Source organism: Caballeronia sp. dw_19 (assembly GCF_018449515.1).
In the GTDB taxonomy this organism is placed as follows: domain Bacteria; phylum Pseudomonadota; class Gammaproteobacteria; order Burkholderiales; family Burkholderiaceae; genus Caballeronia.
In genome coordinates this window covers 1-56,868 of sequence record NZ_JAAVUQ010000009.1, presented here as the reverse complement: position 1 = coordinate 56,868, position 56,868 = coordinate 1, and the positions used below count along the sequence as shown (strand labels likewise).

Genomic DNA, 56,868 nt, shown 5'->3' with positions numbered 1-56,868 from the left:
CAACCAGCGTCTGGGGCAGGTCTGATGAACACCTCTGCCGCGGCATCGGTCGCACCCATGGAGATGGTCGATCGCAGACGTCGCGTAGCAACGTTGATGCTGGCGGGGCTGGCAGTAGTCCTCTTCCTGGCAACGCTGGTTGCGATCTGCGTGGGTGCTTACCGCATGACACCGTCACTGGTCTGGTCGGCACTGAGCGCAAGTGGTGACTTGATCGCATCAGATCCCGCCCTCCAGCAGGCTCATGCTGTACTCCTTAACATACGGCTGCCGCGTGTGTTGCTGGCGCTGCTCGTGGGCGCGGGGTTCGGCGCGGCGGGCAGCGCATTGCAGGCGCTATTTCGCAACCCACTCGCCGATCCGGGTCTGATCGGCATCTCGAGCGGTGCGGCACTCGGTGCATCGACGCTGATCGTGCTTGGGCCGTTGTTGGGCGGGTCCGTCGGAATGGTGAACCTCTACTTCCTGCCGATAGCCGCGTTCGCCGGTGCACTGGCGGTGTCCGCGCTGGTCTATCGGCTCGCGGCGGCACGCGGGCGGCTCGCGTTGCCGCTTCTGCTGCTGGCGGGCATCGCGATCAATGCGCTCGTGGGCGCGGCGATCGGTCTGCTGACCTACATAGCCGACGACGCGCAATTGCGCTCGCTCACGTTCTGGAGCCTCGGCAGTCTTGGCGGTGCGCAGTGGCCCGTGCTCGGCGCGGTGCTGCCGTTCGTGATGCTGGGTGTCGTGCTGATCGCGCGCCATTCGCACGCGTTGAATGCTCTGCAACTAGGCGAGACTGAAGCGCAGCATCTCGGCGTGCCCACGCAAGCGGTCAAACGCACCGTGCTGGTTGCGTCGGCGCTGAGCGTGGGCGCGTTGGTGTCTTGCACGGGCGTGATTGGCTTTATCGGGCTGGTCGCCCCGCATTGCGTGCGGCTTGCGTGCGGTCCGGATCAACGCGTGGTGATGCCCGGCGCGATGCTGCTGGGAGCCGTCCTTACCGTACTCGCTGATCTTGCCGCGCGGACCGTGGCCTCGCCCGCCGAAGTGCCGCTCGGCATCCTGACCGCGCTGCTCGGCGCGCCGTTTTTCCTGATGCTGTTGTGGCGAAGTCGCAGCCAGCTCGGCCTGTAAGCTTTGATATCGATGGAGAGCACCAACCGATGCTGATGACGAGCAACCTCTGCGTGGCACATGGCGCGACACCGATTTTGCGCGACCTCTCATTGACCATAAAACCGGGGACGCTGACCGCGCTGCTGGGGCGCAACGGTGCGGGTAAGAGCACCTTGCTCAAGGCGCTGGCCGGGGATTTCCAAACCAGCGGACCAGCGCGGGGCGCGCGTCATTGCGGCACGACTACGCTCAACGGCGAGCCGCTGGACACGATCTCGCCACGGCGGCTTGCGCTGCTGCGCGCGGTGCTTCCGCAAGCGTCGCAAGCGGCGTTTCCATTCAGCGTGGAGGAAATCGTGCTGCTCGGGCGATATCCGCATCTGCGTGGAGGTGTGCCGTCGCGCCATGACCGGGGCATTGTCGCCGAGGCCTTGACGCTGGCCGACGCCAGTGACCTTGCGGGCCGCGAGATCACGACGCTTTCGGGTGGTGAGCTTGCGCGCGTGCAGTTCGCACGGGTGCTGGCGCAGCTATGGCCCGACGCGGCCGACGCGAATGGTTCGACCCATGCAACGCCGCGTTACCTTCTGCTCGACGAACCAACCGCCGCACTCGATCTTGCGCATCAGCACCGGCTGCTGATGACGGTGCGCGACTTGACGCGGGACTGGCATATCGGCGCGCTGGCTATCGTGCATGATCCGAATCTCGCCGGGCGGCACGCCGATACCATTGCCCTGCTGGCTGACGGCGCGATCATCGCGCAAGGTGCATCACGGGAGGTGATGCGGCCCGATTTGATCGAACGGTGTTATGGGTTTGCTGTTCGTATGCTCGATGGGGGACGGGGTTACGCGCCCGTCGTGGTGCCGGTTTGAGATGCTTTTTTTGGGGGGTGGGGGTAGCGGGCGGGGTCGATGCCGGGGTGGTCGGTTCTGGGGTTAGCGGTCGGAGTTGATGCCGGGTTGCTGCTTTCAGTGTTAGTGGTCTGCAAGAGTCGGATTTTCTCTTTATCACTATTAGCCACTGTGCGTGGCGGCACGTCATTTCTTTGTCCAAAGCGACAAAGAAACGAAGCAAAGAAAACGCTTTTAAACACGCTACCCTAAGTGTCCACAGCGTGCAGTTTCTATTCATAGGTGCCCCAAAAGCACGGTGCTCGCCAGAGCGGAGGATGTGTGAACCCCTCCTTCTCGCGAATCCTGACATGAACACGCTTCGCCCCGTACGCTCTCGGGCAAGCACCATTCGCCCGGCAACCCGCTCGACCCCACCCGCATTTAAGGCTTCGTCTCTTGGTAGGTTGGGTGAATGGCTTGCGCTGGAGGGCCCCCGTGACCAGCTTCGCCAATCACAGCCTGATGTGTATTTACCGCTTCAACCTTTGGCGAGTCGGCTGGTCGGTTGCATGGAATTCGTCGGTTACGGCCTCACACATCCCGCGGCCTCGTTTCAACGTAGGTTGGCAAGGTAGTTGGTCGTGCATACAAATTGGTGGTCGGTCGTCCGCGGATAGCGCGGGGTGCCCCTTGGGCAGGTTCAATCACTGGTGGCGAAGCGTGTGGGTATCCGTGTTCGGAGAAGGAGGGTTTCAAACATCCTCCGCTCTGGCGAGCACCGTGCTTTTGGGGCACCTATGAATGGGAACTGCACGCGGTGGACACTTAGGGTAGCGTGGTTTAAAAGCGTTTTCTTTGCTTCGTTTCTTTGTCGCTTTGGACAAAGAAATGACGTGCCGCCACGCACAGTGGCTAATAGTGATAAAGAGAAAATCCGACTCTCGCAGACCACTAACACTGAAAGCACCAACCCGGCACTGACCCCGACCACTAACGCTAGAACCCACCAACCCTGCACTAACCCTGACCGCTAACCCCAGAACCGACCAACCCAGCACTGCCCCCCGACCACTCCACCCCAAACCCCGTCCACCGGCGCGAGCGAAAATCAACCGCTCAAAACGGCCCAACCAACGGTCCAACCCCGTGCATCAGCAACGCCACCGCGTGCCGCGCAATCTGATCCCGCCTGGGCGCACGGCCCCCGCTCTCCTCAGCCCACGTATAAGTCACCGCCAACGGCAACAACGTCAATCCGAACAACGACACAAACAAGAGCGATGGCTCCAGGTGCGGGTTGAGCTTGCCCTCCTTCTGCCATTGCGCGATGCGTGCAATCGATGCCTTCTTATTCGCATCGCCGAAACGCTCGGCAATACGCTGGCGCAGCAACCCCCCTTCACTGATGACCTCGCGAACCCACAGCGTCGCAAACCACGGATGCCGCTCCGCCACCGCGACGAGACCCTCCGCGAACGCGCGCAACGCATCCGCCGGTTCCGCATCCGAGTCCGCGAACGCGCGACCAAGCTCGGCACGCAACGGCACAAATCGCTCATCGATTAACACGTCCAGCAGTTGATCGCGCGTCTTGAAATAGTAATGGACCATGGCCGGCGTCACGCCCGCCTCGCGCGCGATCGCGCCGAGCGTGGTCTCCATGATTCCCTGGCGCGCAAATAAAACCAGCGCAACATCCAACAGCAGCGCCCGCGGCTCGCCGTGCTGCGCGCCGGTCGGCCGCCCGGGCCGGCGGCCAGCCTTCGGCGGCTCGGCGGGAACGGAAGGAACAGAATGGTCGGATGGAGCGGTTACATTTTTAGTCATAGTCGCAATTGACCCCGGGGACGGTGTCGCCTAATATTAACTCCAACATTAATTTATCTCATCGGGCGGCTGAATGGAATCCCTGCAACCCTCTGTCGCACTTCCCACCATTGAAGAGCGACCTCCAATCCGGCTGCTTTTCACGGCGCTGCTGCTCGTGATGCTGCTCGGCGCGCTCGACCAGACCATCGTTTCGACGGCGCTGCCCACTATCGTGGGCGAGCTGGGCGGGCTCGAAAGCCTGTCGTGGGTCGTGACGTCATACCTGCTGACGTCGACTATCGTGGTGCCGCTGTACGGCAAATTCGGCGATCTGTTCGGCCGCAAAGTCGTCATTCAGGCGTCAATCCTCATTTTTCTTGCCGGCTCGATCCTGTGCGGCGTCGCGCAGGACATGACCCAGTTGATCGTGTTACGCGCGTTGCAGGGGCTCGGCGGCGGCGGCTTGATGGTCGTGACCATGGCCGCCATCGCCGACGTCATTCCGCCCGCCGAACGCGGCCGCTACCAGGGCTTGTTCGGCGGCGTATTCGGACTCGCGACGGTCGTCGGACCGCTGCTGGGCGGGTTTATCGTCGAGCATCTTTCGTGGCGCTGGATCTTCTATATCAACGTGCCGCTGGGCGTGCTGGCGTTGATCGTGATCGGACTCGTGTTCAAACCGCATGTGGCGCATGTAAAACATAAAATCGATTACATGGGCGCCGCGTTTTTAGCCGCTTCGCTCACTTGTATCATCCTTTTTACCAGCCAGGGCGGCACGCTGCTGCCGTGGAGTTCCCCGCAGCTTTGGTTCACGCTGGCGCTCGGACTTATTACGCTGGGCGGTTTTATCTACGAAGAACGGCTCGCGGATGAACCGATTATGCCGCTCGAGCTTTTCAGGGAGCGCACGTTCGTGCTGAGCGGGCTGATCGGTTTCATCATCGGATTTTCGCTGTTCGGCGCGATCACGTTCCTGCCGCTGTACCTGCAAGTGGCGAAGGGTTCAACACCCTCGCAAGCCGGCCTGCAAATCTTGCCGATGATGGCCGGCATACTGTCCACTTCCATCATCAGCGGCCGCTTGATCAGCAGAATCGGCAAATATCGCTGGTTCCCGATCTGCGGTACCGCGCTCGTGGCCTGCGGCATGTTCCTGCTGTCCACGCTGCAACTGGATACCCCGCTTCACACCATGTACCTGTTCATGCTGCTGCTGGGACTTGGACTCGGCATGGTCATGCAGGTGCTGGTGCTCGCCGTGCAAAATGCGGTGCCGTTCAAGAACGTGGGCGTGGCGACGTCCGGCGCAACACTATTCAGGTCGATTGGCGGTTCGGTGGGGGTAGCCACGTTCGGCGCAATCTTTACGAACAGTCTGCATTCGCGTCTGGCAGATGCCATGCCGGCGGGTGCGGAGTTACCGCGATCGATGGGACCCACGATGGTCCAGCATCTTCCCGCCGCTTTGCGCGATACCTATCTCAACGCGTTCTCGGGATCGATGCATCTCGTGTTTCTTGTGGCAGGTTCGGTCGTCCTGCTTGCGTTCGCGTTGTCCTGGTTGATGCAGGACCAGCCGCTTCGCAAGTAAGGGCAAGGCCGGGGGAATGAAGTGCGGCAGCGGCGCTTTGGTTTAAGCTGACGCACTTTAACTTTGGAACGTCCACGCAATGAAGCTTACGCACATAGTGATCGCCTCGACCCTCAGCGCTTTTGCGTTTATCTCGACCGCCGCATTGGCGGAGACTTATCACTTCGGCGAGGGACAGTCGTCGGTGTCGGGATCCGGCGGTGCTTCGCGGCACGCGCCGCCGCCCAAACATAAGAAGCACAAGCAGACGCGACATACTGCCGACAAGGGTGCGTATTCGCATCCGTAAGCGAAGAGCCTCCGTAGCGCCCGTCCCGCCCGTCGCCGCCGTCTTCTTCGTCAAGCGCGTTTCATCGAGTCAGTAGCTGGCGAACGCCCAGCGCCACGATCAACCCGCCGCAGACCCGGTCGATCCATGCCCGATACCCACGGTAGCCTGACGCAATCCCCGCGTGTGAGAGCACGAGTGCGACGAAGCCGTACCACGTCGTTGCAACCAGAGCGACCATCGCAAGCATGGCCGCGAAGGTGACCGGCGACATATGCGCGGGCGTGGCGGAAGCAAAGATGGCGGCGAAAAACGCTACCGACTTCGGGTTCGTGATGTTGGTCGCGAAACCTTGCACGAATGCCTTGCGCAATCCGCCAGACACGCTCGCCGCAGCCATGCCCGACTCGCCGGCTCGCGCCTTGAAGATCAGCCGGCAGCCGAACCACATGAGATACGCCGCGCCGCCAATCTTGACGACCAGCGCCATCCACGGGAACGCAGCGAACACAATTCCCACGCCGAGAATGGCGCACGTCGCCCAGAACAGGCTGACCAGGACGATGCCCGCGACGACCGCCAGGGCCTCGGAACGCGTCGACGAAGCCGCCTTGTGCGCAACCGCGACAAAGTTCGGCCCGGGAATAACCACGCCAGCAATATAGACAGACAAAACAGCCAGGACTGCGGATGAATCGACCACGCCGTCACTCCTTCATAGGTCGACGCGCGGGAAGGCGGCGTCGCTTCACGCATTATCGCTGACGTCTGTTCTTGCGATTGTTCACCCCTACGCGCTGAATGGTCGCCTCGTGCGAAGCGGCTTGAATCGTCGCTGGTCGCTCTTCTCTCAAACCCAGCTCCACCAATCAAAGCACATCGCGCACCCAATGTGAGCACGCCTGCCCGTGGCTGCACCATTTCCCGTCTTGAGCCTAAAGCCGGTCATATCTGAATTTTGTCCGTTATCGACCGCTTATACCAATACGGCCATAAGAGCGGGGCAATCGAGACAGAGCGCGTTTCACTCAAGCCGTCTGGCAAAACCGGGCCTGGTACTCGCTCTTTACAAGGCCAAATCCCTCACGCCTTTGTCGAGATCAGCCATGCACCAACCTCAATCCAGTCCGCGACGCAAGATTCCCGTCACCGTGATTTCAGGCTTTCTAGGCGCCGGCAAGACCACGCTGGTCAATCACCTGATGCAGCACAGCACGGCCGGGCGCATCGGCGTTGTCGTGAACGAGTTCGGCGAGGTCGGTATCGACGGCCAGTTGATCGTCGCCGAAGCAGAGGCATTGATCGAAATCAACAACGGTTGTGTGTGCTGCACGGTGCGCGCCGACCTGGTGGCGAGCGTCAAGGAATTGCTGATGCGCACGCAAGGCGGCACGCACGAAAGGCTTGATCGCCTGATCGTCGAGACATCCGGACTCGCCGATCCTGCGCCGGTGTTGCAGACCTTCCTTGCGGACCCGGATTTGCGCGAAGCGGTCGAACTCGAAGCCGTGGTGACCGTTGTCGATGCACATCATTTCGCTCAACAACTCCAGGACGAGATCGTGCGCGAGCAGGTAGCGTTCGCTGATATCGTCGTCATCAACAAGGTCGATCTCATCGACGCTCACGCACTGGATCAGCTCGAAACGCAGGTGCGTGCACTGAACCGGACTGCGGCCATCACCACTGCGAGCCATTCGCGAGTCCCAGCCGATTCGCTGCTTGGCGTACGGCGTTTTTCCTTGCCCGCGCTACTTGAAATCGAGCCCGATCTGCTTGATGAAAATGCCCACGACCACGAACATGATTCATCGATTCAATCGTGTGCGCTGGTCGAAAGCGGCGCCCTCGATCCGAATCGCTTCAATCGCTGGATCAACCAGCTGGTGCAGCAGTCCGGCCCGCAACTCATGCGGATGAAGGGCGTGCTGCATTTCCAGTCCGAGCCGCGGCAGTTCCATTTTCATAGCGTCCACATGCTGCTCGAAGCACGTCCCGGACGCGCGTGGCGCACCGATGAAACACGTGACAGCAAGTTCGTATTCATCGGCCGCGACCTCGACATGCCGCGCCTGCGCGAAGCTTTCCTCGATTGCCTGCATCAGCCCTGAATCCCCACCCTCAAGGAGCCTGCAATGAAAAAGTCTGAAGCCTTTACCCTCAGCATCGGTGTGTTGGCCGTAGTCGATACCTACATCACCGCCACGGTATTTCCCGTCCCCGTCTGGGTGACATTTATCGCATGGGCATCGTTCTTCGTGGTCGGTGGCGGCTCGGCCGGATTCGTGCAAAGCGTTGCCTCGAACCTCACGGGTCTGGTGATTGCGTCGCTGTCGTTGCTTGCCATTGCAAGTTCGGCGCAGACGCCCGCCATCGCGGCAATTTGCGTGGGCGTTGGCAGTGCGGCAATGGTGCAGGCGTCGAAGGTCAAGTTGCTGAACGTGCTGCCGGCGGTCGTGTGGGGTTTTGCGTCGACCGTGGGTACGACGGTGGCCACCGGCCGAGCCATCACCACGGCCGGCATTCATAACCCCGCACTCGTTGCAGCGGCGGCGCTGATCACGGGCGCGTTGTTTGGGATCGTGTCCGAAGTCCTCGGCGACGCCCTGACCCGCAAACCCGAGCCGCAGCTCAACTGAACTTCAACTGAACTTCAACTGAACCTCAACTCACTTTCGTCCGGGAACATCGAATGAAACTACAGCACAACTTGGGTGGACTGGAAAATCTCGGTCCGGTAAACGTAGACACGCAAGTGTTCGTCGAGCCGTGGGAGAAACGCATCTTCGGCATCCATACGGTGATGATGGCCGAGAGCACACATCTGGCCGATGCATTGCCGCGTTATCCCATGGCCGACCTGCCCACTACATTCAGGAATACATGGACCTGGGCGTCGTTGCGCACGGGTGCCGAAGGCATGCAGCCGTTCGAGTATTTCAAGTACCGCTATTACGAAAAATGGTTGATGGGCATCTCGCAGTTCTTTATCGACGAGGGATATCTGTCGGCTGATGAGCTCGACGAAAAGACCCGCCATTACCGCGCTGATCCGCAAGCGGCGCTTCCAGCCATGCCTAATCCCGCGGTTGCCGCGCAGATCAACGCGTACTTGGTCAACGGCGATTCCGGCTTTCACGCATTCGAACAGGCGCCGCGTTTTTCGAAGGGCGCGCCAGTGTGCGTGGCGGACCCCGATGCTGTCGAGCACACGCGCTTGCCCGGATATCTCCGTAACAAACGCGGCACGGTGGACCTTGTTTATCCCGGTGCATTTTCATATTTCGTTTCGACGGGACCTGATGGCATCGGTCAGGCCATGCCCGTGTATCGCGTGGCGTTCAATGCCGCCGACATCTGGGGCGAGGAGAAGAGCGAGCCCAATACGACCGTCTACGCCGATCTCTTCGACACCTATCTGCTTGCAGCCAACTGATCCATGCCAGGAACCACGACCATGAGCGACCTATTTAAATACGACGATGAGCGCGAAGCGGCCAGCGCCGCAAAAGTACGCGCTCTGGAAGCGCTGTTGATCGAGAAAGGCGTGCTGGGCAGCGACTCGGTGGATACCGTGCTCGGCCATTTCGAAACTGTGGCGGGCCCGTTCAACGGCGCACGCATTGTCGCGCGTGCGTGGGTCGATCCCGCGTTCAAGCAGCTTTTGATCGAAGACACGCCCAGAGCCATCGCGACAATGGACTTGCCGCAAGGCATGGACGGCGCGGAAGGGGAACACATGGCTGCAGTCGCGAACGGCGACGGTGTGCATAACCTGATCATCTGTACGCTGTGCTCGTGTTATCCATGGCCGGTACTCGGTCTGCCGCCGTATTGGTACAAAGACCCCGTATTTCGCGCGCGCGGCGTGCGTGAACCGCGTGCGGTGCTGCGCGAATTCGGCGTGCCTGTAACGGCTGACACCGAGGTCAAGGTGTGGGACAGCAGTGCGCAGATTCGCTGGTTCGTCGTACCGGAACGTCCAGCGGGAACGGACGGCATGAGCGAAGAGGCACTGGCCGTACTCATCACGCCAGAGGCGATGATGGGCGTTGCGCTGGTGCCCCCGCCATCATCGATGTCACCGGCATCACCCACATCACTCGCCGCGGGCTGATCATGTTCACGCGCTTCGAGGAATACGCTGCATCAAGCATGCTGGGTCAACCCGATTCACCGCCGCGCAGCCAAGGCAAATTTCTCTTCGGCAAACCTTGGGAACGCGATGTCTTCGGCCTCGCGCTGTCGTTGTCGAAGGCTGGATACTTCGAGTGGGAAGCCTTCCGGCAGAACCTGATCGAATCGATTGCCGAATGGGAGGACGGCTATTGCGCGGGCCAACCGCGCTGGGACTATTACGAACGTTTCTTTCTCGCGCTCAAGAAGACCCTGGTCGAAGCCGGCGTGCTGTCGGCGGCGGAAATAACCGCTATCGACGCTGTAGCCGTCACCGCTCACGCTTGAACCGGGTCGTATTTTTCTCAATGTCCACCTGTCCGGGCTAACGCCCTTTGGAGATCCTTATGATCGACGCTGTTCTGGATTCAACCGTCATGCCGTTACCGCTTCCCGTTCGCGAGCTTATGCCGTGGATGATTTTCGGTGGCTTGCTGATGCTGCTAGCGATCTATTTCGTGGGTGCGGAAGAAGGCGCGACATCGCTGATTCCCGGCATGTACGTGCATGAATTTGTACACGATGGCCGGCACCTGCTCGGCTTCCCTTGTCATTGATCCGGAGACTTCCATGGTCGGCAAATTATTGGTGCGCGGCATGCTCGCGGGCATTGCAGCCGGACTGCTCACGTTCAGTTTTGCGAAAATAGTCGGCGAGCCTCAAGTCGATCAGGCGATTTCGTTCGAGGAAAAGGCAGATGCTGCAAAAGGCGAAGCGCCCGAACCGGAACTCGTCAGCCGTCACACGCAGGCAGGGCTCGGCTTGCTTACGGGCGTAATGGCTTACAGCGCGGCTATCGGCGGCCTGTTCGCACTGACCTTTTCGGCAATGGTTGGCCGGGCCGGCAAGCTCAGCGCCAATGCTTTGTCGGCATGGCTGGCCATTGCGGGATTCATTGCTTTAGTGATCGTGCCGAACCTCAAGTACCCCGCCAATCCACCCTCGGTTGGAGACCCGGCGACCATAGGCTATCGCACCGGCCTGTATTTTCTGATGATCGTGCTCTCGCTAGCCACCATGGTGTTTTCGCTAAAGATTCGCCGGGCGGCAATTGCCTACGTCGGATCATGGAATGCGTCCATTGCCGGCGCAGCGGTGTTTGTCGTGATCATTGCCGCCGTGCAGATTGGCATGCCGGCGATCAACGAGGTGCCAGCCGCTTTTCCTGCCGTGCTGCTCTGGAAATTCCGGGTTGCTGCCATCGGCATGCAAGTGATCATGTGGACCACGTTGGGTTTGCTGTTCGGCAACCTGGCACAGCGTAGCCTGCATGCCCGTTCCCGAACGGCGAATGGGCGTTCACTTCACCAAGCTGTCTAAGCACTTTGTTAAAACAGCATGGCACGGCGCAATCCAAGTGCGCCGGGTCCGTGCTGATCAATTGGCGTCACGTCCCGCTGGTCATCGAAATTTTGCCAACTTAGAATAATTGTTCCTGGCGTCGCCCGGGGTCAGCCTGATTTCCGGCGTGGTTTCATCGCGTGAGCGGGTGCCGCGCCGGCGCCAAGCTCCGCCTGCCCGGACCCCGAATTCATCGGACCCGCATATGCGCAAGATCACCGTCGCCATGGTGTTGTTTCCCGGCTTCCAGTTGCTCGATATCGCCGGGCCGAAAGATGCGTTCGCCGAGGTCCGTATCCTGAGCCAGGGGCAGTGTGAGTACGAAATGCTGACCGTTGGCACGACGCGCGGATCCGTGCTCTCGTCCAGCGGTTTGACGGTCGTGCCGGACAGGACGATCTTCGACCCCTGCCCTGAATTCGATACAGTGATCATCCCGGGCGGTCTCGGCATTTTTGAGGTCCTGGAAGACTCCACGCTCAGCGAATGGCTGCTGAAGCAACGTCGCATCAGCCGTCGTATTGCCGCCATTTGCAACGGAGTATTCGCCTTCGGTTCGGCCGGCATGATTGATCACAAGACCGTGACGACCCACTGGATGGATGCGGCAAGACTCGCCGCCATGTTTCCGAAAGCGAAAGTCGAACCGGATCAGATCTATGTGAAAGACGGCGGTCTTTATACGACCGCCGGCGTGACGGCGGGCATCGACCTCGCGCTTGTCATGATCGAGGAAGATTTCGGCAGGAAGATGGCGCTGGACGTAGCGAAGTACCTGATTGTGTATGTGCGGCGCGCGGGTGGGCAATCGCAATTCAGTCCGCTCCTGGAAACGCAGGCTGCCGCCGATTCACAGATCCAGCCGGTTCAGCAGTACCTGCTCGATAATCTCCATCGGCCGCACACCGTGGCGTCTCTTGCGCAGCGGCTGAACATGAGCGCGCGCAACCTGTCCCGTGTCTTTAGCAAGGAGTGCGGCGTCAGCCTGATGACCTTTCTCAATGACGCACGCATCGATGCCGCCCGGCGATATCTGGAAAGCACCGACCATCCGGTTTCAAGCATCGCGCGCCGATGTGGATTCGAAAGCGCCGACACGCTCAGGCGAACCTTTAGCAAGCGTCTTCATATCAGCCCGATGGAATACCGGCAGCGTTTTCGTTCGAGCGATATGTCGAGTCCAGGAACCTTGCTTAGGCAGACCAAGGTTCCCGAAAAGGTTTGACTGTCGGCAGGCATGTGACTCGTCGACTACGCTGCGTGTCCGATCGCCCACTCCGCCACCATTACACTCATTTCGCGATAGCATGAGCTCCAGCCGATTAATGACAGGAGAGCATGTGCATGAGCTTCGACGAACGGATGCTGAACGGCATGGGCGTGTTGAGCGCGATCGTCGACAGCGGCAGTTTTGCCGCCGCCGGCGAAGCGCTGGATATGTCGCAATCCGGCGTGAGCCGCTCGGTGGCGCGACTCGAAGCCCGGCTGGGTATCCGGCTATTCGACCGTACTACCCGCTCAGTCAAGCTCACGGACGAAGGGCGGCGTTTCTACGAGCAGATCGTGCCGCTGCTAAGCGGACTTGAAGAAGCGGCGGCGTCCGCTTCGCAAGGAGCGACCGCGGTGCGCGGTCGCTTGCGCGTGAATATCGATCCGTTCTTTTCGCGTCTGTTTCTTGGACCGCGGCTCGGTGCGTTCGTCGAAAAATACCCCGAACTGCAACTCGACCTGATCACGCGCGATCAGCTTGGCGACATGGTCGCAGACGGTTTCGACCTCGCCGTTCGCTTTGGCCAGCCGCGTGAATCCACGCTGATCGCGCGCAAGTTGCTGGATACACGCGTCATTACCGTGGCGTCGCCGGGGTACATCAAGAAACATGGCCGCCCGCTCGTCCCGGCCGATCTCGAACGCGAGCCGCATACGTGCATCCATTTCCGCGATCCCGAAACCGGGCGCCCCTTCCAGTGGGAATTTCATCGCGGCAAGAAGAAAGTCCTTATTGCCGCCCGGGGACGCCTGAGCGCGAACGACGTCGGGACAATGCACGGCGTTTGTCTCGCAGGACACGGGGTCGCGCAAGTCCTCGCGCTTGGCGCCGAGCAATTGCTGGCCAGCGGCCGGTTGGTGGACCTGTTTCCCGATTGGCCCGACGAGACCTTTCCTCTCTATGCTGCCTATCCGTCGCGCCATCATCTGCCGGCCAAAGTGAGGGCGTTTTTCGACTTCATCGTTTCATTGACGGGCACGCCGATAGAAGACCTGACCTCGTAACAGCCTGGCCTGCGAGGTGTCGCTCAAGCAAAGGGCTTGCAACGCCTTGCCCACCGCACTCGCACTAGATGCGCTACGCACGTTTCATGACGAGACTCATCATCTGATTCACCAATCGGACTTACAATCGCGTTGCACGAAAATTGATTCAATTGCCTGCACAGGCTCAAATGCCTGACCGCACAAGGGTTGCAAGATTAGCTATCGGGATTTTCACCAACTCCCTTATTTTTTTGGCTTGGTAACCTGCTGCGGTTCTATTGCGGACACAATCCGCGGAATGCTCGCTGTCCGGTGCCGAGGGGCCTCACGCCGGACGAACCCGGGTACTGACCTATCCGGGATGTACTGACCACCTATGGAGTAAAAACAGTGAAAAAACTGCTCGCGGCTTTGACGATTTCCTTGCTCGCCGTCACATCGATCACTTCCGTCACCGCCAATGCGAAGGATTACTCGACCATCCGTTTCGGCGTCGATGCCTCTTACGCCCCGTTCGAATCGAAAGGTCCGGATGGCAAGCTGGTCGGCTTCGATATCGACCTCGGCAATGAAATCTGCGCGCGCCTGCATGCGAAGTGCGTATGGGTGGAAAACGATTTCGACGGCATGATCCCGGCCTTGAAGGCGAAGAAGTTCGACGGCGTGCTGTCGTCAATGTCCATGACGCCGCAACGCGCCGAACAGATTGCGTTCTCGAGCAAGCTGTTCAACACGCCGACCCGCCTGATCGCCAAGAAGGGCAGCGGCATCCTGCCGACAGCCGATGGCTTGAAGGGCAAGACGGTCGGTGTGGAACAAGGCACGATCCAGGAAACCTACGCCAAGACCTACTGGGCGCCGAAGGGTGTAACGGTTACGCCGTACCAGAACCAGGATGGCGTCTACGCCGACTTGCAAGCTGGACGCCTCGATGCAGCGCTGCAAGACGCCGTGCAAGCTGAAGTTGGCTTCCTGAAGACGCCGCGCGGTACGGGTTACGAGTTCGTGGGCAAGGATCTGGTCGATCCGACCATCCTTGGCAACGGCGCGGGTATCGGCCTGCGCAAGGAAGACACCGACCTGAAGGCACAGATCGACAAGGCAATTGCCTCGATCATCAAGGACGGCACGTACAAGAAGCTTGAGAAGAAGTACTTCGACTTCGACGTGTACGGCAGCTAAGCAGTCCCTGAACCTGTGTCCGGAACGCGTTCCGGACACAGCTTGAGCGCTTGAGAAAACGGGCTCCGCGACAAACGCGGAGCCCGTTTTGTTTTCAGCGTCTTTTTCTCCTGGCGCGGCAATGCTGTCGTTTTCAGCTAAGATCGTGCGTCTGGGGCAGGCGGCGCCGCAGCTACTCGCAGGTAATAACCGGCGCCACGGGCGCGCAGCAAAACCCGGTGGCCGTCGCGAACGTTCCGCCCCGCTCTCCTGAACACGCCGACACTTTTCCCAAGCGCGACGCGTATCCGAGCGCCGTGCACCGACAATCATGCAAACCAAAACGCACACCCTGATTTCGCCGTCTATCGGCACCACCCGCAATATCCTGAGCTTTCACTACGGCCCGGGCGGCGGCGAAAAGATCTATATCCAGTCCTCGCTGCATGCCGACGAACTTCCCGGCATGCTGGTCGCCTGGCGTCTGCGGCGCCTTCTGGCCGAGTTCGAAGCGGCAGGCAAGCTGCACGGCGAAGTGGTGATCGTGCCGGTATCGAACCCGATCGGGTTGAACCAGAACATGCATGGCACGTTGCTCGGGCGTTTCGAGCTGAACAGCGGCCACAACTTCAACCGCAATTTCCACGACCTGGCCGCGCTGATCGCGCCGCGTATAGAAGGCCTGCTGTCTGGGGACAGCAATGCCAACAAGCTTGCTGTGCGCCGCGCGATGCGTGATGCATTGGACGAGCAAAAACCGCAAACCGAGCTCGAGTCGCAGCGCCTTGCGTTGCAAAAGCTCTCTTACGATGCCGATGTCGTGCTCGACCTGCATTGTGACCTCGACGCGGCGCTGCACCTCTACACCAACCCGGATATCTGGGACGAAGTCGAGCCGCTGGCGCGATATCTGGATTCGAAGGCGTCGCTGCTGGCGTTGAATTCGGTGGGCAACCCGTTCGACGAGATTCACAGTTTCTGCTGGTCGGACCTGCGAGCCAGGTTTGGCGATCGTTTCCCAGTGCCCAATGGCGGTATTTCGGTGACGGTGGAACTGCGCAGCCAGCACGACGTGTCGTATGAATTCGCCGATGCTGACGCGCAGGGCATCATCAATTACCTGATGCATCGTGGCGTGATCGATGCGACTGCGCCCGCCATGCCGGCGCTTTCCTATCCAGCGACGCCGCTTGCGGGCGCCGAACCTATTGTTGCGCCTGTGAGCGGCGTGCTGGTGTTTCGCGCGAAGGTCGGGGCGTTGGTCAAGGCCGGCGATGCAATTGCCGATGTGGTCGATCCGCTGACCGATACCGTTACGCCTTTGAATTGCACGACCTCCGGCATGTTGTATGCGCGGCAGATTGCACGGTTTGCTACCGCGGGGATGGAGGTGGCTCGCGTCGCCAGTGCGACTGCATACAGGACAGGGTCGTTGTTGTCGGCATAGGGGTTGGAGCGCACCGCGTCCCCTGGAAAAGCAAAAGGGCTACCAACCTCGGTAGCCCCAAAAAATCCAACACCCCTTTAAAACCTTAAAAAACAGCAGCGGGTCCTGCGGCCACCCCATCGAATGATGGTCCTCGGGGCCACCGGTCCACTACCGCCTAAGCAGCCTGTGCAATCAGGCTTTCTGTGCGCGGCTGTAACATCGCCACGTGTTCGAGCACCGTCGGTTCCGGCACTTCGTTAGTCGATACCCTACTCAACTCCACCAGCGCGGTCTCAAGGCTCGCCTGACGGGCGGCCGCCGCTTTCTTGGTCTTCCCCGCGCGTGACGGCGGCTGGCAGGCCCCGCACACCACGTTTTCTTGCAAATCATGTTTGTGCGCGATGAACTTTCCAGTGCAGCGGCAGCATTTCGTGAGCTGCAGCATGCCCGCATCGAAAAAGCGCACAAGGGTCCAGGCCCGCGTTAAATCAAGTACCGCCTCGACATCGCTATTCCTGCAATGTTCGAGATACAACCGATACCCCTTCGTCAGGGCATCGAGGTGCGAGCAACCTGCTTCTTTCTTCAGGAACGCATACGTGTTGTAGAAGAGTGAAGCGTGGATGTTCGCGAGCCACGTCATATACCAGTCAGCCGAGAAAGGCAGCATGCCCTTCGGCGGCGATACGCCCTTCACCTCGCGATACAACCGGATCATCCGGTCACGCGACAGTGTCAGTTCACTTTCGAGCACCTGCATCCGCGCCCCGAGTTCGATCAATGCGATCGCGCGGAAAACTTCCAGTGCATCTTCGGTGAGGCTCTTCTTAAGCATGGCGCGCTCTCGTGCTTAGAGGAACTGTTCTGCTGGCTGGCCGGCCAGCAAGATGGCTGCGTGCGTCGGCGCGATATCCGCATGCTTCGCGGGCGACGTGAGTGCAGCCAGCATGGTGTGATCGTTGAAACGGAAAAAACACAGCAACTGGTCTGAAGCCGCCAGTTTGACAACCTGCGCGAGCGTCAGCCCGGACAGAAGGTCGGCGAGTTCCTTAGACAAACCCAGTCGAAACATCCCGATGGCACGGTCCTCTCGCAGCATGCGCTGCGCGAGCATGATGTACGACAAGTTGATTTCTCGAATCGAGTCCAGCGTTTCGCGACCGTTCATGATTTTCCTGCGTTCGATATAAACCCCGAGCACCCTGCCGGCATTCTTGCCGGCTATCTTTTTTGCCTAGCCAAACGTTTGTTCTGTCGGGCTACGTTTAAACTTTGTTTCACTGAGTTACATCTTGTAACAACACTGTGAAACGGATTGTAAGTACCACGCTGCGGGAAATCAAGAACATCTCAATAATAAATTTCCATAAAACAACAAAGAGAAACGGTAATTTTTTCCCGAGGATGTAACAGGAAAATGTGACCGGTTCATGGCAACTATTTTGAAGCGAAATGGGCCGGATCAATTGACAGAGGGTTTTCTTGACGATTGATTTCGTGGGGAAAAAACGGATGTGCCGGATAGTCGGTTGATATGCCCGACGAATTAACCGGATTGCGAGGAATGGCGAAGTTGTAACAGCCGGTCAACGAACCCCCGGAATTGCGGCGCAGGAAAACCCTTGGATAAAAACTGTCACCCTGCTTACATTTTTGACGCGGAAATTTGACTAACGGAACGTCCGAATGACCGCCGGAAGGAATATGTTGCACCGAGTTGTAACAGCGTCTGCGGAAGCTATGAAGGCAAGTGTATCGATAGAAAATCCTTCTTCCGTGCCGCCGCTCGTCCCGTAGAGCGCTGATGCGGAGGACGGGCGGTGGGCTGCGGGTTTCGCGCCGCTAGTGTTGCGGTACGCCGTCGCGCCATTCGGCCCAGTGCGTTGCAATCTCCTGTACCAGCGGATTCCCCGCCCGATACAAGTTGTCGATAGCCGGCGCGAAACCGCCCTGGGCGGCGTAATTGAGGAGATTATCGGAGGCGGATTGCCCGTCATGGGGCCGATCAAAATCCGAGCCGGAACGCAGGGCCGCCACCCGCTTCAAATCCACGCGATGCACGCTCGCCGCACGCGACAACGCCTCGTAAGTCGCGTTGTCCTCCTGCTGCGTCGTGCAATACACGCCCTGGCCGCCAGTCACGAGCTTCGTCCAGTCGCGCGCCCGCTCGCCGATGACCTTGCCCGACCACCACGTATCACTCGCCAGCGTGTCGCACTGGATCACCTTGGGCGGCTGGTTCGCCGGCGCATAGCTGAACCTGGCGCGCGCGGCCTGCGCTTCGGGGTTGTCGGACATCACCACGTTCTTCGACAACGCATAAGCTGCGTCGGCGAGATCCGGATTCAGCCGGAACACCTCGGTCTTGTAATCAAGCGGGGGTTTATCGGCAGGGCTTTTCGTATTGATGCCGAGATAACCGCTCGGCCAGCTATCGGGCTTTTCGCGCGCATCGAGCTCCCATTGGATACCGAAGTCGACCAGATACTTTGCCCACGCGGCAGACCCGAGCGTGCCTTGCATCGGGTCGATGCCCGCGATCCCCGCGATCATGAAATAGGTACGGCGCAGATCGAATCTGTCGGAGAACGTGAGCGCCATCAGCGAAGCAGCCGCGTTCGCATGCCCCATGCCGGTGGTCATCACGCAGACCTCCTGACGGTTGCAGTTCACAACGGGATAGTCCGGAGACAGGCCGGCCACACGAATGGCCTTCCAGGGCCCGAGCTTGTTAAGCCAGACCTGCGCCTCAGGGCCGAACATGGAAATGATCATGACCTTGACGGGCTGGCCGCGGCCATTGCCGTTGGCGCTACGTTGGGAGCTATCCGGGCCCTGCGCAAACGTTGGCTCACACGCGCTGAACAAGAGCGTAGCCATCGCGGCCATAAAGCTCAACGCCGGGATTCGTGAGGGAATGTGAGTGACGATGCAAGTACGGCTGCGGGTAGAACGAAGGAGCAGGCCGAGCGGGGAACGGACGATCGATTTCATCTGGGCGGCACCGTAAGTGGAAGGAGGACGCGAGGTGAAACACACGGGCAAGATGCCGGACGGGACAACACGCCCGTCTCGTCCGTGCCACCGCCGGACGACCGTGCGTGCGTGTGTTGAGCGCATTATAGAAGGACGAAGGACGCCGTTGTAAGCAGCATAAAATGTTCCGGTAGCGGCCATCAAGCACTCGTCTTGCTGTTTCGCTTGCTCGTTGTTGAGTCCACTTCCCTGCAAGGCGCCCATGTCCGACACCGCCGCTTCACGAATGATCGATGCATTTCACGCCAGCCATGTCGAGGACCGCCAGCACGTCGAGATGTGGCTCGAGGCTACCGGCGACTGCGCCGTCGCGCTAGAGGCCCTGTGGTCCGAAGGAGAACACCATCGGGGACATGCACGCGTGGCCATGGACCGGCTGGTCGCGCTGGCGGACAGGCACGGGGTCATGCTTTCACTCGTGCCACGGCCACTCACGCAGAAAGGAGAAGGCCCCGCCGCGCCTTCCATCGATCACGCCGCACCCGACAGCGCCGCGCTCGAAGCATTTTATGGCCGGTTGGGCTTCGAACGCTCGGGCGGCAAGTTCGAAGGCTCGCCGGTGATGGTGCGCTCGCCGCGTTGATCGCCATTGGCGTTCGCATTCACGTTCACAGCCGTATCGGTTGTATCGGTTGAGCAATCGCCACGCTGATCTCCCTTGAAGGCTGCAGCCAGTTCACCCGCATCGCCGCCCTTCACGATCACGAAATTGCGCTGCGGATTCGCTATCTCAATGCCCCGTTCCGTGAAGCGGTCCACAATGCGCCGGTTGAATTCACGCTGCACGCCCCAGCGTGCGCTGTCGCGGCATTGGATCTGACCGGCGAGCGTGACGCTCGACCCATCTACCGCATCTACACCCCACAGGCTGAAGTCGGAGAGAATGCCGTCCTTGAACGCATCATCTTCACGCAGCGACGCCCCGATCTCGTTAAGCGTATCCGCCGCCAGGTTCACGTCCTGCCCAAGGGCGATGCTCACGCGTACCGCGGCATTGCCAATGCCGCGATTCGTGTTGTTCACCGTCGATACCGAACTGAACGGCACCGTGAACAGCGAGCCGTCACTGCCTCGCAAACGCACCGTGCGGATCGACAGGTACTCGACTGTCCCCGAGACCCCCGCGAGCGTGACCGAGTCGCCGACCTGCATCGCGTTCTCCATCAACAGGAAGATGCCAGTGATCAGATCCTGCACGAGCTTTTGCGAACCAAAACCAAGCGCCACGCCGAAGATGCTCGCGCTCGCGAGCAGCGGCGCGGTGTTGACACCGATCTCGCTTAATCCCGTCATCACGACGACCATCGCGATCACGATAAAGAGCGCGCTGCGCATCATTGGCAGCAGAGTTCGAAGACGCGCGGCCCGCAAGCTGTCGCCACTCGTGGTCCACGTTTCCAGACGTTGCTCGACCATCACGTTCGCGCCTTCCCACACGATGACGGCGAACGCGGCGGCGACCCCGATGGTAATCAGCGCGGATGCAAGCCGATGGCCCACCCCGCCCGACGAGAACAGCGTCAGGACGTGAAGCCCCCAGACCTGCAGCAGCGTCAGCAAGGTAACCACGACGATAGCCGTCCGCACGACACGCCGCAGCAGCGGGTAATAGCGGTAAGCGTGCCGATGCACGATCGACTTGTTCGACAGGTCCTCCTCGCCGCCGGCCGTATGGAAAATACGGCCGAGCGCACCGAACGCAACAATTGCGACCACGCGCGCCGCGACCAGCACGAGCACCGAGATGCCGAACAGATGAAACAATGTGCGATACCCGTTGCGTACATCGAGCGCCCAGACGAACCACAGCGCCAGCACGAAAAATACCGCGAGCCCGGCCCAGGCATCAGCAATCCAATTGCCCAGCAGTACGAATGATCGACGTCCCCTGACGCTCTCGCGAATCCAGACCGCAACCGGCACGCGGCATTTGAGGATCACGATAGCGATCAGCACGTGCACGACCAGCGCGACCACCTTCAGGATCGAGTCATGAGCGGTGTCGGTCATGCCCAGCGGCGCCGCTGCCTCAGCGAACGCCGAGCCCGCTCCCGCCACCCACACAAGCCGCACCAGCCAGCGTTGTGCGAAGCGGGCGGCATCGTCGCTGATCTGGATCAGGCGCAGGCCCGGCGCGCGAGGCGCGATGAAGAACCCGCACGCGATCACAATGCCGCGGCACACCAGGTACGCGTCGATCAGCGCGCCGACGGAACGGCCTTGCGGCGTGCTGTCGTCGATGAAAACAGACATCAGCACAGTCGTGGCGATCACGAATACGAGCAGCGGCAGCAACGTGAGCAAGCTATGAAGAATGGCGCTTGGCAGCCGTTGCAACAAAGTCCAGTGCCGCGCTGCATGACGTACGCCGCGGGCGGTATCGGTCTTGTGCTCGGCGACCTCGATAGCCGCCTCGTTGCCCGAACGCTCGGCCACGGCTTCGGCGTGCACTGCGGCCTGCTCTTCCTTCGCCAGTTCCGGCTGGGCTGCATCGACATCCACGATCCCGCGGGCAGCGATTCGCTCGCGCGGCCGGCGCAGCCATCGCGAGCTCAGGTATTCCAGCAAGAGTGCAGGCAACAACGAGATCGAGATCGACCAGATCACCTGGCCGATCAGATCGCGGCCGCTGGCAGTGGCAGCGCGCTCGTGCCACCACTGCATGACCGAGCCGTAGTCGAGCAGCGCGGTGACGGAACGGCGCAGGCCGCTGCTGAGTTCCACGAGCCAGTAACCCGCCTCATGCGAGATCTGCGATGCCAGCCCGTTGCTCGTCAGCGACTTGGCCAGCACGCTCGCCGCGCCCGATGCACCGCTCGCAGCCGAAGCGGCCGCCGCCGGGGCCGGGCTGCCTGAGGCGGCCTGCACAGGCGTAGAAAGCGCTCCGGCAGCCGCGACGGCCCGCAGCGTGTCCTCGACCTGGCTGCGGCGTGCGGGGTCGTTGAGGACCGCCAGCGCGGCACGCGCCTGTTCGGGCGTCAGGGTGACACTTGATGAGCCAAGGGCTGGGCTGGCCGCGCCGGCGGCCGCATTCGCGGCAGATGCAAGCGTGCCGCTCAGAACGCTCAGGACAAAAAGACAGACGACGAGAACAATTTTGCGCATAGGCGAGGATGACGAACTCGGTTAGGGAAAACCGCCACGGATGCGCCCGGCCTGCAGCGCGATTGAACCTGCGGTGTTCACTCTCAAGCTGGAATGGTTCGTGCAACAAACATCAGATCAAAACTACGGGATATGGGCATGCACGTCCAAATTACGCGATCCTTGCGATCCATGCGAGTTGCCCTGTCCGGCGCCGCCATGTTGCTGTCGGCGACCGGACTGCTGCCAGCACTTCTTGCGCCCGGGCGGGTATGCGCCGCTGAACACGCCAACCTTGAGCGGGCCGCGAAGCCCATCCCGCCCTCGGCTGCGAAGGTTACCAAGCACGTAGACAGCGTCGCGCCGCCGGACGAAGGCACCACGCAACTTCCCGCCAGCGGCGACACCCAGCTTCCCGCGACACCCGATACCCCGCGACCGCACTATGATCGGCCACCGGCTCATTTGCCGTGATGCATGATTCTGTGCGACGTCGTGCAGTTTAGTGGAACCATGGTTGGACGGCTTATCGCGACGCTCGCCGGCGCTCGCCGGCGCTCAAGCACGCGCCTCGGCCACGCGGGGAATATCCGGCTCGAAGAAGACCCAGCGTGCCTGGGGAAACGCGCGCTGCAGGTCCGCTTCAATCACATTGATGGCATCGACCATCGCGCGGCCGCTGTCGTAGTCCCCCATTTCCGCTTGCACGGCCACCACGATCTGCTTGCCCCACTGCAGCGTAATCAGGTTGATCACGCGAACAATTTCCGGGCGCGCGCGCAAGTGCGCATCGATAGCCCGGCGCACTTCCGGACTCGCCGATTCCCCGACGATCATCGACTTCACTTCGCGGGCGACCAGGTATGCGATCACCATGAGCAGCAGGCCGACGCCGATCGACCCCGCTGCGTCGTAGACGGGATTGCCGGTGATCATGGTCATGAGCACGGCGCAAAACGCAATGGCAAGACCCGCCAGGGCTGCGACATCTTCGCCTGTGACCACGATCAGTTCGGACTCGCGCGTCTCGCGAAACCATCGCCAGAGAGACTTTTTCCCCGACGTCTTGCGGATCTCGCGCAATGCGCCGGCCAGGGAAAACGACTCGAGCACGACCGATATCCCCAGCACGACAAGCGCCACAATGGGGTTACTCACCACTTCATGCCGGGCAATCCGATGCACGCCTTCGTACACCGAAAACGCGCCGCCGACAAAGAACAGCAGCAGCGCGACGAGCATGGAATAGAAGTAGATCTCGCGGCCCGAACCGAGCGGATGCAACACGTCGGCGGGGGCCTGTGAACGCTTGAGTCCCACCAGCAACAATAGTTGATTGCCGCAATCGGCGGTGGAGTGGATGGCTTCGGCAAACATGGAGCCGGAACCGGTGAACGCAGCCGCCCCGAACTTGCAGACAGCAATGCCAAAGTTGGCGGCGAGCGCGTAGAAAATGGCTTTCGGCGATTCTTCTTTCATCGTGCTCCTGGCGGAAGTGAGAAGCGGGTCAGGGACGCTCTACGGACATCAACAATGAACCAACCACAAGCGCGCTAAACGACTTCCACGCGGCTTTCGCCATCGATCATTTCTCCGATCACCGCCGCCTGATCGAAGCCGTCCGCACGGAAGATGGCGAGCACTTCGTCAACCGCCTCCGGCGCGCATGACACCAGCAAGCCGCCTGAAGTCTGCGGGTCGGTGAGCAGGCTTCGTGCCACATCGTGCAATGACGACGCCAGCGTGACGTGCTGCCCGTAGGCGGTCCAGTTGCGGCCCGATGCCCCCGTGACCACGCCCGCTTTCGCGAATGCCTCCACGCCGGGCAGCCATGGCAAGTCGGCGTATCGCAGGCGGGCCGTCAGCCCGGCGCCACGGCTCAGTTCCAGCGTGTGGCCCAGCAGGCCGAAGCCGGTTACGTCGGTGAGGGCGTGCACGGCGTCGAGTGCGGCCAGATCCGCGCCCGGGCGGTTCAGCTTGGTCGTGGCGGCGATCATCGCGGCGTAGCCGGCGGCATCGAGTTGATCCTTCTTCAGCGCCGCAGACAACACGCCCACGCCAAGCGGCTTGCCGAGGATCAGCACGTCGCCGGGGCGAGCCGACGCGTTACGTTTCACGCGCTTCGGATGCACGATGCCGATCGCCGCCAAGCCATAAATAGGCTCCACGGAATCAATGGAATGACCACCCGCGACAGGGATGCCCGCTTCGGCGCAGATCGACTCGCCGCCCTTCAGCACGGCCGCGATCACCTCGTGCGGCAGCACGTTGATCGGCATGCCGACGAGCGCGAGCGCGAGGATCGGTTTGCCGCCCATGGCGTAGACATCGGAGAGTGCGTTGGCCGCCGCGATACGGCCGAAGTCGAACGGGTCATCGACGATCGGCATGAAGAAGTCGGTGGTTGCAACAATCGCCTGCTCGTCGTTCAAACGATAAACCGCCGCGTCGTCGGCGGTGTCGTTACCGACCAGCAAGTCGGGAAAGAACGGCAATGGCACGCTGCGTTTCAACAGGTCGGCAAGGACGCCCGGCGCGATCTTGCAGCCACAGCCGCCGCCGTGGGACAGGCTGGTCAATCGGGGTGACGGGGTTGCATTCAGCTTGATGTCAGTCATTCGCGGTTATCCGGCAAAGTTGCGTGTGACCGATATTATGGTGGTTGTCGCGTCCGGAAGTGGCAATCGCGATCAACCCGCCATTCTGGTGACCACGGCGCGTAGTCCGCGTCAATATTGAAACGCATCGTGCGACCGCTCACGCGGTACACTTCGAGCCACGGTCCGATGCCGTCTTTCAACGTTACCCGTCAACCGCCCCGTGCCTGTGCCTGTACCTTTCCCTTTACCTTTCCCCGCATGAAATCTTTACCTCTTGTTTTCGGCTTGATCCTCTGCGCGTCGCTGTTTCCATTCGGTCCATTCAGCCAACTCAGTCACGCTCAGGAATCGCCTGCCTCCCCGCAGGAAGACTACGCTTACCTGACCCGCATGCACGTCCCTGAACCAGTGATCCGCTGCGTGGCGGCGTTCGATCGATGGGTGGCGTTGACGCCCAGGTACGACACGTTCATGGTCCCCGACCGGCGTGTACTGCGTGCGAAGATCGATAACGACACCCCTATCTTCAGCGCGGACAATCCCATTCCCGTAGACGAAGTAATCGCCATGCGCGCGTTCGCCAAAATTCGCGGAAAGTCGCAATGGACGCGCGTTGACAGCAGCTGCGGCGTGCGCGACGGCCGTGTGGTCGGTGTTTCGCTCACCCCAAATGTAAGGCCCAGGATCGTTCGGTAACAGCGCCAGGGGATCAGGCCTTCGCTGCCTCTCCCGAATATTTCCGGCCACACTTTTCCTTACAAACGCAAACGGCTTGTCATTTAGCTAATCGCTACATTGATTTCACGGATTTCATTTGGAGAAACCCATGAAACGATTAGCGATTCTAGTCACGCTCGCAGTACTCCTCGGCAGCACCCTGGGTGGTTGTATCGTCGTGCCGGATGGCGGATACCACCATCACGACTACTACGGCCGGTACTAAACCGCGGAACACGCCGAACAACAAGCGCGAAGGAAACCATCATGTTGACAGTCAGAAAAGGCCTGGCAGCCGCATCGCTCGCGGTGGCGGCAGCAACGAGTCTCGGCTTCACGAACACCGCGTCCGCCGACGACCACTTCCACCCCGGCTACGTTCATGTCGACAGCCGCGGCTGGCACGGCGACCGGTATTACGACGGGCATCGCTACTGGGAAAGGCGCGAGTGGGAACGCCATCACGCACCGCGTTACTACGGCCCTCCGAATCGTTACTATTGACCGGTCGCGCAGGCGTTAAAGACGAAAAAGCCAGGGACGTCCCTGGCTTTTTCCGTTTTCAGCCTCGTGAATGCGGCGCGCCGAACCTTGATCAAGCGCCCGCAGTTTCGCGCCATTTGCGGGTATCGCGCAACGGCGGTGCACCAAACAGGCGGCTGTACTCGCGGCTGAATTGCGATGCGCTCTCGTATCCCACGCGATGCGCCGCTGTCGCTGCATCGGTCATGTCGATCAGCATCAGGCGCCGCGCTTCCTGAAGCCTCAACTGCTTCTGGTATTGCAGCGGGCTCATCGCCGTGACGGCCTTGAAATGATGGTGCAATGACGAGACGCTCATATGCACGTCGCGGGCGATCGACTCCACGCGCAGCGGCTGATCGAAGTGCTGGCGCAGCAGCATGATCGCCTTCGCAATGCGCTGTGTCTGGCTGTCCTGCAGTGCGATCTGGCGCAAGCGGGCGCCAGGACCGTTCATTAACAACCGATACAAGATCTCGCGCTTGACCAGCGGTGCGAGAATCGGAATGTCCTCGGGTGTATCGAGCAGGCGCAGCAAGCGCAATACGGCGTCGAGCATCGACGTGCCGAGCCGGTTGACATAGAGGCCGCGCGAGGCGTCCGCGGGCGTCGACGGCGGCAGGCTTTCATCGCCGATCAATTTGGTGATTTCCTCGACATCGAGGTCAAGCCGCATGCCCAGATACGGTTTGTCCTCGGTCGCGCCGGTCACTTGCCCCATCACCGGCAAATCCACCGATGAAACCAGATAGTGCATGGGGTCGTACACATACAGTTCGTCCCCTACCATGATCCGCTTCGACCCTTGCGCGATCACGCCAAGCGCCGGCGTCTGGATGCCATGGCTTGGGCCGCCGCAATGCACGACGCGATGCAGGAACAAACCGTGCACCGCTGTCTGGCACGTGCCAGTAGTGTCAGCGGTGAAGCGGTCCAGCAACGCGACGAGATCGAGCCGGGCGTGATCGAGGCCCGGATCAAGCGGCGCAGACGCACCGCCGTTGATAGCGTGATCAGCGTGGTTCAAAGGGTCGATGGCGGAATCCGCCGTCTCATTCAGGGCCATGATTCGCAGTGGGTGAGTTTGTTTGCGCGGCTGCTGCCCAGGAACGGTCACAGTCTTGCAAGGATGGAGAAGGGTTGCCGTCAGCCAGATGCCAATCGCGATCAACTACACGCAATTACACGTAACCGCACGCTGCCGGCGTATGGCACTCAGCTTACTCGCGCCTGCATATTTTCGCCCAGAGCCATGCGCGGCCTTTGCAGGATCGGGCAATGATCCGACAGGATCAGGCTAGCCGGGCGCAGCGGCATAGGCAGATACTGCTTGAATCGCGGCGTTGCTGAAACACCGAACGGTCGTTCCGCCGTGAAGCGGCCGACGGTGAAGTCTAGAGGCCGCCAGTCCAAGGACGAATTCTAAGGAACCCAGCATGCGTAACAAAAAATTCGGCAATACCGGCTTGTTCGTTTCGGAATTGTGCCTCGGTACCATGACCTTCGGCGAAGGCGGCATGTGGACCAATATTGGCGGCCTGCAACAGGCGGACGCGGACAAACTCGTCGGCCGGGCGCTGGATGCGGGCATCAACTTCATCGATACCGCCGACGTCTACGCCGACGGCACATCGGAGGTCATCACCGGCCAGGCGCTCAAGAACCTGAAGGTGCCTCGCGAAAACGTGGTGGTCGCCACCAAGATCCACGGCGAAACCGGCACGAAAGGCATCAATTCACGCGGCGCGTCGCGGTATCACATCATTGACGGCGTGAAGGCGAGCTTGAAACGCCTGCAACTCGATCACATCGATTTGTATCAGCTGCATGGGTTCGATACCGCCACGCCAATCGAAGAAGCGCTGCGCGCACTCGACAACCTCGTGCAGCACGGCCATGTCCGCTATATCGGCGTATCGAACTGGGCGGCGTGGCAGATCGCCAAGGCGCTGGGCATTTCGGAGCGGCTCGGCCTCGCGCGTTTCGAGTCGCTACAGGCGTATTATACGATTGCCGGGCGCGACCTCGAACGTGAAATCGTCCCGATGCTCAAAAGCGAAAACCTGGGCCTGATGGTGTGGAGTCCACTCGCGGGCGGTTTGCTGAGCGGCAAGTACAAGCGCGACGGCAGTTCGACGGAGCCGGGCCGGCGCACGAACTTCTCGTTTCCGCCGGTGAACATGGATCGCGCGTTCGATTGCATCGACGCCATGACCCAGATGGCCGAAGCCAAGGGCGTCACCGTGGCGCAAATCGCGCTGGCGTGGCTGTTGCACCAGAAGGCGGTGACGAGCGTGATTATCGGCGCGAAACGGGTCGAGCAACTCGACGACAACATTGCGGCGACGCAAGTCAAACTGAACGACGACGAACTCGCCGCACTCGATGAAGTCAGCCAACTCGCTAGCGAATATCCGGGCTGGATGTTTGCTCGCCAGGGCGAATATCGCTTGAATCAGCTGCGGGAATCGAGCGGCGGCTAGTTGTTAGTTGGTTGTTAGCTGGCTGATTAGCTAACGATGGTTTGAAACGGCAAGGTCATGAGTACCGACTCCTGATACTTGCCGTTTATCTTCAGCGACCGCGGTTCACGCGCGTATTCAACGAATCCGACCGAGCGATACAGCCGTTGCGCCGCTTCGTTATGCGGCGCAACCGTCAGCTGAACCTCTTCCACCACCGTGCGGGCGTGGCTCAGGACGGCTTGCAGGAGGGCAAGCCCCAATCCCGTTCCGCGAGCGGCCGGGCGGACGTACATGCCCACCAGCGCGCCCTTGTGCCGCTGTTTCGCGGCTTGCGGCACCATCAGGCCGGCCACGCCCGCCAACTCGCTTTCGTTGTTTAAGACCCCGCCGAACACGGCAGCATTCACGATCCGTTGTTCGAACCACGCGAGCGGCTGTTCAGCTTCATCTTCCCACGCCGAGCCGAAACCATCGGGGTGTCGGGCGAGCCCTTCGAGCCTGATATCGCGATACGCACTGGCGTCGGCGGCAGTCAGACGGCGGATGGTGAATGGCATGGGCATGAGCGTGGGTACCTTGAGCGGCGCGTCGTGATTGCTGGCGTTAAAGCGCCAGTTTCGCACGCACGGCGCGTCCGCTCCAAGCCCCGTTTGCCCCAAGCCTCGCGTCTAGATGATCGGCTTGCCGCCCGTCACCGCGATGGTCGCGCCGGAGATATAACTCGCTTCATCGGACGCCAGCATCACATACGCCGCAGCCAGTTCGGCTGGTTGCCCGGGACGTTTCATCGGCACTTGCGAGCCGAAATTCCTGACCTGCTCCGGCTTCATCGTCGATGGAATCAGCGGCGTCCAGATCGGCCCCGGCGCCACACCGTTTGCGCGAATGCCCTTCTCCGCCAGCAACTGCGCGAGGCCGCCCGTGAAGTTCTGGATGGCGCCTTTCGTGGCCGCATACGCGATCAATCCGGGATTCGGACTGTCCGCGTTCACCGACGTCGTGTTGACGATCGCACTGCCCGGTTTCATGTGCGGCAAGGCGGCCTTCGTGATCCGGAACATCGCGCCGATGTTCGTCGAAAAGGTCTTGTCCCATTCTTCGTCGCTGATGTCCTCGAGGCTGTCGTAGACCATCTGGTAAGCGGCATTGTTGACGAGCACGTCGACGCGCCCGAACGACTCCACCGTCTTCGCGACCAGCTCGCGGCAAAACGAGGGGTCGGTGATATCGCCGGGCAGCAGCAGCGATTTCCGGCCCGCTTCCTCGACCCAGCGGGCAGTTTCTTTCGCGTCCTCGTGCTCGTTCAGGTAGACGATTGCGACGTCCGCGCCTTCACGGGCAAACGCGATTGCCACCGCGCGGCCGATGCCGCTGTCCGCACCCGTGATCAGTGCGATTTTGCCGGCAAGCCTGCCCGAGCCCTTGTAGGTTTTCTCGCCGTAATCGGGCGGGGGATTCATCGGCGCGCTGTGGCCGGGTTGCCAGTCCTGGTGCTGTTCCGGGAAGGGTGGTTTGGGATATGAAATCTGGGCCATGTGCGGTCTCCCTAAAAACGATGATGGAAGACCGGGTTTCAGCAAGCAACGGACCCAGGAGAGCGGCGGATGGTCGTTGGCTCCGGCTAGCGGCGCATGTGGGTAGGCGGCCGCTTTGGGGCAATTCCGCCGGCAGCACCATCCGGCATGAACCCGTTCACCGGGCGAACGATATCGCCTGGAAATGGAAAAGGCGGCCCAGGACCTTTATCCCCATTCCAGATATAGCCTTTGCGCGATACCTCGCCAGTGCGCTAAGCGGCTAAGCGATGGTCAAGCGTTCGCGGTGCGGTTAAAGCACCGCGACCACCCGGATATCGCCTTCGATAGACGGCACGACTTGCCCTCCAACTCGCCGAAAGGTTATAGACACGGTTTTGTTCCCGACCCTCAGTTCGCCAATCTCCAGCCAATCGATGCCATCAGGCAACTGCGGCCGGTCGATACGCACCTCCTCGTGCTCGGCGTCGATCGTGACCCCGAGACAGGCCTCCAGGATCATGAACGGCGATCCGGCCGCCCAGGCTTGCGGCAAGCACGCGACCGGATAGCCGATCGGCCGTTCGCCACGTTGCCGGGTGAAGCCGCAGAACAGCTCGGGCAGGCGCATATCGAACGTGACGGCCGCTTCGAACAGTGCCTGCAACAGGCGCACTGCACCGCCGCGGTCACCGTAGCGTGCGAGCCCGCGAGCGCACATGGCGCTGTCATGCGGCCACACGGAGCCGTTGTGGTACGACATGGGATTGAAGCGTGGCTGGCCTGCTGCCAGCGTGCGGACGCCCCAGCCGGTGTTGAACAGGGTCGACTCAAGCTGGCGCGCGACGGCTTCACCGCGGCTGCGTTCGACCAGGTCAAAGGCCAGCAAGTGTCCCGCATTCGACGCCAACACCTTGCACAGCTCGCCCTTGCCGTCGAGCGCGATACCGTAGAACTCCGACTCGGGCATCCAGAACATTGTCTCCACACGTTCGCGGATGTTTTGCGCGCGTTGCTCGAAGTCCAGCGCCTGCTCCGGCGCGTTGCGCCGCCTTGCGAAGCGGGCCATGGTGGCAAACGCGGTGGACGCATAGGCCTGGACTTCGACCAGCGAGATCGGTCCGATCGGGAAACTGCCATCGGCGTGAAACACCGAGTCGCCGCTGTCTTTCCATCCCTGGTTGGCAAGCCCCGCTTCCGTTGCGCGCTGGTAGCTCAGCAAGCCGAATTCGTTCTTGTCGCAATGGCGTGCGATCCATTGCGCGGCCAGTTGCAGGGCTGGCCACAATTCGTCGATCAACGCGGTGTCGCCGGTTCGCTCGGCGTATGCGCCGGCCAGCGCGACGAACAGCGGCGTGCTGTCGACCCCGCCGTAGTACATCGCAAACGGCACTTCGCCCGTAGCAGCCATTTCGCTATTGCGGGTCTCGTGCATGATCTTGCCCACTTCCGCATCGCGAAATGCGGAGTCTTCGCGGGCCTGATGTGCCGCGAGAAACCGCAGCACGCCACGGGCAAGCGACGGATCGATCCATAACATCTGCAGCGAAGTAATGATGGCGTCGCGGCCGAAAGCCGTGGAAAACCATGGAATGCCTGCGTACGGATACGGTCCGGTTTCGAGATCAGTCGTCAGCAAACCGAGATCGGCGAGCGAACGATCGATCCATTCGCTGAACAACGGATTGCTCGAACGCACGCGCGCCACCGAACGCCGCCGCTCGCGCATGCGCCGATGCGCATCGACAAGTGCCTCGCGAATGGCCGGGCGCCCCGATTCCGGCGCGCATTCAGCGCCTTCCTCTGCGATCTTCTTGCTCTCCGCGCTCGCGTCGCTCAACGCGTGCGTAACGGCCGTGATCGACAAGTAGATCGACATGGCCGTTTCCGACTGTATCCGCAGCACGTAATCCGCACGATTGACCGAGAGCGAATGCGGTGCAGGCGAAAACTGGATGCGCGCGGTCCGCTCGACCTCATCCAGACCCGTATAGCGCAACACGACTTCGCCATCTTCGATGCACGGCTCGCGCATTGCCCCTCGTTTCGGGCGCGTGGATCCGCGCACCTCGAACATGTCGTGGAAGTCGGCGGCGAAATTGATCGAAAGCGGCACGGTGGCCGGTTCGGTTCCGTAGTTGGTCAACACAATGGCTTCGTGCAGCACGTGCCGCGACAACACCCGGCGGCGCTCGACGTGGATCACGCCCTCGGGCGTGGTCGCCCCGCCGATAGGCGGCAGCGGCCGGTTGGTCAGATGCGCGGTAAAGACGGCGTTGTCGCTGGACACACTGCCGGACAGGAGCGACGGCGAGCGTCCGCCGAAGGTCAGGCGCAACTGCGACAACACGCGGGTGTCGTTCACGAAAAGACCGTCGTCATTGCCGCGGATGTCGCCGTTTGCGTCGTTGACCACGAAGGTGTTGCCGGCCTTGAGCACGAACTGGCGCTCGTTCGCGTAGTTCGTATGTTCGGTCGCGATAAATGCGCCGTCCGTGTTGTCGACGGGCGTCGACGGAGGAACCTCGCGAACGCCGGCCGTACTGCGGATCGGGTCGGGCATGTCGTCATGAGCGGCGTCATGGGCAGGGTCGCGAGCGATATCACTGGCGTGCCGGTCGCTGAGCGCCTGCTTTGCTTGCTGTTGTTCCTTCGTTTCCATTACACCTTCCTGAAAGAGTTGCCTGGACACCCGGCCGATTGTACGGCCGGAGCCTGCGAATCAATTTTCGCGGACCGGAGGCAAGCGCACCGTGGACCCGCTATCATCGACCGTTTTTCGACCGACGCTCATTCAACCGGTTCTCCCCGCCGCATGTCTTTTCCGCACATCGACTTACTGTATTCAGCATCCGGCCTGGCTGTCGGCTTCCTCGTGGGCCTGACCGGCGTGGGCGGCGGCTCGCTGATGACGCCGCTGCTGGTGCTCCTGTTCGGCATCCACCCGGCCACCGCGGTCGGCACGGACCTGCTCTACGCGGCCGCGACCAAGACAGCCGGCACCCTGGTCCACGGCATCAGGGGGTCCGTGGACTGGCGTATCACCGGCCGGCTTGCGGCGGGAAGCATCCCTGCAGCGGCGATCACCCTGGTCCTGCTCAACCGATACGGTTTGAACACCCCCGCCGCCGCCCGGGTGATCCAGCTCGTGCTGGGCTCCGCGCTACTTGTTACCGCTGTCTCGCTCGTGTTCCGCCCACAACTCGCGCGCCTGGCCTACAAGACCGGGATGGCCCGCGAGGCAAGCGGAAAACCAGGAGCGGCGAGCCGTGAAACCCGCACCGTGGCCTGGACCGTGCTGACCGGCGCAATCCTGGGCGTGCTGGTGTCGATCACCTCGGTCGGCGCGGGCGCCATTGGCGTGACCGTCCTGTTGCTCCTCTACCCGCGTTTGCCGACTGCGCGAATAGTCGGGTCGGATATTGCGCACGCGGTTCCGCTTACGCTAATTGCGGGGACCGGCCACTGGCTGCTCGGTTCCGTCAACTGGGACCTGCTGCTGTCCCTGCTCGTGGGTTCGCTGCCAGGGATCGTGCTGGGCAGCATGCTTTCCTCCCGGGCGCCGGAGGTGCTGCTGCGCAACGTGCTGGCCGCCACGCTGGTGATTGTCGGCGTGAAACTGGTACTCAGTTGATTCCCGGACAGTTCGAACGATAGTAGTCGCCCAGCGTGACGCTTTCCAGTCGGCCGAACGGCCTATGACGTCTGGGCCGACCTATTCTTTGGGCGCATAGGCCGTTCGGTCAGCTATCGGCAACCGTGCATTTCCGGGCAAGATTCAGATAGACGAAGGGCGATGAAACAACGCGCAGGCGCTCTTCGCCATATGTGGCCGGGTAGCCGTCCTGTGCTCGGGCATTGCCTTGAATCGCGGGTTTGATTCAATGCTTTGATTCAGAATAGTCAGCCTCAAGATTGGATCACTTTGACGAGCCACATTATTTAGCTACATCATTGAGTCACATTATTTAGCTACATCAATAAGCACATTGATGAGCCGCCAGACATCCAGGAGCAACGATGAGCCACACAGACGACCCCCGCGACGAACAACCCGCGTCCGACCTGCCCCACGATCCCGTGCGCCGCCGCCTGCTTGCGGCTGGGGTCGGCCTGGCCAGCCTTACCGGATTGTCGCTGAGCGGCTGTAATCTCTTTGACTCGCGCCCGGCTACGCCCAAGACGGCCGCTGATATCGCGTTCGACAAAACGCTGCAGGCGCAGGTCCGCCATATTGTCGTGATCTACGCGGAAAATCGCAGCTTCAGCAACCTCTGGGGTAACTATCCCGGCGTGCAATATCCGCTGGAAGCCGTGCCGGCGTCGCGCTACGTGCAGCTAGACCGCGACGGGCGCACGCCCATGCCTGTGCTGCCGAAAATCTGGGGCGGCCTCGTGCCGCAAGCGCAGGAAGTGGATGGCAAGCGCTACATGATTTCGGAAAAGCAGATCGACGGCGTGCCGAACGGACCGTTCCATCTTGTCGACGCGCAGGGGCAACCGCTGCCGAACGGCGTCATCACACGCGACCTCGTGCACCGTTTCTATCAGAACCAGATGCAGATCAACGCGGGCCGCAATAACCAGTTCGCGGCATGGGGCGATTCCGGCGGCCTGGTCATGGGGCATTACCGCAATTCGGCTGATTCGCTGAAGCTCTGGAACATCGCCCGGCAAAACGTGCTGTGCGACAACTTCTTCATGGCCGCGTTTGGGGGTTCCTGGCTCAATCATATTTATCTGATTTCGGCACAGGCTCCGTTTTATCCGGATGCGCATAACGGTCCGGCTAAAAAGCTCTTGTCCGTCCTGGATGGAAACGATCCGCTGGGCACACGCCTGAAACTCGCGGCCGATTCACCGGCATCTGCACTCGATGGCCCCCCGTCCTACGTCAACGACGGCGCGCTCACAGCCGACGGCTACGCGGTCAACACAATGGCGCCGCCCTATCAGCCGAGTAACGTCCGCCCGGCGGAAGGCGGCGATCCGGCGCTGGCGGACCCGTCGAATTATCGCGTGCTGCCGCCGCAGAGTTACGCCACCATCGGCGACCGGTTATCGGACAAAGGCGTGGACTGGGCGTGGTATAGCGGCGGTTGGGACTATGCGCTCACGCATCGCGACACGGGCATGGTTCCCGATTTCCAGTATCACCACCAACCGTTCAATTATTTCCGCAGCTTTGCGCCCGGTACCGAGGCTCGCACGCAACACTTGCGCGACGCCGGTCTGGGCGACGATCCGTCGACCAACAAACTCATTGCGGACATTGACGCGGGCCAGCTGCCGGCTGTGACGTTCTACAAACCGCAAGGCAATCTGAACATGCATGCGGGTTATGCCGATGTCGAATCGGGTGACCGGCATCTCGCCAACATAGTCGAGCGAATCCAGCGCGGCCCCCAATGGGAAAGCACGGTCGTCATCATCACGCACGACGAGAACGGTGGTTGGTGGGATCACGTGCCGCCGCCGAAAGGAGATCGATGGGGACCCGGGTCGCGCATTCCAGCCCTGGTGATTGCGCCGTTCGCGAAGAAGGGGCTCGTCGACCATACGGTCTACGACACGAACTCCATCCTGCGTTTCATCACGCGCGTCCACGACCTGGTGCCGCTTGACGGCGTGGTCGCGCGCGACCGGGCATTCGCGGCAAACGGCGAAGCGCCGCTAGGGGACATGACGGCCACGCTCGATCTCGCATGAGTTGCACACGCTTGAGTTGCAAGTGCCCGAGCTGCAACTCCCTGAACTGCGGACGCTTGGGTTGCCAACGCCTGAGCTGCCAACAACAACGGGCGAAACAACTGGCGAATGGACGACCGCGGCGCACCGATGAGTCGCACCGCGCTACCTCACGCCACCTATGAAACGCTCGAGCCGTCCATCCGGCCTGCGCGGGCGTCGGCGGCATCGGACGCTTCCTGTCGCCATTCGCGCCGCGAGCGCAGCATCTTGCGCACCGCGAGCCGCGCCATCTTGAGATAACCAAACGGCCTGGGGTCGGCCAGCATGCTGAGCGCCCGCGCGTAGTCGAGCGTCAGGCCCGGAGTCCAGGCCATGGTGGCCGCGCGTTTGCGGATCTGCGCGGCCACCCATAGCTCCGGCGTGACGATCAGGCGCAGGAACGCGCGCCAACCCGTATCGTGGCCATGAAAGGTGCCCACTGACCCTTCGAGCGCTGCTTCCAGCGCCTTGGAAACAGTGCTGGAACAATTCCGGTAGGTCAGGTTATACGTCTGATCCTGCCGATATTTCTCCCAGAATGCCTGCAACCGATCCGGCCGGTAATTACGAATACGCACGCGGGTCGTGGATTCGCACCACGCCTTCGATTCCGTCACGTAATCCGGCTGGAAGGTGCCCGGCACGTTGTTCTCGCGGGTCGCACGCAAGATGCGCCCGAACTCGTCCGGCGAACGGTCGATTTCCACACCCGGATACAGACTGATGTAAATGCCCTCGGGTGACTCGAGCGCTGCGTGGCCCGTCGAGATGACGCCGTTCGCGTCGATGGCGGCAATGTAGCGGTCCACGATCAGGCGCCGATTGGCCTGCGCCCGCGCGGACCCGACGGGCGTCCACACATGCACGGTGAGCGCTTTTTCATCGGCGGCGGGGGGACCGTCCCATTCGAACGGGCCGTCGGCCTCGGTCGCCGCCGCGCCCGCAGCGGCCTTTGCCGTAGCGGACTTTTCAGCGAGGGTGGAGTCGGCGATGACGTCATCGGAAAGCGCCAGCGCCTTCTCGTTTTCAGGCGGCAGGCTTTCCATACGGCGTACGCGAAACGCGATCCACAGGATGTTCCAACCGCCGAATGCGAGTCCGAGCCCGATCGCGTAAGGCGCTGTGCCAACATAGTGGGTCGGATAGGGTTCGAAGAAAAAGATGGCGAGCAGGATTTCGACAATAGCCAGCGCCAGCACGATCCTCCATCGGCTATAACGCACCACGACAGCCGACACGCTCTGCAGCAAACCATCGGCGAGAAAAAGCGTGCCGAAGATCATCGACAGAACGAAGTTGCCGTGATGATTGCCCGCCATGATCAGCAGCGCGGCGAGGGTGAACGCGCCACCTTTCACGTAACGCAGCGTGCGCTGGCCACCCACGCCAATGCCCGCAACAGCAAGGGTCGCAAGACCTTCGACGAGAAGCAGCCAAGCGAAGACGTGGATAGGAAAATACAGGACGCCGTCGAGAGCGTCGATAAACACCGACACCCCGATCACCAGCCAGATGCCGCCCGCCAGGGCCAGCGTAAGCCAACGGCGGCGCAGGTAGTCCACGCCCAGCAAAAGCAGCACAAGTTGGATCATGAGGTCACCTGTGAGGACGCGACCTCGCCATGATAAAAGCGCTGCCGCTTTACGCCAACGGGATTCGAACGCCTGTGCGCTCGCCCCGATCCATACTTACCACTCACTCAAACAACAACTCAAGCCGGTTCCAACCAAGCCCGCGCCGCGATTTCCAGCAGATAACCATAATGTAGCGCGCCCACGGGAACGACTGCCCGCGCGGGTTTCCAGTCACCGAAATGGCGCGCGTAGATCTCGTTGAAAGTTTTCCAGTGATCCACGCCGACCAAGTAAACCGTCACTTCGATCACGTCCGTCAACCCCGCGCCGGCCGCCGCCAGCACGGTGCTGACATTGTCCAGCGCCTGCTGGGCCTGTTGTTCGAACGGCAAGTCGCCGGTATGCGTGCCGTCGGGACGCATCGGCAACTGGCCCGACACGCAAACGAGATTACCCGCGCGGGTGGCGTGGCTGTAGTGGCCTGCGGGAATCGGGAGACCTGGCGCGTTGATGGGTTCAATGGGCATATGAATGTTGACGAATGGTTCACGAATCGGAAAAGGGAAACCGGCAGCATACGTCGGGCGCTTTAAAGCACCAACCGTCCGGCGAGGAAATCGAGGAAGGCTCTCGCCCGTCCCGCCATCGATGCGCTCTGGTAAAACACCGCGCTGATCGGTTGCCGGACATCGAGCAAAACGGGGTCCATCACGGTTTGCAGGCGCCCACTGGCCACGTCGGCGCTGGTCATGTACGCGGCGAGGCAGACGATACCGCCGCCGGCCAGCGCAAGTTGCCGCATGGTCTCGCCACTCGATGCAGCGATCTCCGGCACGATCCGAAAGCGCGCGCCCGTATCCCGGTTTGCTGAATCGTCATCGATCAACGGCCAGTCGTTCAGGCTCTCAGGCGCTGTAAAACCGATCAGGCGATGCCGACGCAATTCCGCTACCGTACGCGGCTCCCCGCGTTGCGCGAGATACGCGGGACTCGCCAGGATGCGCAGCCGGCTGCTGCCGAGCGAACGCGCGTGCAGCGTGGAATCCTGCAAAGCGCCGATCCGGATCGCGATATCCACGCGCTGTTCCATCAAGTCGACAATCCGCTCATTGCTGCTCAGTTCCAGCACGATCTCCGGATACGCTGCGGCGAACGCTTGCACGTGCGGCACGATGCAATGCAGCATGAACGGCGACGCCGCATCTACGCGCAACCGCCCCGCCGGCCGCTCGCGTTGCCGGGCGATCGACTCCTCCGCATCTTCCATCGCGGCGAGGATGGCGCGGGCGCGCACGAGGAAGAGCTCGCCTTCGTCGGTGAGTTGCAAGCGGCGCGTAGTCCGCCGCACCAGCGTGGCGTCGAGCTTGTGCTCCAGCCGCGTCAACGCCCGGCTTACGCCGGAAACGGTTTGCTGCAATGTCTCGGCGGCCGCCGTGATCGAGCCGCTGTCGATCACGGTCACGAACGCCAGCAGTTCTTCAGTGGTCGTTTTCATCTATCCATTGTTGACCTGGAATCAAGATTGATTTGAGACTAACACTGTTTTTGCGAAAGTCGAAGACGGGGATACTGCATGCATCGACTCAATAGGACCGGAGTAAAGCGCTCTGCTTTAACTCCGGTCAACACACGATTTAACGGAGAACAACCATGAAGATTTTTGTGACTGGCGCAGGCGGTTTTATCGGCGGTTCGATTGCGGCGCGTCTGGTTCGCGACGGCCATCAGGTCAGCGGCCTCATCCGTCTCCCGGAACAGGCGGACGAACTCAAGGCATTGGGCATTGAACCCGTGATCGGCAGCCTCGACGACCGGGCGTTGCTGATCGCGCAGGCGAAAGCAGCCGATGGCGTCATCAACGCCGCCAGCAGCGACCATCGCGGCGCGGTCGAGGCGTTGATCGAAGGGCTTGAAGGCTCGAACAAACCGCTGTTGCACACGAGCGGATCGAGCATTGTCGGCGATGCATCCGGCGGTGAAGGAACAGACACGATCTACCACGAGGACAAGCTGCCCGAACCGACCGCCGATAAAGCACCGCGCGTAGCCATCGACAACCTCGTGCTCGACGCAGCCAAACGCGGCGTGCGCGCTTCCGTGCTCTGCAACACGCTGATCTACGGCCACGGCGCCATGGCGAACGCGAAAAGCGTGCAGTTGCCGCGCTTGCTGGCTCAGGCGAAAAAGAGCGGCATCGTGCGCCACGTGGGACCGGGACGCAATATCTGGTCGAACGTGCATATCGACGATGTCGCCGACTTGTACGCCCGTGCGCTTGAAAAATCCCCGGCTGGTACGTTCTATTTCGTCGAAAGCGGCGAAGCGGCCTTCCGCGATATGACGACGGCAATGGCTAAAGCCCTCGGCCTCGGTGCGCCGCAAGACTGGCCGCTCGAAGAAGCCAAGAAGGAATGGGGCTACGAAATGGCGTCGTACGGGCTGGGATCGAATAGCCGGGTGCGCGGCAAACACGCGCGGGAATTGCTGGGCTGGGAGCCGAAGCGGACGTCGGTGACCGACTGGATCAGCAACGAAATGCTGCAGACAAAGTAACCCGGGGGCTTTGGAAGCGAACACGCTAGCGGGCATGTTTACAACGCGCTGGGGTTACACCGCGCGGGCGGGGCTGTACTTGCACCCTCGCTCGCGCGGCGACCCCGAAGCCTGCGCGTCCCACGCAAAACAACACCAGAAGCTCACTTCAACGCTTGCACGAACTCCTCGATCACGCCCGCCGGCATGCCCGATTGCACGGCGGCATCGCGGATTTGCTGCCACGTGGTGGGATCGATGGGAATGCCGTTCGCGTTGAGATCGGCCCGCCGCGCCTGTTCCGGTTCGCCCGGCACCATGATCTTGTCCGTACCGGCCGCGAGCGGCGACGCCTTCACCCACTCGACGAACGCATCGGCTTCGGCCTGAGCGTTGGGGGCATCGAAAGCATTCGGATCGACGATCACCGATGTCATGCAATTGATGATCGCGTTGGTCGTGTCCAAGGTGTCCGCATGCGTGGTGAAACCGCCCGACAGCGCGCCGCCGAAAATCTCGCACATGGCGGCGAGGCCATATCCTTTGTGCGCGCCCATCGCCGTCAGCGAACCGAACGGTGCTTCGTGCATCACCTTCGGTTCGATGGTCGGCACGCCGGCATGGTCGATCAGGTAACCGGGCGCGACCTTCACGCCCTTGTTATAGGCCACGCGCGTCTTGCCGTAGGCAATCCCCGCCGTCGCAAAATCGAGCACCAGCGGCGTGTTGCCTTCGCGCGGAAATGCAGCGCAAAAAGGGTTCGTGCCGAAACGCCGGTCGATACCGCCAAACGGCGCAACCAGCGGGTCCCCCGCCACGTTGACGAAGTGAAACGACACCAGGCCGGCCGCCGCACATTGTTCGGCCCAATGCCCGATGCGCCCAATGTGATGCGCGTTGCGCAAGCCAACCGCACACACGCCAAGCTTTTTCGCCCGCGCGATGCCGTGCTCCATCGCCTCATACGCCACGACCTGGCCGAAACCCTTGGCGCCTTCGATAGTCAGCACCGCGCCGACATCGCGGACAATTTCAGCGTGCGTATTGAGCTGCAATTGGCCGTCCGCGAGCGACGCCATATAACGCGGAATCATGCCGACGCCATGCGAATCGTGTCCCGACAGATTCGCCATCACCAGATGATCGGCCACCAGTTGAGCTTCACGCGGCGTACTGCCGGCGTGGGTCCAGATCGCGCTGACGAAGGCGTGCAAGGTATCCGGGGCGATGCGCGATTCGCGCGTGGTTTCAGTGCTCATGCGACTGCGTCTCCTGATAGGAAAAGGACTGCGCTTCAAATTCAACCCAATTAAATCAAATTCAACCAAATTCAACGACATGCCGGTTCATCACCGCGCCGTGCAAATAAAACGGCGCGCAAAAGCTGCGCGCCGTCTGAAAATCAATGTCGATCACCCGCCATCAAGGCGTCGCCGCGATCACCTCGGCTACCGTCGCCGTCAGTTTCTTCGCGAAAGGCACATGCAGGAACTCGTTCGGCCCGTGCGCGTTCGACCTCGGTCCCAGCACGCCGCACACCATGAACTGCGAACGCGGAAAGCCTTCTTGCAACGTGCTCATCAATGGAATGGTACCGCCCTGACCAAGAAACGCGACATCTGCGCCAAAATGCCGGCGCGAGGCGTCGTTCAGCGCATCGCCCAGCCACGGCGATAGTTCGGGCGCACTCCAGCCGGTCGCTTCGCCGCGCTCGGGCTTGAACGTGACCTTCGCGTTGTAGGGAGGATCGTCTTCGAGCATGGCCTTGAGTTCCGCAAGCGCCTTCGTGGCCTCGACCAGCGGCGGCAGACGCAGCGACAACTTGAACGCGGTGCGCGGACGCAGCACGTTGCCCGCATTGATCAGCGATGGTAGCCCTTCCGCCCCGGTCACCGCCAGCGACGGCCGCCAGGTGGAATCGAGCAGCGCTTCACGCGGGTCCGTTGTGACGGGCAGCACCGTGCCGCCATTCTGGCCGCAGGTCCACGGGAGCTTCTTCCATACGTCATCGCCGAGAATGCGTGCCGTTGCTTCCGCTTCGCTCAGCCGGCGCGGCGGGATATCGCAATGAAACCCCTTCGGCAGCAGGTTGCCCGTGCTCGAATCTTCCAGCCGTTCCAGCAGGCGGCGCATGATCCGGAACGTGGACGGCGCAATGCCGCCGTTCGTGCCCGAGTGAATGCCTTCGTCGAGCACCTGCACTTCCAGGTCGCCGGCAACCAGACCGCGCAGCGACGTTGTCAGCCAGAGCTGATCGTAGTTACCCGCACCGGAATCGAGGCAGATCACGAGGCTCACCTTGCCGAGCCGATCACGCAGCGCATCAACGTACGGCAGCAAGTCATAGCTGCCCGATTCTTCACACGTTTCGATAATGCCGACACAGCGCGGCCGTTCGACGCCTTGCGCGTCCAGCGCGGCGATCGCGCTGATCGACGAGTACGTGGCGTATCCGTCGTCCGCGCCGCCGCGTCCGTAGAGCTTGCCGTCTTCGTATTTGGGTGACCACGGCCCAAGATCACGACGCCAGCCGTCGAATTCGGGCTGTTTGTCGAGATGGCCGTACAGGACGATGGTGTCGCTGCTGTTCGAACGCGTAGCCGGTGCTTCAAAAAAGATCACGGGCGTACGATTGGGCAAGCGGATGATCTCGACTTTAAGGCCACGCACGGGCTGCCGTTCGGCCCATTGCGCAGCGTCCGCAATAACGCGTTCGATGAATCCGTTGCGCGCCCAGTCGAGGTCGAACATCGGGCTTTTGGCGGGCACCGCGATGTAGTCGGTGAGCGCGGGGAGAATTTCGTCGTCCCACTTCCGGTCGATGAATTCGCGCAGTGCCTGACGGTCGATTTGGTCGATGTGTTGTTTTTCTTGAGTAAGGTCGTCTGAGATCATGACGGGCGTCCCGGCCGTTTAAATATCAATGATAGCTGTGTTTAGCGTTAACTCGAATTCACAGTTTCTCACGAGCCGAATCTCGGCGGCGCGTCTTTTCGCCTTTGGCAGCGAGCACGACAGCCATTTCGCAAACTTGAAAATGGCACGCGAGTGCCGAAAGAACGCGCCGCTCAAGCGGCGGAAAAAGCGCTATGAACGACGTCCCGGTATGCTGGCCCGATCAATCAGGAGCCTCATCATGTCCGTTTCAATATATCGCGCGACCGTTCCGGTTTTCGTCCGTAGCCTCGACGTGCTCGTTTCCCTGCTCGATAAAGCCGCCGCCCACGCGAAAGAAAAGGGCTTGAGCGACACCGACGTAACGAGCGCACGGCTAGCCGACGACATGCTCCCGTTCGCGGCGCAAATCCAGCGCGCAAGCGATACATCGAAGGCATCGGCGGAACGTTTGTCGGGCGTCGCCGCGCCCCGTTTCGACGATACCGAAACGACCTTCGCGGAACTGCGGGAGCGCATCGCGAAGACGACGGCCTATCTGAAAGGGATCGATGCCGGGACGTTCGAAGGGGGTGACACGCGTGTTGTAACCATCAAGCAAAAGGACACCGAGCTGAAATTCAGCGGCGCAGAGTATTTGTTCCAGTTCGGGCTGCCGAACTTCTATTTCCATATTGTCACGGCTTACGACATCCTCCGGCACCTCGGCGTGCCGGTAGGAAAACTCGATTTTCTCGGGCCGATCCAGCCGGCGTGACGTCCGGCTCCTGACTCGCGACACATGCTGAAAGACAACCGCCGCCCGGCTCAGGTCCGCGCGGCGATCTGCTTCTGCCAGCTAGTCAGGATGCGTCGCGCGAGCACGTTGTAATCGCCGCCGAAGTGGTGATCTCCCGTGGTCTTCACCACTTCTATTCCGGTCTGCGTCAGCGCGGGACACAGCGTATCTTTCTCGGCCGCGCCGTAGATGCATTGCACGATCGACGGCGGCAGTTTCGCCAGTTCCGGCTGCACTTTCAACGCGTTCTTGCTCGCCGGCATGCCGAGCCAGCCCGTGACGCGAATCTGGAAATCGGCGTCGGGCGCAAAGCCCATCAGCGATACAAACGACACCTTCGCGCGCACCGAATCCGGCAACCGGTTATAGGCGAACGGCATCACGTCCGCGCCGAACGAATAGCCGATCAGCGCGACATGCTCCGAATGCCAGCGCGCACTGTAAGCCTGGATCACGCGTGCGAGGTCGTGGCTTGTCTGTTCGGGCGTTTTAGCGCTCCAGAAGTAACGCAGGCTGTCGATGCCGATCACCGACACCCCGTCCTTCTGCAAAGACTCCGCGACGGTTTTGTCGAGATCGCGCCAACCACCGTCGCCGGAAATCACAATGGCAAGCAGGTTCGTCGGACGCGAAGCGGGCAGTTCGATGAGCGGCAAATCCGATACGTCTTCGTCGCGCATTTGCTCGACCTTCAGATGCGGCGCGGCGAGCGCGAGCAGCGCATCGGCCTGCGAGTCGCTGGCGGGCTGCGTGGTCTTATCGAAGAAACCGGGCAGGCCCTTCGCGTGCGTGATGGTCGGATCGGGCGGGCACAGCTTGAAACGCGCGTCCAGTTGGGGATCGGGATTCAGCGCGAGCGCACCCGCGACCGTATTATCCGGCGCCTGGGCAAGGATTTTCGTAGCGAGCACGCCGCCCTGCCCCGTGCCCATCAGGATCGGCGCGAAATAACGGCTTGATTGCACCTCGCGTTCAAGTTGATGGCTCACCGACTCGGCATCGCCGACCAGATTGTGGCAAGTCTCCTTCTCCGCCGGCAATTTCGCCGCGTAGCGTGCCGTGTCCACGCCAACCACCATTGCGCCGTTTTTGGCTAACGCATTGGCAGTCTGGGTATCGGCAGGGGTCCAGTTTTTATCGGAGAACAGCACGACAAAACCACGCATCGGGCCAGCGGGTTTCGTGAAAGTCACGTCGCCATAACGACCGCCGGCCAAGGTGCCGGCATGGGCCATTGAAACTGACAACGCAGACAGCAGGGAAACAACCGCGAATTTCTTGAAAAATGTCATGAACGCCAGCCTCCCGCCAGCAACGAGAGATCTGCAAGCGTGAAAAACACGCCGACCGAGCCGGATGCCGCGAGATAACGCGGTTCCCAACGCGGCTGGAACTTGCTCTTGAAACCGCGCAAGCCCCGGAAATTATAGAAACGCCCTCCGAACCGCCAGACCAACCCAGCCAGCCGATGCCACGGCGAAGCAAGCGGTGTCGGCTGCATGCCGGACAAAGGCGCAATGCCCAGGCTCAAGGTCTGGAACCCGGCCTGCTTCAAATGGAGCGCGAGCTTCGTGAACAGATATTCCATTGCGTACGGTGACGCGTCAGGCTGATGCCGCATCACGCCGACCGTGGCCTCGGTGTTCAGATCGGTCGTCATGAACGTGACGAACGCCACCGGCTTGCCTTCCTGGCGTACCAGCAACACGGACTGCGCGGCGAGGTAATCGTCGGTGAAGGCCGCGACCGAGAAACTCTTTTCGCGCGCTTCGCGGCTTCCAAGCCATGCATCGGAAATCTCGCGCAGGATCGGCATATGTTCAGGAACCTGCCGGGAATCGATGACTTCTACGTCGAAACCATCGCGTTCACCGCGCTTCAGCGCGTATCGCAAATGGGCGCGATGCGATCCCTTCAGGTCGAAATCCTCGAGCACCACATGCGCCTCCTCGCCGAGTTTCATCAGCGTGAGGCCGGCATCGAGGTACAGCGGCAGCGCGTCGGCGCGAACCTGGTAGAACGCGGCGCGGCCGCTGTGCGCATGCGCCATTTCCACGAACCGGCGGATCAGTTCCGCCCATTCGCGGCGCGGCCCGACCGGGTCGTGCAGCGCCGCCCAGGTCCGGCCGTGTTTCGCGTACATCAGGAACGCCTCGCGCGAGGTCGAGAACAGGAAACTCTTGTCGCCCATCATCGCGAGGCCGGCGTCGCTGCGCTCCTGCGCGCGGAAAATGCGCGCAGCATCGAGCAGATCCTGCGGCGCGGGTTTCTGGAACCGCCCGGCCGCCGGCCGCAGCAATTGCCACACGGCGAACAGCGCGGCGGACAAGCCCGCCGCGAGCGTCGCGCGCAATGCGCGCGGCGCGCGTTCGTCGAAGGCGAATTGCCACCAGAGATCGCGGCTGTAATTGACATCGCGAAAAGCGAACAACATGATCCAGACCGCCAGCCCGATCACGATCGCCACCGACACCAGCCAGCTCGCCGTGAACCGCTCAGCCAACAGCGACGAGCGCCGGTTAAAGCGGTCGCGGGTCGCCAGCAGCAACGCAATCAGCAGCGCGAGCACGCCCGTTTCGACAAACGCCAGCCCCTTCGCCATCGACAGCGCCAGGTTGGCCACCGCGAGCGTGATGGCGAGCCACCAGGCGGCGTCAAGCCGGCGCAGCAAACCGCGCGCAACGAAGAGCAGAACCACGCCCAGCACGCTTCCCAGCAGTTGCGAGCTTTCGAGCACCCACAGGGGCAATACGGCTTGCAGCACCTCAATGCGTTTGCCGAACGCGGGCGTGGCGCCGGAAATCACGAGCATGCCGCCGACCACGAAGGTCACGACGCTCAGGAACACGGGCGCGAGCTGCGACACATTCGATGGATTCAAAAACGCGAAGCGTCCCTTGAGCGCCCGGCCTTCGAACGCCGCCAGAACGAATGTGGCCGCGATCAGCGGCAGGCCGAAATAGATCGCGCGATACGCCAGCAGCGCGGCCAGCATCTCAGGTGTCTTCACGCTGGCGCCGAGCGCAAATACCATCGCGGCCTCGAACACGCCGACTCCACCGGGCGTATGGCCGATCATGCCGAGCAGCATGGCGGCGGAAAACACCGTGAGGAATTCGCCGAATCCGACCTGGGCATGCGGCAGCACGGCCCACAGCGCGAGCGCGGCGGCGGATACGTCGAGCGTGGCGAGCAGGAGTTGCGCAACCAGGTCCCGGCGCGCCGGAATGGTGACGGCGAGCCAGCTCCAGCGCGTTTGCAGGGTTCGAGGGACGGTGCGGCACAGCACGATCATCACCACGAATCCGATCAGGACTGCGCCGCCGATGAATCGCAGGATATCCGGCGATACATGCAGCATGGCGGCGAGGGTATCGGCAGCGCACACCATGCCGATCGCCGTCATCAACGCCAGCGCGAGCGCCAGCGTGACGCTCGTGAACACCGTCAGGCGGCCAACCTGCGCGGGCGTGACACCCGCGACGCCATACACGCGACAGCGTACGGCGCCGCCGGTCAGCGCACCAAAACCGGTCGCGTTGCCGAGCGCGGATGCGACCGTCGCACCCACCCACAGCACGGAACGGGGCACTTTGGTGTCGAGGTATCGAAGGCCAACGGCGTCGCGGCCGACCAGCGCCACGTAGCTCAGCACGGTGGCGGCGAGCGCCCCGGCCCACGCCTCGAAGCGGAGCACGCGCAAGTGGTGAACGACCGTTTTATAGTCGACGGCGTGCGACAGATGCTCGAAAACCACCAGCAGCAGTGCGCATACGACCAACGCGAGAACTGGCGCGGTGAAACGCTGCAACCGCCACGCTTTGGGCAAACGAAGCAGCGATTCCAGCAAAGGGACTGAACTGACACTATTTCTGCGAGACATGCGGATTACCGGACTTGCTCCAACGCCTTCTGGCCTCGCGGCTTGTTGGCGTTTTGTTGGTTCTTGGTTCTGATCGGCAGATGCCGGACCGTTGCACGTCTATCCGGCGCTCGTTCAGATTTCAAAATCCTGAATAGAACGTTACGGTTAGCAACGGTTGTATAACGGCGTAGGTTGACGGGACTTAAGAAAAGTGTGGGAGTCTATGCCGTTCGGACGAGTCCAGCAGCGGTTTTGTGCGCGTTCGGGCGGTTTTCTTCACACCTGATCGGGTGAGCGGTTAGCATCTTGGCTCCGATGCTCGCCTTCGGGCGCCGCATTTATCATCGATAAAAAGGTTCTACCGCATGAAAACGCAACGCCTCGCCGCCGCCGTGACCTTCTCCGTCGCCGTCTTCGCCCTGAGCGCCTGCGCGACCCAATACGATTCGCTGATCAAGACGGTGCCCGTCGGCTCGGGAACGTCGCATCTCGCCACGCTGCCCTTCGTTGCATGCGTGAAGGTGAAATGGGCCACGCGGCCGCTGAAGATCGGCGAATACTCGCCGAACGCGGACGGCGACGTGATCACCGTACACGGCGCGAACGGGCAGACCATGTTGCTGATCGACGCGGAACCGTCGGGGAACGGCACGGGATATACGATTTACGGCGATATCGTCAGCGCGTCGGCGTACGTGGCCGACGCCCACAAGTGCGACTAAACGACGCACAGTACGATCAGCCCGCACCGCCCTTGAGATCGGCGTAAGCCTGGTGCGTACCCACGATGCGCCCGATCAGATAACCATCCGACGCGCACGCATTCACCCGCTGGTCGCCGTTCCACACGATCTTGTACTGCTCGTCCTGCAAACGGATGGCTGAGGGATCGAACTGAGGCTGCGGCGCACCGGTGGTCTTGCCGCCGTCGCGCGCCTGTTCCATCACGAGGCGATTCCACGTGTAGGCATAACCGTACTGGACACCGTCGGCGAAGGCGTCGAGATCGCAGACCTGCCGGGGTGGCGTAATGGAGACTTCGGTCCGGTAGCCGCTGGGACCGCCAACTTGAATCCGTTGTGCGCCTGGAGCGCCGGAAGAATCGACCTGCGCGGAACGTCTCGGGGCGGGTTGCGGTTTGGCGGCGGCGACCTGCGCGGTGGGCGCTGGCGGCAGTGCGCTGCTGGCGCCGCCAGCGGGAGGCAGGGGCGCGCAGGCGCCAAGAACGAGAATCGATGCGGCGAGGGAAACGCCTAGAACCTTCAGATGGGTGGTAAAAATCACGCTTTTGCTGTCCGTCTCAAAATAAACCGAGCCCTACCTTAACATTTTGAGACGGAGGCGGAGATTGCGTCGCTTTTGGGAAAGATGATCGAATGGCGACGGCGTTGGGAAAAACGGAGGTCGTACCGGTGCGGAAATATGGAATCGCCCCGGTTCGCACAACAAAAAGGCCGCCTGCGCGATGCGAAGCGGCCTTTTTAACCAGCGTCTGTCGTCAATTGCTTCAGTTACATCAAGTGCTTCAGCTAGCCAACGGTCAAACCCCCTCCTCCAGCACCAGCAAATTCTCATGCGAGAACCCGAGCGCCACGGGTTGTCCGCGTTCCGGCAAGCGCCGGTTCGGGTCGTTGAATACATCGAGTGAAATCACGGACTGATCCACGCGTGTCCTGATCCGCACCACCGCGCCGAGGAAATTGACCTCCTCTACGGTTGCCGCAAGCGTATTGCGCCCGTTCGCCGGCGCTTCCAGAACGATTGCCTCGGGCCGGACCGCGAGCATGCGCTGCTTGCCGGCATCGGCGGAATTGAGCGCGTGCGAGGTCCGCAATTCCTGGCCGCTGACCACGATCTTCCCGCTCGCCGGATCCACCACCTGTCCCGACAGCAGGTTCAACGTTCCGACAAACGACGCCACGAAACGCGTACGCGGAAAGTTATAAATCTCCGATGGCGTGCCGATCTGCTCCACCCGCCCTTCGTTCATCACCACGATACGGTCGGAAATCGACAGCGCCTCCTCCTGATCGTGCGTCACGAAGATCGAGGTAATCCCGAGCTCGCGCTGCAAGCTGCGAATGTCCTCACGCAACGAGACGCGAATCTTGGCATCGAGAGCGGACAGGGGTTCGTCGAGCAGCAGTACCTGCGGTTTGTTGGCGAGCGCCCGCGCGAGCGCCACCCGTTGCTGCTGACCACCGGACATCTGCCACGGATACCGGTCGGCAAGCTGAGGCAGCTTGATCAGCTCGAGCATTTCCTTCACCCGCGCCTTGATCTCGGCCTGGGGGCGCCCCAACACCTTCAGCCCGAAGCCGATGTTGTCCGCCACCGTCATGTTCGGAAACAGCGCGTACGACTGGAATACCATGCCGACCTTGCGTTGCCGCGTGCGCACATGGGTGACGTCGCGACCGGCGAGCTTGATCGTGCCCCGCGTGGGCGTTTCGAAGCCGGCGATCATTCGCAGCACCGTCGTCTTGCCGCAACCCGAGGGCCCAAGGAAGGTGATGAATTCGCCGCGCTCGATTTGCATATCGAACTGATGCAGCACGGTGTTGGTGCCGAACGTCTTGGAAAGGTTTTCGATCTCGAGAAGTGCCATGACAAGCCTGCCCTTTAAATTTTTTGTCCGGCGAGAGCGCGCGCCGAGCCGAAGACCTGAATAAGCCCCATCGAGGCCCACGTAATAGCGAACGCGATGATTGCAAGCGCCGAAGGTTCATACGCCCGGTTCGCGCCAATCAACTGCAGATATGGCCCGAACGCGGGGCGGTTGAGCAAGCTCGCCAGCGTGAATTCGCCGATCACCACCGCGAACGTCAGGAACGCGCCCGACAGGATCCCGGAACGCACGTTCGGAAAGATGATCTTGAAGAGGATGGTCGGCCAGTTCGCGCCCAGGCATTCGGCCGCTTCGGTCAGCGAGCGGACATCGACGGCGCGCAGGCCGGCATCCACCGAGCGGTACATGTAGGGCAAACACAGCGTGACATAACCGCAGATCAGCAGGAAGTCGGTCGCGCGCTCGTTGCCGGTGAGCGGCAGGAACGAACTGCTGTTGTAGATATGCAGATAGCCGAACACGATCACGATAGCCGGTATCACCAGCGGCAGCAGCGTGATGAATTCGATCAGCGGACGCAGCTTCGGCAAGCGCAACTGCACCCAGTAGGCGGTCGGCACAACCAGCAGCACCCCAAGCACGATAGCGAACACGCCCATCATGATGGAGTAGCCGAACGACGCCTGGAAATGCGGATCGGAGAGGACGACGCGGTAGGCATCGAAGCTGTATTCATCGCGACGCATCTTCAGGCTGAACTCCACGGTCGCCGCCAGCGGCAGCAGGAAGTACAGCGCGCCGATAACCATCGCGATCCACGCGCCCGCCCGCGTCTGGGCCCGAACCTTGTTGTCCGGTACCGGAGTGACTGTGGTGACGGTGCTCATCGACGGCCCCTTTCAGCGCGTGAGCGCAACCAGATATAACCGCCGTTGGACAAGCCGGTCACGAGGACCATGCCGAGCGCGAGCGCATAACCGAGATTTTCGTTGTGCAGCACGTCGCCGCGAATCTGCGCGTACAGCACGATTGGCACGATATTGAGCGAACTGCCGGTAAGCGCATAAGCCGTCGCCACCGCGCCGAACGCATTGGCGAACAGCAGCAGCGTGGCGCCGAGCACGCTCGGCCAGAGCACCGGCAACGCGACGAACATCCAGTAGTGGTACGCACTGCCGCCAAGGCAATCGCAGGCTTCACGCCATTCGCGCTTCAGGCCGTCGAGCGCCGGCGTGATGATGAGAACCATCAGCGGAATCTGGAAGTACAGGTAGGTCAGCGTCAGCCCTGTGAAGCTCAGGATGCTGAAGCCCGTGGAATACAGGTTGATGCCCACATACTTCTTCAGCAGCACCGTGACGAGCCCGACGCGCCCGAGCGTGCAGATGAACGCAAACGCGAGCGGCACGCCCGCGAAGTTCGACGCCACCCCGGAGAACGTCATGAGCGTGGGGCGAATCCATACGGGCAGCTTGCCCTGCACGGCGGCCCACGCCAGCAGGAGCCCGAGCACGCCGCCGCCCAGTGCCGACGCCGCGCTGACCTTGAAGCTGATCCAGTACGCGTCGAGCACGCTGGGCTGCAGCAACTGGCGAAAATTCTCAAGCGTGAAATGGCCTTGCGGGTCCTGGAACGCGCCGACCATCAGCCACGCGGTGGGCAGCAGCAGGAACAAGACGGCAAACGCGAAAAACGGTAAGACGCCGAGATAATTCCACGCGGGCGACACGCGTCGCGCCGCCTTCATGCCGGGACCGAGCGACGGGTTCGACTGTTCCGCGCGCTCCTCATGTCCGGACATGGGCGTGGCGATCTTCGATGAAGTGCTCATGATGTCGCTCTCGACTGACAGGCCGCGCTGGGGACCAGGCACAAAGCGCGAGCCGGAAGGGTAGCCGGACCTCAGGTCCGGCTACCCGTGCACTACGTTACTTCGTACGACTACTGCATGTGACTAATTCAAGCAGTTACTTCACGTTGGCGCCGACTACCTGATCCCATTGCTTCGTGATGAGCGCCTTCGAAGCGTTTTGTTCGTCGAGCGTCGGGAACACCACGTTCTTGTAGGCCGATGGCGGCGGCAGCTTGGCGAGCAGCGCTGCCGGGATCTTCTTGTTCGCTTCGAGGTCCTTGAAGCGGATAGGATGGCAGTAGCCGGTGAGCCAGCCAATCTGGCCTTCGTCCGAATACAGATATTCCATCCACAGCTTGGCCGCGTTCGGGTGCGGAGCGTAAGCGCTGATGCCCTGCACGTAGACGCCGGCCACGACGCCGGTCTTCGGCACGACCACCGCCACCTTCGGATTACCCTTCAGCGTATCGCGATCCGCCAGCGCGTTGTAGTCCCAGCGCACGATGATCGGCGTGGTGCCTTGCGCCAACGATGCCGCCTTGCCGATCACCGGCACGAAGTTGCCGTTCTTGTTCAGCGTGCTGAAGAAGCTCAGGCCCGCAGCGCCGGCCTTCGATGCATCGCCCTTGCTTTGTGACAACCCGGCTGCGTAGACGGCTTGAATGGCCTGGTTAGCCGAGCGCGGATCACCCGCGAGTGCAACGGCGTTCTTGTAGTCGGGCTTGAGCAGATCGGGCCAGTCGGTCGGGACCTTGTCGATCATGTCGGTGTTCACTTCAAACGACAGCACGCCGTAGTAATCGCCGTACCAATAGCCGTCCTTCTCCTTGGCCGAATCCGGAATCGACGCCCAGGTCGACACCTTGTAAGGCTGCAGCAAGCCGGCGGCCTGCGCCGTCGGCCCAAACGACAAACCGACGTCGATCACGTCCGGTGCCTGTGGTCCCGTATTGCCCTTGTTCGCCTTGATGGCTTCGACTTCGTCACCCGAGCCAGCGTCCGGATTCAGCTCGTTCACCGTGATGCCGTATTTCGCCTTGAAGCCCTCGATCAGCGCGCCATAACCGCACCAGTCGTGCGGCAATGCGATCGTGGTCAACTGGCCTTCCTTCTTCGCAGCAGCGATGAGCGATGCCGGCGGCGCCGCCACGGCCTGCCCCGCGACCGCGGTCAGCGCGGCGATAGCTGCCGTAATGGATGCCTTGCCGCTCAAGCGGCGAAATGTGGTGGTCACTCGCAACCCGTCTTGATTCATGGTGTTTCCATCCTCTGCCTGCGTGCTTACGTTTTTGGAAAGTTGCGTGCTGCGTGCATGCTGCATAGTCCGAAACTTGTTTTTAGTGCGCACTCACATCTGGCGCGCACGCGACTCTGGCGGCCAAATGTTTAAGAACAATGACGACGGTGAAAAAGACAACAATCCAGGACTGTTTTCAGGCACTGCGGAAGACCCAAGGGAACTATCCGCGAGTGTGACGGAGAGACTAAGTTCAAATACCCAAATTCGCAAGTATCCAAAAAAATGCAACCTCGGCAGCGCCAGTTCTTGTTAATCTTTCAACTGGGTTTTCGGGTAACACGTGGCGCTCGACAACTAATTAATATTGGCGACACACAGGCGACACATAGTCCGTTCACAAGACTTAAGGCTGCTGAGCTGGATCGGCGGCCATGTGGCTTCTAGTCATTTTCTATTCGTTTTCACCAGTACCCACTCGACTTCAACGCTCAGGAATACAGCATGTGGCAGGAAGATCGGCATCAGAGAATTCGCGCGCTGCTTGCCACGCTTGAACGCGTGTCGACCGAACGCATCATGGCCGAACTCGGTGTGTCGCGCGAGACGGTCCGGCGCGATCTGGTAGATCTGGAAGCACTAGGTGAACTGCGGCGCGTGCATGGCGGCGTGACGCGCCCGGCAGACGAAGCACCGATCGCCGAGCGCAGCCACACGCACGTCAAGTCGAAGAACGCCATTGCACGCGCAGCTACCGCCTTGGTCAGCAGCGGACAAACCCTGTTCATCGATGCCGGTACGACCACAGCCATCCTGGCCGAAGAACTCGCCAAGCTGGCCAACCTGACCATCATCACGAACTCGATAGACGTCGCCCAGAAGATGCGGGCAACCGGCGAAAAGACCGAGTCAAATAACGAGATCATCCTGCTCGGCGGCTCGATCAGCGACCGGGCATTCGCCACAGTGGGAGGCACGACCGTCTCCGAAATTCTCAGGTACCGCGCCGACGTGGCCTTGCTCTCGCCCGTCGCCATCGACCACCGGCATGGCGCAACCAACTTCGATCACGCTGAAACCGAGGTGGCCCGTGCCATGGTCGCGCATGCCGACCGGGTAGTGATCCTCGCTGACTACAGCAAGATCGGACAGTGCAGCAGAATCGCGTTCTGCCCGATCAATCGCGTGGATACGCTGATCACCAACAAGAAAGGCGCCGAAGGTCCGGCGCTGCTTTCATTGCGCAAGAAGCTGCCGCAAGTCATTCTCGCCTAGCGTTTTAAACGCTGTCGTTACCGTAGGTTGCGTCGAGCACGCGGCGGCGCAGCCGTGTGTCGCGCAATGCGCCGGCAGCGTCGAGTACCGGGTAGGCCGTCGAGCAGAACAGCGAGTTGAGGCGCTTGAGATCGCTGATGATGTCGAGATGCAGCGCGCTGGTCTCAATGCTGCGCGCGCTCTGCCCGGCAAGCCGGTCCAGGTGCGCGTACGAATAACTGCGTTCGAGATCACGGAACCGCTCCTTCTCTGCCAGCAAGCGCTCGGCGCTGCGCAAGTCGCTATTGAGAAACACGCTCAGGCCCAGTTGAAGATTGAGGATCAGGCGTGCGTGCAGGTCCTCCAGTTCGCTTAAGCCCTCCGGCGAAAACGCCAGCCGGTGCATGATCTTCTTCTCCTGGATATTGGTCACCACGCGCTCGATGATGTCGCCCGCATGTTCCAGATTGATCGTCAACGTAATGATGTCGGTCCATCGGCGGCTATCCGCTTCGTCGAGTTGCTCGCGTGAGATGCGCGCCAGATAGGTCTTTACCGCCGCATAGAGCTGATCGACGTCGTCGTCCATGCGGATGGTCGAGCGTGCCTTGACCGGGTCGTTGGCCCGCATCAGGTCGAGCAGGTTGTCGAGCATGGTGCGGATGATGTCGCCAATCCTCAGCGCTTCGCGCGCGGCATTCGCCAGTGCGAGCGTGGGCGTGGAGAGCGCGACGGGATCGAGATACAGCGGCCGCAGTTCCGGGTTCGCTTCGGGCCGGTCCGGCAACAGCCGGTAACACAGGCGCGAGACCGGATCGATCAGCGGCATGCACGCGACGCAGCGCACCATGTTGTAGACCAGATGGAATGTGATCACCGCCTCGCGCGGATACGGGATCACTGCGCCAATTCCCTGCGCGATCCACGGGGTGAACGGCAGCACGATCAACGCGCCGGCCAGCTTGAACAGCACACTGCCGAGCGCGAGGCGCCGGCCGGCGGGGTTTTGTCCCAGTGTGCCGATCACGGCCAGCAGACCGCTGCCCAGGTTCGCACCGATCACGAGACACACCGCCACCTTCAGCGAAATCACGCCCGACGACGCCAGCGTCGCGGTCAGCAGGACCGCTGCGAGACTGGAGTAGGAGATCATGGCGAAGGCCGCGCCGACCAGCGTGTCGAGCATGGAGTCGCCCGTCAGCGCACCGAACATGATCTTCACGCCCTCGCCCTGCATCACGGGCTGGGCGGCCTCCACAATCAGGTGCAGAGCCAGCAGGATCAGCCCCAGCCCGATGACCGTGCGCCCCACCTGGCCCGTGCGTGTCTGTTTGAACGACAGGAACGCGATCACGCCGCCGAGCAACAGGATAGGTGACAGCCACGAGAGATCGAGCGTGAGCACGCGCGACATCAGCGCCGTGCCAACGTCCGCGCCGAGCATGATCGCCAGTCCCGGTGCGAGCGGCAGCAGGCCTTGCGCCGCGAACGACGAAGCCAGCACGGCGGTCGCATTGCTGCTCTGGACCAGGCTTGTTACGCACAAGCCCGCGCCGAACGCCCGGAAACGGCTGTTCGCACTGCGTCCCAGCACGCGCCTCAGCTCGGCGCCGAAGACCCGCAGGATGCCGGTCCGGACAATGTGCGTGCCCCATACCAGCAACGCCACGCCCGACAGAATATTCAAGAGAATCAACATGAGGCTACGTCCGTTGTTCGTTCCGACTGTACTGCCATTCGTGCCATGATGCCACGCAAATGAGTTGTACAATTTTGCTTTGTTGTAGTTTTGGGTATTTAAAGTTACGATCGAATCGTGTTGGGTGACCTGCGCCGGACGGGTATGGTCTGGCGCACTTTCTACCGGTAATCAAGGGTTTAATCGAGGGCTGTGGGATGAGTCGTACTCTGGCGCTGTTCGATCTGGATCACACGTTGCTGCCGCTGGATAGCGATCAGTCGTGGGCACGCTTCTACGCCACGCTGGGTTTCGAGGGCAGTGCCGACCATGCGGAGGAAATCGACGCGTACTATCAGCAATACGTCGCCGGCACGCTCGACATGGACGAGTATCTGGGCCTGACGCTCGCCCCGCTCGCCCGTCATCCGCGAGCGCAACTTGACGCGTGGCATGCAACCTTCATGAAGACGGTGATCGAACCGGCCATCCGCCCTGAAGCGCTTGCGTTGCTGCGCCGTCATCTTGACGCGGGGCACTTGTGCTGCATCGTTACCGCGACCAATGCGTTCATTACGGCGCCCATCGCGAAGGCGCTTGGCGTTGAACATTTGCTGGCAATCGACCTCGGCACTGAAGGCGATGATCCGCTCGGGCGTTACACCGGTCGCTCGGTGGGGGTGGTCACTTTCCGTGAGGGCAAGATTGTTCGCACCGAGCAATGGTTGGCGTCCCAGGGATTGAAACTGGCGGATTTCGAAGCGAGCTATTTCTATAGCGATTCTGTCAATGACGTGCCGTTGATGGAGCGTGTCACCCATCCGGTTGCAACCAATCCCGATGCGAAATTGCGGGTGATTGCTGCAGAGCGCAACTGGCCGGTCATGGAGTTATTCGCTTAGGGGTTTGGTTTTCGTTCGCACTCGGGGGGGCGGGGTTGGGTTTGCGGGGGGTTGGTCAGGGTCAGGTTCTAGGGTTAGCGGTCGGGGTTG

The 56,868-nt window shown here is 61.4% G+C and carries 53 protein-coding genes (1 of these 53 only partly in view); 28 read left to right on the top strand and 25 right to left on the bottom strand.

Annotated features, from left to right (window positions below):
- The 3 genes in view from HB376_RS14900 to HB376_RS14890 are tightly spaced (at most 32 nt apart) and all read left to right on the top strand, a layout consistent with a single transcriptional unit that may run on beyond the window.
- Positions 1–25, top strand: the end of a protein-coding gene (locus tag HB376_RS14900) for an ABC transporter substrate-binding protein (RefSeq protein WP_213764437.1). Its footprint begins 878 nt before the window's first position; the window shows 25 of its 903 coding nt (coding positions 879–903); the start codon falls outside the window, past its left edge; its stop codon occupies positions 23–25.
- A 32-nt stretch (positions 26–57) separates the two neighbouring features.
- Positions 58–1,119 (top strand): iron ABC transporter permease, encoded by a 1,062-nt coding sequence (locus HB376_RS14895; RefSeq protein WP_255631371.1) that lies wholly within the window; start codon positions 58–60, stop codon positions 1,117–1,119.
- A 29-nt stretch (positions 1,120–1,148) separates the two neighbouring features.
- Complete coding sequence (locus HB376_RS14890) at positions 1,149–1,979, top strand: heme ABC transporter ATP-binding protein (protein ID WP_213764435.1); 831 nt, start codon at positions 1,149–1,151, stop codon at positions 1,977–1,979.
- Between the two features lie 1,077 nt (positions 1,980–3,056).
- Here the strand turns inward: HB376_RS14890 and HB376_RS14885 are convergent.
- Positions 3,057–3,767 (bottom strand): TetR/AcrR family transcriptional regulator, encoded by a 711-nt coding sequence (locus tag HB376_RS14885; protein WP_213764434.1) that lies wholly within the window; start codon positions 3,765–3,767, stop codon positions 3,057–3,059.
- Between the two features lie 73 nt (positions 3,768–3,840).
- Between HB376_RS14885 and HB376_RS14880 the strand changes: the two genes are divergently transcribed.
- Both HB376_RS14880 and HB376_RS14875 read left to right on the top strand, forming a co-directional pair.
- On the top strand, positions 3,841–5,343 hold the full coding sequence (locus tag HB376_RS14880; protein WP_213764433.1) for an MDR family MFS transporter: 1,503 nt from the start codon (positions 3,841–3,843) through the stop codon (positions 5,341–5,343).
- Positions 5,344–5,422: 79 nt separating this feature from the next.
- Entirely contained in the window at positions 5,423–5,632 is a 210-nt protein-coding gene (locus HB376_RS14875) for a hypothetical protein (RefSeq protein WP_213764432.1), read from the top strand.
- 61 nt (positions 5,633–5,693) lie between these two features.
- On the opposite strand, the gene HB376_RS14870 is transcribed toward HB376_RS14875, so the two are convergent.
- Complete coding sequence (locus tag HB376_RS14870) at positions 5,694–6,314, bottom strand: LysE family transporter (RefSeq protein ID WP_213764431.1); 621 nt, start codon at positions 6,312–6,314, stop codon at positions 5,694–5,696.
- 403 nt (positions 6,315–6,717) lie between these two features.
- On the opposite strand from HB376_RS14870, the gene HB376_RS14865 reads away from it, so the two are divergent.
- The 11 genes from HB376_RS14865 (at position 6,718) to HB376_RS14815 (ending at position 15,992) form a co-directional block, all read left to right on the top strand.
- Positions 6,718–7,722, top strand: coding sequence for a GTP-binding protein (locus tag HB376_RS14865; protein ID WP_213764430.1), 1,005 nt, complete (start codon positions 6,718–6,720; stop codon positions 7,720–7,722).
- 24 nt (positions 7,723–7,746) lie between these two features.
- The gene (locus tag HB376_RS14860; protein WP_213764429.1) at positions 7,747–8,250 is read left to right on the top strand and encodes a DUF1097 domain-containing protein; all 504 of its coding nucleotides are present in this window, start codon (positions 7,747–7,749) and stop codon (positions 8,248–8,250) included.
- A gap of 53 nt (positions 8,251–8,303) precedes the next feature.
- On the top strand, positions 8,304–9,047 hold the full coding sequence (gene nthB, locus HB376_RS14855) for a nitrile hydratase subunit beta (protein WP_213764428.1): 744 nt from the start codon (positions 8,304–8,306) through the stop codon (positions 9,045–9,047).
- A 21-nt stretch (positions 9,048–9,068) separates the two neighbouring features.
- Positions 9,069–9,728, top strand: a complete 660-nt coding sequence (nthA, locus tag HB376_RS14850) for a nitrile hydratase subunit alpha (protein WP_213764427.1) — start codon at positions 9,069–9,071, stop codon at positions 9,726–9,728.
- A 2-nt stretch (positions 9,729–9,730) separates the two neighbouring features.
- On the top strand, positions 9,731–10,075 hold the full coding sequence (locus tag HB376_RS14845) for a nitrile hydratase accessory protein (protein ID WP_213764426.1): 345 nt from the start codon (positions 9,731–9,733) through the stop codon (positions 10,073–10,075).
- Positions 10,076–10,134: 59 nt separating this feature from the next.
- Positions 10,135–10,344 carry a CbtB domain-containing protein gene (locus HB376_RS14840; protein ID WP_213764425.1) on the top strand — a complete coding sequence of 70 codons (210 nt, stop codon included), beginning with the start codon at positions 10,135–10,137 and terminating at the stop codon, positions 10,342–10,344.
- 13 nt (positions 10,345–10,357) lie between these two features.
- A complete protein-coding gene (locus HB376_RS14835) occupies positions 10,358–11,107 on the top strand; it encodes a CbtA family protein (RefSeq protein ID WP_213764424.1) in 750 nt (249 codons plus the stop codon).
- A 226-nt stretch (positions 11,108–11,333) separates the two neighbouring features.
- Positions 11,334–12,353, top strand: a complete 1,020-nt coding sequence (locus HB376_RS14830) for a GlxA family transcriptional regulator (RefSeq protein ID WP_213764423.1) — start codon at positions 11,334–11,336, stop codon at positions 12,351–12,353.
- Positions 12,354–12,472: 119 nt separating this feature from the next.
- Complete coding sequence (locus tag HB376_RS14825) at positions 12,473–13,402, top strand: LysR family transcriptional regulator (RefSeq protein WP_213764422.1); 930 nt, start codon at positions 12,473–12,475, stop codon at positions 13,400–13,402.
- A gap of 372 nt (positions 13,403–13,774) precedes the next feature.
- Positions 13,775–14,566 (top strand): lysine/arginine/ornithine ABC transporter substrate-binding protein, encoded by a 792-nt coding sequence (locus tag HB376_RS14820; RefSeq protein ID WP_213764421.1) that lies wholly within the window; start codon positions 13,775–13,777, stop codon positions 14,564–14,566.
- Positions 14,567–14,876: 310 nt separating this feature from the next.
- Positions 14,877–15,992 carry a succinylglutamate desuccinylase/aspartoacylase family protein gene (locus HB376_RS14815; RefSeq protein WP_213764420.1) on the top strand — a complete coding sequence of 372 codons (1,116 nt, stop codon included), beginning with the start codon at positions 14,877–14,879 and terminating at the stop codon, positions 15,990–15,992.
- A gap of 157 nt (positions 15,993–16,149) precedes the next feature.
- Here HB376_RS14815 and flhC read toward each other — a convergent pair whose 3' ends face one another.
- The 3 genes from flhC to HB376_RS14800 form a co-directional block, all read right to left on the bottom strand.
- Positions 16,150–16,809: a flagellar transcriptional regulator FlhC gene (gene flhC / locus HB376_RS14810; protein WP_213764419.1), complete on the bottom strand. Its 660-nt coding sequence runs from the start codon at positions 16,807–16,809 to the stop codon at positions 16,150–16,152.
- A gap of 15 nt (positions 16,810–16,824) precedes the next feature.
- The gene (gene flhD, locus HB376_RS14805; protein ID WP_047845882.1) at positions 16,825–17,142 is read right to left on the bottom strand and encodes a flagellar transcriptional regulator FlhD; all 318 of its coding nucleotides are present in this window, start codon (positions 17,140–17,142) and stop codon (positions 16,825–16,827) included.
- 674 nt (positions 17,143–17,816) lie between these two features.
- Positions 17,817–18,863, bottom strand: a complete 1,047-nt coding sequence (locus HB376_RS14800) for a purine nucleoside permease (RefSeq protein ID WP_213764593.1) — start codon at positions 18,861–18,863, stop codon at positions 17,817–17,819.
- 349 nt (positions 18,864–19,212) lie between these two features.
- Between HB376_RS14800 and HB376_RS14795 the strand changes: the two genes are divergently transcribed.
- A complete protein-coding gene (locus HB376_RS14795; protein ID WP_213764418.1) occupies positions 19,213–19,593 on the top strand; it encodes a hypothetical protein in 381 nt (126 codons plus the stop codon).
- Here HB376_RS14795 and HB376_RS14790 read toward each other — a convergent pair.
- Positions 19,518–22,115 (bottom strand): mechanosensitive ion channel domain-containing protein, encoded by a 2,598-nt coding sequence (locus tag HB376_RS14790; protein ID WP_213764417.1) that lies wholly within the window; start codon positions 22,113–22,115, stop codon positions 19,518–19,520. The two genes, HB376_RS14795 and HB376_RS14790, sit on opposite strands and share 76 nt — an antisense overlap.
- A gap of 138 nt (positions 22,116–22,253) precedes the next feature.
- Here HB376_RS14790 and HB376_RS14785 point away from each other — a divergent pair, with 138 nt between their 5' ends.
- Positions 22,254–22,568, top strand: a complete 315-nt coding sequence (locus HB376_RS14785; protein WP_213764416.1) for a hypothetical protein — start codon at positions 22,254–22,256, stop codon at positions 22,566–22,568.
- Between the two features lie 84 nt (positions 22,569–22,652).
- Here HB376_RS14785 and HB376_RS14780 read toward each other — a convergent pair whose 3' ends face one another.
- Positions 22,653–23,573, bottom strand: a complete 921-nt coding sequence (locus tag HB376_RS14780; protein ID WP_213764415.1) for a cation diffusion facilitator family transporter — start codon at positions 23,571–23,573, stop codon at positions 22,653–22,655.
- A 74-nt stretch (positions 23,574–23,647) separates the two neighbouring features.
- A complete protein-coding gene (gene selD / locus HB376_RS14775) occupies positions 23,648–24,712 on the bottom strand; it encodes a selenide, water dikinase SelD (protein WP_213764414.1) in 1,065 nt (354 codons plus the stop codon).
- Positions 24,713–24,952: 240 nt separating this feature from the next.
- On the opposite strand from selD, the gene HB376_RS14770 reads away from it, so the two are divergent.
- The gene (locus HB376_RS14770) at positions 24,953–25,390 is read left to right on the top strand and encodes a hypothetical protein (protein WP_213764413.1); all 438 of its coding nucleotides are present in this window, start codon (positions 24,953–24,955) and stop codon (positions 25,388–25,390) included.
- Between the two features lie 288 nt (positions 25,391–25,678).
- The gene (locus HB376_RS14765; protein WP_213764412.1) at positions 25,679–25,915 is read left to right on the top strand and encodes a hypothetical protein; all 237 of its coding nucleotides are present in this window, start codon (positions 25,679–25,681) and stop codon (positions 25,913–25,915) included.
- A 91-nt stretch (positions 25,916–26,006) separates the two neighbouring features.
- On the opposite strand, the gene HB376_RS14760 is transcribed toward HB376_RS14765, so the two are convergent.
- Positions 26,007–26,999 (bottom strand): AraC family transcriptional regulator, encoded by a 993-nt coding sequence (locus HB376_RS14760; protein WP_213764411.1) that lies wholly within the window; start codon positions 26,997–26,999, stop codon positions 26,007–26,009.
- Between the two features lie 370 nt (positions 27,000–27,369).
- On the opposite strand from HB376_RS14760, the gene HB376_RS14755 reads away from it, so the two are divergent.
- On the top strand, positions 27,370–28,416 hold the full coding sequence (locus tag HB376_RS14755; RefSeq protein ID WP_213764410.1) for an aldo/keto reductase: 1,047 nt from the start codon (positions 27,370–27,372) through the stop codon (positions 28,414–28,416).
- A gap of 26 nt (positions 28,417–28,442) precedes the next feature.
- On the opposite strand, the gene HB376_RS14750 is transcribed toward HB376_RS14755, so the two are convergent.
- The 3 genes from HB376_RS14750 to HB376_RS14740 all read right to left on the bottom strand — a co-directional run bounded on the left by HB376_RS14750 (position 28,443) and on the right by HB376_RS14740 (position 32,574).
- Complete coding sequence (locus tag HB376_RS14750) at positions 28,443–29,021, bottom strand: GNAT family N-acetyltransferase (protein WP_346730497.1); 579 nt, start codon at positions 29,019–29,021, stop codon at positions 28,443–28,445.
- 45 nt (positions 29,022–29,066) lie between these two features.
- Entirely contained in the window at positions 29,067–29,933 is an 867-nt protein-coding gene (locus HB376_RS14745; protein WP_213764409.1) for a glucose 1-dehydrogenase, read from the bottom strand.
- 292 nt (positions 29,934–30,225) lie between these two features.
- Positions 30,226–32,574, bottom strand: coding sequence for an amylo-alpha-1,6-glucosidase (locus HB376_RS14740; protein ID WP_255631354.1), 2,349 nt, complete (start codon positions 32,572–32,574; stop codon positions 30,226–30,228).
- 153 nt (positions 32,575–32,727) lie between these two features.
- Here HB376_RS14740 and HB376_RS14735 point away from each other — a divergent pair, with 153 nt between their 5' ends.
- Both HB376_RS14735 and HB376_RS14730 read left to right on the top strand, forming a co-directional pair.
- Positions 32,728–33,546, top strand: a complete 819-nt coding sequence (locus HB376_RS14735) for a sulfite exporter TauE/SafE family protein (RefSeq protein WP_213764590.1) — start codon at positions 32,728–32,730, stop codon at positions 33,544–33,546.
- A 386-nt stretch (positions 33,547–33,932) separates the two neighbouring features.
- Positions 33,933–35,621 (top strand): acid phosphatase, encoded by a 1,689-nt coding sequence (locus HB376_RS14730; protein WP_213764408.1) that lies wholly within the window; start codon positions 33,933–33,935, stop codon positions 35,619–35,621.
- Between the two features lie 158 nt (positions 35,622–35,779).
- Here the strand turns inward: HB376_RS14730 and HB376_RS14725 are convergent, their stop codons facing one another.
- From HB376_RS14725 to HB376_RS14715, 3 genes are all read right to left on the bottom strand, one after another.
- Positions 35,780–37,234 carry a DUF308 domain-containing protein gene (locus tag HB376_RS14725; RefSeq protein ID WP_213764407.1) on the bottom strand — a complete coding sequence of 485 codons (1,455 nt, stop codon included), beginning with the start codon at positions 37,232–37,234 and terminating at the stop codon, positions 35,780–35,782.
- A gap of 119 nt (positions 37,235–37,353) precedes the next feature.
- Positions 37,354–37,743, bottom strand: a complete 390-nt coding sequence (locus HB376_RS14720; RefSeq protein ID WP_213764406.1) for a RidA family protein — start codon at positions 37,741–37,743, stop codon at positions 37,354–37,356.
- Between the two features lie 62 nt (positions 37,744–37,805).
- Positions 37,806–38,711 (bottom strand): LysR family transcriptional regulator, encoded by a 906-nt coding sequence (locus HB376_RS14715; RefSeq protein ID WP_213764405.1) that lies wholly within the window; start codon positions 38,709–38,711, stop codon positions 37,806–37,808.
- A 155-nt stretch (positions 38,712–38,866) separates the two neighbouring features.
- On the opposite strand from HB376_RS14715, the gene HB376_RS14710 reads away from it, so the two are divergent.
- Positions 38,867–39,769, top strand: coding sequence for an NAD-dependent epimerase/dehydratase family protein (locus HB376_RS14710; RefSeq protein WP_213764404.1), 903 nt, complete (start codon positions 38,867–38,869; stop codon positions 39,767–39,769).
- Positions 39,770–39,912: 143 nt separating this feature from the next.
- On the opposite strand, the gene HB376_RS14705 is transcribed toward HB376_RS14710, so the two are convergent.
- Together HB376_RS14705 and HB376_RS14700 are read right to left on the bottom strand one after the other, a co-directional pair.
- Positions 39,913–41,007, bottom strand: coding sequence for a malate/lactate/ureidoglycolate dehydrogenase (locus HB376_RS14705; protein WP_213764403.1), 1,095 nt, complete (start codon positions 41,005–41,007; stop codon positions 39,913–39,915).
- Positions 41,008–41,170: 163 nt separating this feature from the next.
- Entirely contained in the window at positions 41,171–42,643 is a 1,473-nt protein-coding gene (locus HB376_RS14700; protein ID WP_213764402.1) for a M20 family metallopeptidase, read from the bottom strand.
- Positions 42,644–42,884: 241 nt separating this feature from the next.
- Between HB376_RS14700 and HB376_RS14695 the strand changes: the two genes are divergently transcribed.
- Positions 42,885–43,400: a DUF1993 domain-containing protein gene (locus HB376_RS14695; RefSeq protein ID WP_213764401.1), complete on the top strand. Its 516-nt coding sequence runs from the start codon at positions 42,885–42,887 to the stop codon at positions 43,398–43,400.
- A gap of 50 nt (positions 43,401–43,450) precedes the next feature.
- Here HB376_RS14695 and HB376_RS14690 read toward each other — a convergent pair whose 3' ends face one another.
- Positions 43,451–44,713, bottom strand: a complete 1,263-nt coding sequence (locus HB376_RS14690; protein ID WP_255631353.1) for an AcvB/VirJ family lysyl-phosphatidylglycerol hydrolase — start codon at positions 44,711–44,713, stop codon at positions 43,451–43,453.
- Positions 44,710–47,304 carry a bifunctional lysylphosphatidylglycerol flippase/synthetase MprF gene (gene mprF, locus HB376_RS14685; protein ID WP_213764400.1) on the bottom strand — a complete coding sequence of 865 codons (2,595 nt, stop codon included), beginning with the start codon at positions 47,302–47,304 and terminating at the stop codon, positions 44,710–44,712. Before mprF ends, HB376_RS14690 begins: the two co-directional genes overlap by 4 nt.
- Positions 47,305–47,651: 347 nt before the next feature.
- On the opposite strand from mprF, the gene HB376_RS14680 reads away from it, so the two are divergent.
- Positions 47,652–48,008 (top strand): hypothetical protein, encoded by a 357-nt coding sequence (locus HB376_RS14680; protein ID WP_213764399.1) that lies wholly within the window; start codon positions 47,652–47,654, stop codon positions 48,006–48,008.
- Between the two features lie 16 nt (positions 48,009–48,024).
- On the opposite strand, the gene HB376_RS14675 is transcribed toward HB376_RS14680, so the two are convergent.
- The 5 genes from HB376_RS14675 to HB376_RS14655 form a co-directional block, all read right to left on the bottom strand.
- Entirely contained in the window at positions 48,025–48,570 is a 546-nt protein-coding gene (locus HB376_RS14675; protein WP_213764398.1) for a hypothetical protein, read from the bottom strand.
- A 256-nt stretch (positions 48,571–48,826) separates the two neighbouring features.
- A complete protein-coding gene (locus tag HB376_RS14670) occupies positions 48,827–49,894 on the bottom strand; it encodes an ABC transporter ATP-binding protein (protein WP_213764397.1) in 1,068 nt (355 codons plus the stop codon).
- A 14-nt stretch (positions 49,895–49,908) separates the two neighbouring features.
- Positions 49,909–50,742, bottom strand: a complete 834-nt coding sequence (locus tag HB376_RS14665; protein WP_213764396.1) for an ABC transporter permease — start codon at positions 50,740–50,742, stop codon at positions 49,909–49,911.
- Positions 50,739–51,602, bottom strand: coding sequence for an ABC transporter permease subunit (locus tag HB376_RS14660; RefSeq protein WP_231937196.1), 864 nt, complete (start codon positions 51,600–51,602; stop codon positions 50,739–50,741). The genes HB376_RS14665 and HB376_RS14660 overlap by 4 nt, the downstream gene beginning before the upstream one ends.
- A gap of 220 nt (positions 51,603–51,822) precedes the next feature.
- Positions 51,823–52,962, bottom strand: coding sequence for an ABC transporter substrate-binding protein (locus tag HB376_RS14655; RefSeq protein WP_213764395.1), 1,140 nt, complete (start codon positions 52,960–52,962; stop codon positions 51,823–51,825).
- 486 nt (positions 52,963–53,448) lie between these two features.
- On the opposite strand from HB376_RS14655, the gene HB376_RS14650 reads away from it, so the two are divergent.
- Positions 53,449–54,219: a DeoR/GlpR family DNA-binding transcription regulator gene (locus HB376_RS14650; RefSeq protein ID WP_213764394.1), complete on the top strand. Its 771-nt coding sequence runs from the start codon at positions 53,449–53,451 to the stop codon at positions 54,217–54,219.
- 4 nt (positions 54,220–54,223) lie between these two features.
- On the opposite strand, the gene HB376_RS14645 is transcribed toward HB376_RS14650, so the two are convergent.
- Entirely contained in the window at positions 54,224–55,897 is a 1,674-nt protein-coding gene (locus HB376_RS14645) for a Na/Pi cotransporter family protein (protein WP_213764393.1), read from the bottom strand.
- Positions 55,898–56,094: 197 nt separating this feature from the next.
- Between HB376_RS14645 and HB376_RS14640 the strand changes: the two genes are divergently transcribed.
- The gene (locus HB376_RS14640) at positions 56,095–56,778 is read left to right on the top strand and encodes an HAD family hydrolase (protein WP_213764392.1); all 684 of its coding nucleotides are present in this window, start codon (positions 56,095–56,097) and stop codon (positions 56,776–56,778) included.
- The last annotated feature ends 90 nt before the right edge of the window (positions 56,779–56,868 follow it).

Excerpts from the sequence above, each read along its gene's own strand:
- HB376_RS14795 (WP_213764418.1), top strand. The coding sequence starts at position 19,213 with ATGTCCGACACCGCCGCTTCACGAATGATCGATGCATTTCACGCCAGC.
- HB376_RS14690 (WP_255631353.1), bottom strand. The coding sequence starts at position 44,713 with ATGACATTTTTCAAGAAATTCGCGGTTGTTTCCCTGCTGTCTGCGTTG.
- HB376_RS14845 (WP_213764426.1), top strand. The coding sequence starts at position 9,731 with ATGTTCACGCGCTTCGAGGAATACGCTGCATCAAGCATGCTGGGTCAA.
- HB376_RS14715 (WP_213764405.1), bottom strand. The coding sequence starts at position 38,711 with ATGAAAACGACCACTGAAGAACTGCTGGCGTTCGTGACCGTGATCGAC.
- nthA (WP_213764427.1), top strand. The coding sequence starts at position 9,069 with ATGAGCGACCTATTTAAATACGACGATGAGCGCGAAGCGGCCAGCGCC.
- HB376_RS14895 (WP_255631371.1), top strand. The coding sequence starts at position 58 with ATGGAGATGGTCGATCGCAGACGTCGCGTAGCAACGTTGATGCTGGCG.
- HB376_RS14720 (WP_213764406.1), bottom strand. The coding sequence starts at position 37,743 with ATGCCCATTGAACCCATCAACGCGCCAGGTCTCCCGATTCCCGCAGGC.
- HB376_RS14860 (WP_213764429.1), top strand. The coding sequence starts at position 7,747 with ATGAAAAAGTCTGAAGCCTTTACCCTCAGCATCGGTGTGTTGGCCGTA.
- HB376_RS14735 (WP_213764590.1), top strand. The coding sequence starts at position 32,728 with ATGTCTTTTCCGCACATCGACTTACTGTATTCAGCATCCGGCCTGGCT.
- HB376_RS14865 (WP_213764430.1), top strand. The coding sequence starts at position 6,718 with ATGCACCAACCTCAATCCAGTCCGCGACGCAAGATTCCCGTCACCGTG.
- HB376_RS14800 (WP_213764593.1), bottom strand. The coding sequence starts at position 18,863 with ATGGCCGCGATGGCTACGCTCTTGTTCAGCGCGTGTGAGCCAACGTTT.
- HB376_RS14760 (WP_213764411.1), bottom strand. The coding sequence starts at position 26,999 with ATGGCCCTGAATGAGACGGCGGATTCCGCCATCGACCCTTTGAACCAC.
- HB376_RS14875 (WP_213764432.1), top strand. The coding sequence starts at position 5,423 with ATGAAGCTTACGCACATAGTGATCGCCTCGACCCTCAGCGCTTTTGCG.
- HB376_RS14705 (WP_213764403.1), bottom strand. The coding sequence starts at position 41,007 with ATGAGCACTGAAACCACGCGCGAATCGCGCATCGCCCCGGATACCTTG.
- HB376_RS14885 (WP_213764434.1), bottom strand. The coding sequence starts at position 3,767 with ATGACTAAAAATGTAACCGCTCCATCCGACCATTCTGTTCCTTCCGTT.
- HB376_RS14765 (WP_213764412.1), top strand. The coding sequence starts at position 25,679 with ATGTTGACAGTCAGAAAAGGCCTGGCAGCCGCATCGCTCGCGGTGGCG.
- HB376_RS14660 (WP_231937196.1), bottom strand. The coding sequence starts at position 51,602 with ATGAAGGCGGCGCGACGCGTGTCGCCCGCGTGGAATTATCTCGGCGTC.
- HB376_RS14730 (WP_213764408.1), top strand. The coding sequence starts at position 33,933 with ATGAGCCACACAGACGACCCCCGCGACGAACAACCCGCGTCCGACCTG.
- HB376_RS14710 (WP_213764404.1), top strand. The coding sequence starts at position 38,867 with ATGAAGATTTTTGTGACTGGCGCAGGCGGTTTTATCGGCGGTTCGATT.
- HB376_RS14815 (WP_213764420.1), top strand. The coding sequence starts at position 14,877 with ATGCAAACCAAAACGCACACCCTGATTTCGCCGTCTATCGGCACCACC.
- HB376_RS14880 (WP_213764433.1), top strand. The coding sequence starts at position 3,841 with ATGGAATCCCTGCAACCCTCTGTCGCACTTCCCACCATTGAAGAGCGA.
- HB376_RS14695 (WP_213764401.1), top strand. The coding sequence starts at position 42,885 with ATGTCCGTTTCAATATATCGCGCGACCGTTCCGGTTTTCGTCCGTAGC.
- HB376_RS14785 (WP_213764416.1), top strand. The coding sequence starts at position 22,254 with ATGCACGTCCAAATTACGCGATCCTTGCGATCCATGCGAGTTGCCCTG.
- flhD (WP_047845882.1), bottom strand. The coding sequence starts at position 17,142 with ATGAACGGTCGCGAAACGCTGGACTCGATTCGAGAAATCAACTTGTCG.
- HB376_RS14740 (WP_255631354.1), bottom strand. The coding sequence starts at position 32,574 with ATGGAAACGAAGGAACAACAGCAAGCAAAGCAGGCGCTCAGCGACCGG.
- HB376_RS14725 (WP_213764407.1), bottom strand. The coding sequence starts at position 37,234 with ATGATCCAACTTGTGCTGCTTTTGCTGGGCGTGGACTACCTGCGCCGC.
- HB376_RS14830 (WP_213764423.1), top strand. The coding sequence starts at position 11,334 with ATGCGCAAGATCACCGTCGCCATGGTGTTGTTTCCCGGCTTCCAGTTG.
- HB376_RS14665 (WP_213764396.1), bottom strand. The coding sequence starts at position 50,742 with ATGAGCACCGTCACCACAGTCACTCCGGTACCGGACAACAAGGTTCGG.
- HB376_RS14670 (WP_213764397.1), bottom strand. The coding sequence starts at position 49,894 with ATGGCACTTCTCGAGATCGAAAACCTTTCCAAGACGTTCGGCACCAAC.
- nthB (WP_213764428.1), top strand. The coding sequence starts at position 8,304 with ATGAAACTACAGCACAACTTGGGTGGACTGGAAAATCTCGGTCCGGTA.
- HB376_RS14790 (WP_213764417.1), bottom strand. The coding sequence starts at position 22,115 with ATGCGCAAAATTGTTCTCGTCGTCTGTCTTTTTGTCCTGAGCGTTCTG.
- HB376_RS14650 (WP_213764394.1), top strand. The coding sequence starts at position 53,449 with ATGTGGCAGGAAGATCGGCATCAGAGAATTCGCGCGCTGCTTGCCACG.
- HB376_RS14645 (WP_213764393.1), bottom strand. The coding sequence starts at position 55,897 with ATGTTGATTCTCTTGAATATTCTGTCGGGCGTGGCGTTGCTGGTATGG.
- HB376_RS14770 (WP_213764413.1), top strand. The coding sequence starts at position 24,953 with ATGAAATCTTTACCTCTTGTTTTCGGCTTGATCCTCTGCGCGTCGCTG.
- selD (WP_213764414.1), bottom strand. The coding sequence starts at position 24,712 with ATGACTGACATCAAGCTGAATGCAACCCCGTCACCCCGATTGACCAGC.
- HB376_RS14680 (WP_213764399.1), top strand. The coding sequence starts at position 47,652 with ATGAAAACGCAACGCCTCGCCGCCGCCGTGACCTTCTCCGTCGCCGTC.
- flhC (WP_213764419.1), bottom strand. The coding sequence starts at position 16,809 with ATGCTTAAGAAGAGCCTCACCGAAGATGCACTGGAAGTTTTCCGCGCG.
- HB376_RS14655 (WP_213764395.1), bottom strand. The coding sequence starts at position 52,962 with ATGAATCAAGACGGGTTGCGAGTGACCACCACATTTCGCCGCTTGAGC.
- HB376_RS14825 (WP_213764422.1), top strand. The coding sequence starts at position 12,473 with ATGAGCTTCGACGAACGGATGCTGAACGGCATGGGCGTGTTGAGCGCG.
- HB376_RS14745 (WP_213764409.1), bottom strand. The coding sequence starts at position 29,933 with ATGGCCCAGATTTCATATCCCAAACCACCCTTCCCGGAACAGCACCAG.
- HB376_RS14890 (WP_213764435.1), top strand. The coding sequence starts at position 1,149 with ATGCTGATGACGAGCAACCTCTGCGTGGCACATGGCGCGACACCGATT.
- mprF (WP_213764400.1), bottom strand. The coding sequence starts at position 47,304 with ATGTCTCGCAGAAATAGTGTCAGTTCAGTCCCTTTGCTGGAATCGCTG.
- HB376_RS14835 (WP_213764424.1), top strand. The coding sequence starts at position 10,358 with ATGGTCGGCAAATTATTGGTGCGCGGCATGCTCGCGGGCATTGCAGCC.
- HB376_RS14780 (WP_213764415.1), bottom strand. The coding sequence starts at position 23,573 with ATGAAAGAAGAATCGCCGAAAGCCATTTTCTACGCGCTCGCCGCCAAC.
- HB376_RS14755 (WP_213764410.1), top strand. The coding sequence starts at position 27,370 with ATGCGTAACAAAAAATTCGGCAATACCGGCTTGTTCGTTTCGGAATTG.
- HB376_RS14700 (WP_213764402.1), bottom strand. The coding sequence starts at position 42,643 with ATGATCTCAGACGACCTTACTCAAGAAAAACAACACATCGACCAAATC.
- HB376_RS14640 (WP_213764392.1), top strand. The coding sequence starts at position 56,095 with ATGAGTCGTACTCTGGCGCTGTTCGATCTGGATCACACGTTGCTGCCG.
- HB376_RS14840 (WP_213764425.1), top strand. The coding sequence starts at position 10,135 with ATGATCGACGCTGTTCTGGATTCAACCGTCATGCCGTTACCGCTTCCC.